The organism is Bradyrhizobium sp. AC87j1 (assembly GCF_002936975.1).
In the GTDB taxonomy this organism is placed as follows: Bacteria; Pseudomonadota; Alphaproteobacteria; order Rhizobiales; family Xanthobacteraceae; genus Bradyrhizobium; species Bradyrhizobium shewense.
In genome coordinates, this window is record NZ_PTFE01000073.1 from 1 (window position 1) to 42,409 (window position 42,409).

The 42,409-nt window shown below is 64.3% G+C and carries 41 protein-coding genes, 1 tRNA gene and 1 pseudogene; 21 read left to right on the plus strand and 22 right to left on the minus strand.

Annotated elements, in window-relative coordinates:
- A pseudogene (locus CV770_RS29325) lies at positions 1-481 on the plus strand (hypothetical protein); the annotation flags it as partial.
- A 234-nt stretch (positions 482-715) separates the two neighbouring features.
- On the opposite strand, the gene CV770_RS29330 reads toward CV770_RS29325, so the two are convergent.
- Complete coding sequence (locus CV770_RS29330; protein ID WP_104464855.1) at positions 716-1,486, minus strand: alpha/beta fold hydrolase; 771 nt, start codon at positions 1,484-1,486, stop codon at positions 716-718.
- 152 nt (positions 1,487-1,638) lie between these two features.
- Positions 1,639-2,109, minus strand: a complete 471-nt coding sequence (locus CV770_RS29335) for an Hsp20 family protein (RefSeq protein WP_201760098.1) — start codon at positions 2,107-2,109, stop codon at positions 1,639-1,641.
- Positions 2,110-2,329: 220 nt separating this feature from the next.
- Between CV770_RS29335 and CV770_RS29340 the strand changes: the two genes are divergently transcribed.
- The gene (locus CV770_RS29340; RefSeq protein ID WP_028140009.1) at positions 2,330-3,277 is read left to right on the plus strand and encodes an alpha/beta fold hydrolase; all 948 of its coding nucleotides are present in this window, start codon (positions 2,330-2,332) and stop codon (positions 3,275-3,277) included.
- Positions 3,278-3,410: 133 nt separating this feature from the next.
- Here the strand turns inward: CV770_RS29340 and CV770_RS29345 are convergent, their stop codons facing one another.
- Together CV770_RS29345 and CV770_RS29350 are read right to left on the minus strand one after the other, a co-directional pair.
- Complete coding sequence (locus CV770_RS29345; protein WP_104464857.1) at positions 3,411-6,173, minus strand: di-heme-cytochrome C peroxidase; 2,763 nt, start codon at positions 6,171-6,173, stop codon at positions 3,411-3,413.
- Positions 6,174-6,366: 193 nt separating this feature from the next.
- Positions 6,367-8,163: an adenylate/guanylate cyclase domain-containing protein gene (locus tag CV770_RS29350; RefSeq protein WP_201760099.1), complete on the minus strand. Its 1,797-nt coding sequence runs from the start codon at positions 8,161-8,163 to the stop codon at positions 6,367-6,369.
- Positions 8,164-8,411: 248 nt separating this feature from the next.
- Between CV770_RS29350 and CV770_RS29355 the strand changes: the two genes are divergently transcribed.
- A complete protein-coding gene (locus CV770_RS29355) occupies positions 8,412-9,044 on the plus strand; it encodes a LysE family translocator (protein ID WP_104464859.1) in 633 nt (210 codons plus the stop codon).
- Between the two features lie 40 nt (positions 9,045-9,084).
- Here the strand turns inward: CV770_RS29355 and CV770_RS29360 are convergent, their stop codons facing one another.
- Entirely contained in the window at positions 9,085-9,837 is a 753-nt protein-coding gene (locus CV770_RS29360) for a sulfite exporter TauE/SafE family protein (protein ID WP_104464860.1), read from the minus strand.
- An 89-nt stretch (positions 9,838-9,926) separates the two neighbouring features.
- On the opposite strand from CV770_RS29360, the gene CV770_RS29365 reads away from it, so the two are divergent.
- Positions 9,927-10,817, plus strand: a complete 891-nt coding sequence (locus CV770_RS29365; protein ID WP_104464861.1) for a LysR substrate-binding domain-containing protein — start codon at positions 9,927-9,929, stop codon at positions 10,815-10,817.
- An 18-nt stretch (positions 10,818-10,835) separates the two neighbouring features.
- Here CV770_RS29365 and CV770_RS29370 read toward each other — a convergent pair whose 3' ends face one another.
- The 3 genes from CV770_RS29370 to CV770_RS29380 form a co-directional block, all read right to left on the minus strand.
- Positions 10,836-11,801 (minus strand): tripartite tricarboxylate transporter substrate binding protein, encoded by a 966-nt coding sequence (locus CV770_RS29370; protein WP_104464862.1) that lies wholly within the window; start codon positions 11,799-11,801, stop codon positions 10,836-10,838.
- 17 nt (positions 11,802-11,818) lie between these two features.
- On the minus strand, positions 11,819-12,601 hold the full coding sequence (gene hisN / locus CV770_RS29375; RefSeq protein WP_104464863.1) for a histidinol-phosphatase: 783 nt from the start codon (positions 12,599-12,601) through the stop codon (positions 11,819-11,821).
- A 532-nt stretch (positions 12,602-13,133) separates the two neighbouring features.
- A complete protein-coding gene (locus tag CV770_RS29380; protein ID WP_018316156.1) occupies positions 13,134-14,024 on the minus strand; it encodes an N-formylglutamate amidohydrolase in 891 nt (296 codons plus the stop codon).
- Between the two features lie 327 nt (positions 14,025-14,351).
- Here CV770_RS29380 and cpdR point away from each other — a divergent pair, with 327 nt between their 5' ends.
- Both cpdR and CV770_RS29395 read left to right on the plus strand, forming a co-directional pair.
- Complete coding sequence (gene cpdR, locus CV770_RS29390) at positions 14,352-14,711, plus strand: cell cycle two-component system response regulator CpdR (protein ID WP_007597092.1); 360 nt, start codon at positions 14,352-14,354, stop codon at positions 14,709-14,711.
- Positions 14,712-14,786: 75 nt separating this feature from the next.
- A tRNA-Val gene (locus tag CV770_RS29395) sits at positions 14,787-14,861 on the plus strand.
- A gap of 96 nt (positions 14,862-14,957) precedes the next feature.
- On the opposite strand, the gene CV770_RS29400 is transcribed toward CV770_RS29395, so the two are convergent.
- Positions 14,958-15,485 carry a Cif family virulence factor gene (locus tag CV770_RS29400; RefSeq protein WP_104464865.1) on the minus strand — a complete coding sequence of 176 codons (528 nt, stop codon included), beginning with the start codon at positions 15,483-15,485 and terminating at the stop codon, positions 14,958-14,960.
- Positions 15,486-15,685: 200 nt separating this feature from the next.
- On the opposite strand from CV770_RS29400, the gene CV770_RS29405 reads away from it, so the two are divergent.
- From CV770_RS29405 to CV770_RS29420, 4 genes are all read left to right on the plus strand, one after another.
- On the plus strand, positions 15,686-15,913 hold the full coding sequence (locus tag CV770_RS29405; protein WP_018316154.1) for a hypervirulence associated TUDOR domain-containing protein: 228 nt from the start codon (positions 15,686-15,688) through the stop codon (positions 15,911-15,913).
- Positions 15,914-15,945: 32 nt separating this feature from the next.
- On the plus strand, positions 15,946-16,482 hold the full coding sequence (locus CV770_RS29410) for a DUF488 domain-containing protein (protein ID WP_104464866.1): 537 nt from the start codon (positions 15,946-15,948) through the stop codon (positions 16,480-16,482).
- Between the two features lie 73 nt (positions 16,483-16,555).
- The gene (locus CV770_RS29415) at positions 16,556-17,041 is read left to right on the plus strand and encodes an L-2-amino-thiazoline-4-carboxylic acid hydrolase (RefSeq protein WP_104464882.1); all 486 of its coding nucleotides are present in this window, start codon (positions 16,556-16,558) and stop codon (positions 17,039-17,041) included.
- A 5-nt stretch (positions 17,042-17,046) separates the two neighbouring features.
- The gene (locus CV770_RS29420) at positions 17,047-17,292 is read left to right on the plus strand and encodes a hypothetical protein (RefSeq protein ID WP_091967294.1); all 246 of its coding nucleotides are present in this window, start codon (positions 17,047-17,049) and stop codon (positions 17,290-17,292) included.
- Positions 17,293-17,475: 183 nt separating this feature from the next.
- On the opposite strand, the gene CV770_RS29425 is transcribed toward CV770_RS29420, so the two are convergent.
- Entirely contained in the window at positions 17,476-17,961 is a 486-nt protein-coding gene (locus CV770_RS29425; protein ID WP_104464867.1) for an NUDIX hydrolase, read from the minus strand.
- Positions 17,962-18,187: 226 nt separating this feature from the next.
- Here CV770_RS29425 and CV770_RS29430 point away from each other — a divergent pair, with 226 nt between their 5' ends.
- On the plus strand, positions 18,188-18,610 hold the full coding sequence (locus CV770_RS29430; protein WP_091966040.1) for a RidA family protein: 423 nt from the start codon (positions 18,188-18,190) through the stop codon (positions 18,608-18,610).
- An 8-nt stretch (positions 18,611-18,618) separates the two neighbouring features.
- On the opposite strand, the gene CV770_RS29435 is transcribed toward CV770_RS29430, so the two are convergent.
- Positions 18,619-19,710 (minus strand): enolase C-terminal domain-like protein, encoded by a 1,092-nt coding sequence (locus CV770_RS29435; RefSeq protein ID WP_104464868.1) that lies wholly within the window; start codon positions 19,708-19,710, stop codon positions 18,619-18,621.
- Between the two features lie 210 nt (positions 19,711-19,920).
- Here CV770_RS29435 and CV770_RS29440 point away from each other — a divergent pair, with 210 nt between their 5' ends.
- A complete protein-coding gene (locus tag CV770_RS29440) occupies positions 19,921-20,511 on the plus strand; it encodes a hypothetical protein (RefSeq protein WP_146101376.1) in 591 nt (196 codons plus the stop codon).
- Positions 20,512-20,929: 418 nt separating this feature from the next.
- Here CV770_RS29440 and CV770_RS29445 read toward each other — a convergent pair whose 3' ends face one another.
- The 4 genes from CV770_RS29445 to CV770_RS29460 form a co-directional block, all read right to left on the minus strand.
- On the minus strand, positions 20,930-22,153 hold the full coding sequence (locus CV770_RS29445) for an ABC transporter substrate-binding protein (RefSeq protein ID WP_104464883.1): 1,224 nt from the start codon (positions 22,151-22,153) through the stop codon (positions 20,930-20,932).
- A gap of 153 nt (positions 22,154-22,306) precedes the next feature.
- Positions 22,307-23,236: an alpha/beta hydrolase gene (locus tag CV770_RS29450; protein ID WP_091966037.1), complete on the minus strand. Its 930-nt coding sequence runs from the start codon at positions 23,234-23,236 to the stop codon at positions 22,307-22,309.
- A gap of 257 nt (positions 23,237-23,493) precedes the next feature.
- Positions 23,494-23,910: a DUF3606 domain-containing protein gene (locus tag CV770_RS29455; RefSeq protein ID WP_104464870.1), complete on the minus strand. Its 417-nt coding sequence runs from the start codon at positions 23,908-23,910 to the stop codon at positions 23,494-23,496.
- A 158-nt stretch (positions 23,911-24,068) separates the two neighbouring features.
- On the minus strand, positions 24,069-24,683 hold the full coding sequence (locus tag CV770_RS29460; RefSeq protein WP_104464871.1) for an alpha-ketoglutarate-dependent dioxygenase AlkB: 615 nt from the start codon (positions 24,681-24,683) through the stop codon (positions 24,069-24,071).
- A gap of 79 nt (positions 24,684-24,762) precedes the next feature.
- On the opposite strand from CV770_RS29460, the gene CV770_RS42815 reads away from it, so the two are divergent.
- Positions 24,763-24,903 (plus strand): hypothetical protein, encoded by a 141-nt coding sequence (locus CV770_RS42815; protein WP_008133926.1) that lies wholly within the window; start codon positions 24,763-24,765, stop codon positions 24,901-24,903.
- Positions 24,904-24,986: 83 nt separating this feature from the next.
- Here the strand turns inward: CV770_RS42815 and CV770_RS29465 are convergent, their stop codons facing one another.
- From CV770_RS29465 to CV770_RS29475, 3 genes are read right to left on the minus strand one after another with little or no spacing between them, the layout of a single operon-like run.
- On the minus strand, positions 24,987-26,573 hold the full coding sequence (locus CV770_RS29465; RefSeq protein WP_104464872.1) for an ATP-binding protein: 1,587 nt from the start codon (positions 26,571-26,573) through the stop codon (positions 24,987-24,989).
- Positions 26,570-27,274, minus strand: coding sequence for a response regulator (locus CV770_RS29470; RefSeq protein WP_091966033.1), 705 nt, complete (start codon positions 27,272-27,274; stop codon positions 26,570-26,572). Before CV770_RS29470 ends, CV770_RS29465 begins: the two co-directional genes overlap by 4 nt.
- 12 nt (positions 27,275-27,286) lie before the next feature.
- Entirely contained in the window at positions 27,287-28,795 is a 1,509-nt protein-coding gene (locus CV770_RS29475) for a DUF4153 domain-containing protein (protein WP_201760100.1), read from the minus strand.
- Between the two features lie 188 nt (positions 28,796-28,983).
- On the opposite strand from CV770_RS29475, the gene CV770_RS29480 reads away from it, so the two are divergent.
- Positions 28,984-30,327, plus strand: a complete 1,344-nt coding sequence (locus CV770_RS29480; RefSeq protein ID WP_104464874.1) for a glycoside hydrolase family 3 N-terminal domain-containing protein — start codon at positions 28,984-28,986, stop codon at positions 30,325-30,327.
- 97 nt (positions 30,328-30,424) lie between these two features.
- Here CV770_RS29480 and CV770_RS29485 read toward each other — a convergent pair whose 3' ends face one another.
- The 3 genes from CV770_RS29485 to CV770_RS29495 all read right to left on the minus strand — a co-directional run bounded on the left by CV770_RS29485 (position 30,425) and on the right by CV770_RS29495 (position 34,230).
- Positions 30,425-32,047, minus strand: coding sequence for an ABC transporter substrate-binding protein (locus CV770_RS29485; RefSeq protein ID WP_104464875.1), 1,623 nt, complete (start codon positions 32,045-32,047; stop codon positions 30,425-30,427).
- A gap of 147 nt (positions 32,048-32,194) precedes the next feature.
- Positions 32,195-33,466 (minus strand): DUF892 family protein, encoded by a 1,272-nt coding sequence (locus tag CV770_RS29490; protein ID WP_091966029.1) that lies wholly within the window; start codon positions 33,464-33,466, stop codon positions 32,195-32,197.
- 155 nt (positions 33,467-33,621) lie between these two features.
- Positions 33,622-34,230, minus strand: coding sequence for a TetR/AcrR family transcriptional regulator (locus tag CV770_RS29495; protein WP_104464876.1), 609 nt, complete (start codon positions 34,228-34,230; stop codon positions 33,622-33,624).
- 103 nt (positions 34,231-34,333) lie between these two features.
- Between CV770_RS29495 and CV770_RS29500 the strand changes: the two genes are divergently transcribed.
- From CV770_RS29500 to CV770_RS29510, 3 genes are all read left to right on the plus strand, one after another.
- Complete coding sequence (locus tag CV770_RS29500) at positions 34,334-35,029, plus strand: PspA/IM30 family protein (protein WP_104464877.1); 696 nt, start codon at positions 34,334-34,336, stop codon at positions 35,027-35,029.
- 40 nt (positions 35,030-35,069) lie between these two features.
- Positions 35,070-35,345 (plus strand): YiaA/YiaB family inner membrane protein, encoded by a 276-nt coding sequence (locus tag CV770_RS29505; protein WP_091966026.1) that lies wholly within the window; start codon positions 35,070-35,072, stop codon positions 35,343-35,345.
- Between the two features lie 181 nt (positions 35,346-35,526).
- Positions 35,527-35,733 (plus strand): hypothetical protein, encoded by a 207-nt coding sequence (locus CV770_RS29510; protein WP_008145196.1) that lies wholly within the window; start codon positions 35,527-35,529, stop codon positions 35,731-35,733.
- A gap of 213 nt (positions 35,734-35,946) precedes the next feature.
- Here the strand turns inward: CV770_RS29510 and CV770_RS29515 are convergent, their stop codons facing one another.
- The gene (locus tag CV770_RS29515; protein WP_104464878.1) at positions 35,947-36,792 is read right to left on the minus strand and encodes an SDR family NAD(P)-dependent oxidoreductase; all 846 of its coding nucleotides are present in this window, start codon (positions 36,790-36,792) and stop codon (positions 35,947-35,949) included.
- Between the two features lie 181 nt (positions 36,793-36,973).
- Between CV770_RS29515 and CV770_RS29520 the strand changes: the two genes are divergently transcribed.
- The 4 genes from CV770_RS29520 (at position 36,974) to CV770_RS29540 (ending at position 42,279) form a co-directional block, all read left to right on the plus strand.
- Positions 36,974-38,470, plus strand: coding sequence for an aldehyde dehydrogenase family protein (locus tag CV770_RS29520; protein WP_104464879.1), 1,497 nt, complete (start codon positions 36,974-36,976; stop codon positions 38,468-38,470).
- A gap of 119 nt (positions 38,471-38,589) precedes the next feature.
- Positions 38,590-39,717 (plus strand): alkene reductase, encoded by a 1,128-nt coding sequence (locus CV770_RS29525; protein WP_104464884.1) that lies wholly within the window; start codon positions 38,590-38,592, stop codon positions 39,715-39,717.
- 125 nt (positions 39,718-39,842) lie between these two features.
- Positions 39,843-40,346, plus strand: a complete 504-nt coding sequence (locus CV770_RS29535) for a GFA family protein (protein ID WP_104464880.1) — start codon at positions 39,843-39,845, stop codon at positions 40,344-40,346.
- Positions 40,347-40,617: 271 nt separating this feature from the next.
- On the plus strand, positions 40,618-42,279 hold the full coding sequence (locus tag CV770_RS29540) for a thiamine pyrophosphate-binding protein (protein WP_104464881.1): 1,662 nt from the start codon (positions 40,618-40,620) through the stop codon (positions 42,277-42,279).
- Positions 42,280-42,409 lie beyond the last annotated feature (130 nt).

The following is a 42,409-nucleotide window of genomic DNA, read 5'->3' on the forward strand; positions in this document are numbered from 1 at the left end:
CGTCTACACCATCGCGGTGATCGACCGTCGCGGCGACGACGGCCGGCTCGTGATCGATGCCCGCGACGGGCGGATCATCCGTTTCATGCCGGCCGCGGACGCCTACGGCATGGCGCCCGCCTATGACGAGCGCGCGGCCTCGCCTTACGGTCCGCAAAGCGCGCTGCCGCCGCCGACCGTGATCCGCAGCGGCCCGCCGCGGCCGCCGGCCTTGATCCCGCACGTGGCGAGCCGCGCTGTGCCGCTCCCGAGGGCCGCCCCGCCGCGCGGCGAGAGGCCGGTCGCGGCCGCCAAACCGGCGGAGCCGGTGGCGCAGCAGGCTCAGGCGCCGCAGGCGCAGGCACCGCAGCAGACCGCTGCCGCGCAGGCCAAGCCTGCCGAGGCCGCGCCACAAGCCATTGCGCCAACCGTCGGTCAGGCGAAGCCGGCCCCAACGATCCTGCCGACGCAGGAGATGCCGGCCGCACAGGGGCTGGATTAGCGTCGCGAGTTTGATGCGATAGCGCACTCTCGCTGTCGTCCCTGCGAACGCAGGGACCCATAACCCCAGGGAGAAGTTTGGCGAAGATTCGGAGTCCGGTACTGGCACCTCATCCCCACCGATAGATCACGCGGTATGGGTCCCTGCGTTCGCAGGGACGACATCGGGGAGAGAGTGGGCAAAACAAAAAGCGCCCGAAAATCTCGGGCGCTTTTGCAATACGGCGATCACGGCCTAGCTCCGCGGATATCCCGCCGCCTCCAGGATCAAATTCGCGACCTCCTTCGGATGCGACACCAGCGAGAGGTGGCCGGCATCGAGTTCGATCGTGGTGGCGTTCATGCGCTTGGCGAGGAAGCGCTCGAAATCGGGATTGATGGTGTAGTCGTTCTTCGACACCGCGTACCAGCTCGGCTTCGAATGCCACGCCGCTTCCGTGGTGCGGCCGGCGAAGATCGACGCTGCGGTCGGCCATTGCACGGCATAAAGCTCCCTGGCCTGTTCCGGCTTCACGCCATTGGCGAAATATTTCAGGAAGGCGTCTTCCGATAATTTTGTGTAGCCGTCGCGTTCGACGATTCCGGCGCGCACCGGGCCGGTCGGAAACTGCTTCGACAGCGCGACGAAATCCTCGTTCGCATCGGGCGCGCGTGCGGCGACATAGACGAGCCCGGACACTTTTGGATCAGTGCCGACCTGGCTGATCACGGTGCCGCCCCAGGAATGCGCGACAAGCACCGTCGGTCCATCCTGCTCAGCCAGCGCGCGCTTGGTCGCCTCGACCGAATCCGCAAGCGACGACAGCGGATTCTGTACGGCGGTGACGTGCAGCCCTGCGGCCTGGAGGATCGGGATCACCTCCGACCAACTCGAGCCGTCGGCCCAGGCACCGTGCACCAGCACGACGTTTTTCGCCTTCACCGTCTGCGATGTCTGCGCATGGGCAAGGCTGAGGGGAGCCGCCAACAGGCTCGCGGCGACAAAAAGGCTGCGCCAGAGTGACATGATCTTTCTCCGTCTTGTTTTGGGTTCGATGCCAAAAGGACGGAGCGCGCGGCGGCGGTGTTACGCCTTCTCACCACTCTGTGATGCAACGCAAAATGAAAACGCCCCGGGGCACCGGGGCGTTTTCGCAGCTTGGTGGCTGTCGACGTGATTTACGCGGCGGCTTGCGCGGCCGAGTTCTCGATCACCTGCGCCTTCGGTGCGCTGGTGTTGATCGCGATCTGGCGCGGTTTCTTCGCCTCAGGAATCTCACGGACGAGGTCGACGTGAAGCAGCCCGTTCTCCAGCGAGGCGTCCTTCACCTGCACGAAGTCGGCGAGCTGGAAGGCGCGCTCGAAGGCACGCGCGGCGATGCCGCGGTAGATCACTTCGGACTTGCTGTTCTCGTTGGCGACTTTCTCACCCTTGATCGTCAGCGTGTTTTCCTTCGCGACGATGGAGAGCTCATCCCTGGCGAAGCCCGAGACCGCAACGGTGATGCGGTAGGCGTTCTCGCCGGTGCGCTCGATGTTGTAGGGGGGATAACCGGGGCTGCCGTCCGAGTTGGCCTGGTCGAGCAGGCTGAAGAGGCGGTCGAAGCCGACGGTGGAACGATAGAAGGGGGTGAGATCATAGCTACGCATGGTCAAGTCCTCCATTGAGCGACTGTTGGTAACCCGCCCGCCAATCGGGCCGGGCTTTAGTCTGTGTGCAGCCTGATGTTCCGGATCCGAAACACTGGTAGCGGCCTGCACGAAGATGATATGGGTGGAACGAGACGGCGTTCAAGAGGGCGGGAATCAGCGCCTTTTCGGCGCTCCCGCCCCTTGATTTGCAGCACTTCGCGCCCAAGCACTTCCAATCATGACGCTGGTCTCGATCCCGTCCAATCCCGTCCCCGAAGACGTCGTCAGCGGTACCATCAAGACGCCCGATGGTGCCGAGCTGCGCTTTGCGCGCTGGGCGCCGCCGGCGAACCGCAAGGGCACCGTCTGCGTCTTCACCGGACGCAGCGAGCAGATCGAGAAATATTTCGAGACCGTGCGCGATTTGCGCGACCGCGGCTTTGCAGTGGCGATGATCGACTGGCGCGGGCAGGGCCATTCCTCGCGCCGCCTGCGCGACCCGCGCAAGGGCTATGTGCGCGACTTCTCCGATTTCGAGGTCGACGTGGAGGCGTTCGTGCAGCAGGTCGTGCTGCCGGATTGCCCGCCGCCGTTCTTCGCGCTGGCCCATTCCATGGGCGGCACGGTGATGCTGCGGGTGGCGCATGCGGGCAAGCGCTGGTTCGACCGCATGGTGTTGTCGGCGCCGATGATCGACCTGCCCGGGCGCACCACCTCGCTTCCGGTGCGTGCGCTGCTCAAGACCATGCGCCTGCTCGGGCAGGGGGGGCGTTATGTCCCCGGCGGCAGCGACCGTCTCACCGGGCTCGATCCCTTCATCAACAATCCCGTGACCAGCGATCCGGTGCGCTATGCGCGCAATGCCGCGATCCTGGAGGAGGACCCGACGCTCGGGCTGGCATCACCGACCGTGGCCTGGGCCGATACCGCCTTCCGCGCCATGAACACCTTCAAGGGCAAGAACTACCCCTCGCAGATCCGCCAGCCGATCCTGATGCTGGCGGCCTCCAACGACGCGGTGGTCTCGACCGCGGCGATCGAGGAGTTCGCCTATCACTTACGCGCCGGCTCCCACCTCGTGATCGCCGGCGCCAAGCACGAGATCCTCCAGGAGCAGGATCGCTACCGCTCCCAGTTCTGGGCCGCCTTCGACGCCTTCGTGCCGGGCACGCCGTTGTTTAAGTGAGGAGAGAGCGCGTCATTGCGCCACAAACTCCGTCATGCCCGGGCTTGTCCCGGGCATCCACGGTCTTTCGCGCCGGGTGGCAAGACGTGGATGGCTGGGACAAGCCCGGCCATGATGAAGAACTCTGGTCGCGCTACAGCGTCTTCAAATACTCGATCAGATCGTAGCGCTCGTTATCGTCCTTGAACACGCGGCCGATGACGCCATCGCGCTTCGGTTCGCCTTCCTTGCGCTCGAAGGAATGACCGAGCACGCTGTTGCCCTGGATCGGGTCCTTCTCCGATCCCGCCGAGAACTCCGTTTCGCCCGTCTTGCATTTCTTATCCGCGGTCACCGCAAAGCCGACGGTGACGGGATCATAGTCGCGGCGGCCCATGCAGAATTTGGTCGGGCGCTCGCTCGCCGGCTTCAGCAACCAGTACAGCGAAGGCACCGAACCGTTGTGCAGATAGGGCGCCGTTGCCCAGATGCCGTTCAGCGGACGCGCCCGATAGCGCGGATCAGGCGCCGGATTGAGACAATTCTTGCGCGCGAGATTCCATATTTTCGCCCGTTCCGCCTCCGGGACCTTCTCGTCGTCCATCCATTTACGGGCCACGAGGTCGACCACCGTCATCAGGCCGAGCGCATAGACCATCTCATTGGGTGATTTGCTCGCGGTGGGGATGTCGCATTGCCACCATTTCTGGAGGTCGGCCGTATTCACCTTCAGGAAGCCGGGCACATCGACGATCCTGTTGCTGAGAACAAGAGATTGTTCGGGATCCGTATTGATCTCCTTGAGGGAAATCGTGACCGCGTTCAGCACCTTGCTGTCGCCGTTCGGCTCCCAATGTGTCGAGGACCAGAAAGCCTTGGTGTTGACGGCCGGCAGGTGACATCCGGAGCACATCTCGGTGTAGATCTTGCGGCCGTTCTCGACCTTGGCCTGATCGATCCTCCATGCATCGCCGAGGATCTGCGAGGGCCATTGCGGCGCCAGCAGGCCGCCGAATTTCGGATCGGCAGAGGGATCGGCCGGCTTGAACGGATCGGGGCCTCTCAGCATGTCCTCGATCCAGCCGAGTGTCCTGATGTTCACCGAGGACCGCCACAGCCGGTCCTCCGGATAGGCGTCGGACAGGTTGAGCAGCGCGGTCACGCCGAGCGCTTCGCCGGCGTTGCGGATCAACGGCTGCTCGATCGACGCGTCGTACTGGGCGAATTTGAACCAGGGCACGGTCCAGATCGCGGGGTAGCTGACCGGGGCATCCTGGGCATGCAGGTTCTTCTCGAAGCCCTTGATCCCGCTCAGCGCGAGATCCTGCGAGAAGACCTGGTTGCCGATGCGATTGAGAGCGTCGAGGCGGCCGAACCCTTCCTCCGTGTCCTGCTGCTGCCTGCCGTTCCAGGTCTTCTTGCTTTCAACGGTCTTTTGCTGGGTTTTCGCCCAGTCGATCAGGAACGTGCCGATTGCGCTGAGCTTCTGCTTGAGCGCGGCGCGGTCCGTCTTGCTGGCATCGGGGCCAAGCACGCGATCGGCAAAGCGCTGGAAGCGGAACGGGACATACAGGGTGTAGGCGATCGAAAGGCCGGTCGAGAGCTCCAGCTTCTTCAGATCGGTCATGGCCGGGCCGCCGTCGAAGCGCACGTCCACGCCCTGGTAATGGATCTGGCCGGTGTGGCAGGCCGCGCAGGTCAGCCCGATCTTGTCTTCCTCGCGACGGCCGGTCGCGGGATCGACGACGCCGGTCATCCGCGCGAAGCCGACCGGCAGGCCGTCGACGTTCTCCACCGGCGTCCATCTGGTCGACCAGTCCGCCGCCTGCGTCGTCTCGTAGACATTGGCGTAACCGAAGCGACGCAACGTCGTCGTGTCGGTCTGGATCGATTGCGGGCTCGGGATGAAGCCGAAGCCTTCGAGATAGGCGCTCTCCTTCATCATGCCGGGCTTCGAGAACAGATGGAGCCGCGGCTGCTCCAGCGCCATGAACCATTCATACGGTACGGGGAAGGTCGCGGTGCCCTGGCTGGCATGATGGAACCAGTGCCGATCCTTCAGCGACCAGTTCTGCTCGAGCCAGAAAGCCGCCTTCGTCTCCGGGACCGCGGGCAAGGGCGGCGGCAAGAGATTTACGAGAATTCCCTTCTGCGGCAGCACGGCACGGATCTGATTGGGGAATTCGGCAACCGAGACGAGGGCAACGAGACCGACGGCGATCAGCAAGGCCGCAAGCTTAAGGGCGCCCCGCACCACGCGCTGGCAGGTCGATAGCACCGGCGGGACCAGGCGCTGGTTGATGGGCGCAGGGAATTGGCGCTCGTTGAACAGTGTGCGCACGTCGGCAACGCCGAGATAGCGATCCTCGCCCGTGCCCTTGCCGATGATCTTCAGGAGGATCGGCCATTCGAACTTCATCAGCAGCGGGTAGTACCAGCGCGCGGCGCTGCCGGCGCGCTTGAGGTTGTCGCGCATAAAGATGTCGATTTCCGAGGCGTTGAGGCCCTGCTCTGAGCCGCCGTTCGGATCGGTGTAAGTCCGGCCGAAACTCGCGAACCGCGCGATCTCGTCCTCGTTGACCTTGCCGTCGACGCCGAGGATGCGCGAGCCGGCACCGCGCTTGTCCAGCGGGCCGCCGCGCAGCGCATCGAGCTGCGCGCCCGAAAAGATGCTCTTGAGGATGTGACCGAGACCGTTGGCGATGAGCGCCACGCCGCGGACCTGGAGCCGGGCAGACGCCTTCTTCAGCCCGGTTTCGCCGGTCGCGTTCGCGATCGTCTTCGACAGCTTGCCGAGCGGGACAGTGCCGCCCTCGACGAAGCCCTCGCCGACGAGGCCGCGCAGGAATGGGCAGGGATTGTTCGGCGAGACCTGGATCGACGGGTCGAACGGCGGTTTCGAAGCGGGGTCATGCATGGCCCAAAATCCTGAAAACAGCGAATCGTGAAATGAGGCGCCGATCAAGCGCGGAAAGTCCTAACAAACCGACAGCAGACTATACTACTTCAGCGTGTGGCGAAGTGTGGCCGAATTCACTGTCCTGTCAACAAGTGCAGGCGGGTTTGGCCGAAGACTGAGGGAACGGCTGCGGGGGACCGCGGCCTGCCGGTCAGGACTCGGCGACGCGTTTGACGTCGCTCTGAACCAGGGTCAGCTTGCCGAGCGGTACGCCGGCCTTCAGCAGCCCCTCGCGATAGTGGGCAAGGTCCTCGGGCCGCTTCCAGTGGAAGTTGCGCAAGTGACGATCGACATTGAGGGTCGGGTAGTTGCCCATCAGCACGCCGGTCGCCTCGCTCGCCTCGGCGGTCCGACCCAATTGTGCCAGGGCCGCGGCGCGGATCGCCAGCGCCTGCATGTGGTTGGGGTTGATGTAGAGCTGCTCGCGCGCCCATGACAGGGTCGCGTCATATTGGCGCAACAGATAATGACTGAAGGCGTTCAGCGCCGCCCATTGGTAGCGCGGGTCGCTGTTGTCGCGCTGCGCGGCCATCGAGAACAGCTCGATCGCCTCCCGGTGCTCGCCGATGACGAAATGGCAGATGCCGAGCACGCCGCGCGCGCCCATGTCGTAGGGATTGAGCGCGACCGCGCGCTTGGCCGCGTCCATCGCCGCCTCGTAATGCCCTTCCATGGCGTGCGCCCAGGACAGGATCGAGAACGCAAAGGACGAGCGAGGGTCGAGCCGGACGCTGGTTTCGGCGAGGTTCATCGCCTCGGCCCACATTTCGCGCGTGCCCTTGACCCAGCCGAATTGGATGCTCTGGATCTGGATCGTGGCGAGATAGGCGTGCGCGATCGACAGTTTGGGATCCACCCTGATGGCCTCCCGGAACAGGTCGACGGCGGCAGTCAGGTCCTCCTTGGTCTGTCGGTAGTAATGCGACAGCCCCTTGAGGAAGCGATCCCAGGCGGTGACGTCCGTCGAGAGCCGCGCGGGCGCCGAGGCTTCGGCACGGACGATCTCGGTGGCGATGGCGGCGGACAAATTGGTCGTGATCTCGTCCTGCATCGCGAAGAAGTCGCCGATGTCGCGGTCGTAACGGCCGGTCCAGAGCTGCTCGCCGGTCTCCGGCGCGATCAGCTCGGCGGTGACGCGGATCTTGGCTCCGGCGCGCCGTACCGAACCCTGGATCAAATAGGTGGCGTCGATCTCGCGCGCGATCAGGCGGGTGCTGGTGTTCCTGCCCTTGAAGGCGAAGGTCGAGTTGCGGCTCAGCACGCGATAGAAGGATTGCAGCGATAGCGCGTGGATCAGATCCTCGGTGAGGCCGTCGGAGAAATACTCGTCCTGGGCATCGCTGAGATTGGCGAACGGCAGCACGCCGACGATCGCGGTGCGGTACTGTTGCGAGAGGGCGGACGCCTCCCGGAGCTCGGGAGCGAGCGCCGGTGCACCCTCCGGTGTCCAGGTCCAGACCCCGACCGCATCCTTGATGTTCTTGAAGCGATGATTGCCGGCATCGACCAGCGGCACGCTGAGATGCTTGCTCGCCTCCTTGTAGGCCTTGGCCGAGATCGCAAAGCCGCCGGGGCTCGCGACCGATTCCAGGCGGACGGCAATGTTGACATCGTCACCGAATACCTCGTCCTCATCGGCGATGACGTCGCCCATGTGGATGCCGAGGCGGAACTGCATGGCGCGGTCGGCCGGCAGATGGTGGTTACGCTCCGCCATCAGCGTCTGCATCGCGATCGCGGCCTCGGTGGCGCCGACGATCGAGGCGAACTCCAGCAGGAAGCCATCGCCGGTGTTCTTCACGACGCGGCCGCCGTGATTGAGGATGATCGGGTGGATCGCGCTGCGATGGGCCTTGAAGGCGGCATGGGTGCCGGCCTCGTCGCTGCCCATCATGCGCGAATAGCCGGCGACATCGGCGCAGACGATGGCTGCCAGACGTCTTTCCATATCCCGGAAGCTCCAAGGGATCGATAAGCGATCGTGAAGGGACCTGGGACTGGCCACGGCGTGGCAAGTCGGCTCGAATCCCGCATTTCAAGAACCTCGCCTTTATAAAGCAGATGTGGCCGAGCGGAAGCATGATCCGCATTGCAAATTCGAGGTAAATCCTCCGCAATCCCGGCGGTGGACGGCGGCGGCCGAACCGACTAAGCGGAATTGCGCCCGCCGGAACGGGCGGCAGGGGGCACCTTTGCATGCTGGGCATTCACGAAATCGGGCTCTTCATCCTGTCGGGCGTACTGCTCAACATCACGCCCGGGCCTGATTCCGTCTACGTCATCGGTCGCAGCATGCAGATGGGCTGGCGAGGCGGCGCCGCGGCCGCATTCGGCATCAGTTGCGGCTGTTTTGTCCATGTCGCGGCCGCCGCGATCGGCCTTTCGGCCCTGCTGATGGCCTCGTCGACCGCCTTTTCGATCCTGAAGCTGGTCGGCGCGGCCTATCTCGTGTTCACCGGGCTTCAGATGCTGTGGTCGCGCCCGGTGCTGGCGGCGGCGATCGACGAGCCGGTGCGGAGCTCGCTGCGGCGGGTCTTCCTCCAAGGGGTCTTCACCAACGCGCTCAATCCCAAGGTCGCGCTGTTCTTCCTGGCCTTCCTGCCGCAATTCGTTGCGGCCGATTCACCGCACAAGCCGCTCGCCTTCCTGACGCTCGGCCTGATCTTCATCTTTACGGGGACGCTGTGGTGCCTGGTGCTGGCCGCGTTCGCGGCGAAAGCCGCCCACCGCTTGCGCGAATCCGAGGGCGCGATCGCCTGGGTCAACCGCGCGCTCGGCGGCCTCTTCATCTATCTCGGCATCCGCGTCGCGATGCTGGAGACGCGGTAGCTCGTTCGAACGGATGATGACCGCGTAGGGCGATCTTCCCTCAAACGAACTCTTTCGCCAGCGCGCTGCCGGCGAGGTAAAGGCCGAGCAGGATCATCGCGATCAGGAACCAGCGGCGGAACGCTTCGGCCGGCATCCGTGCTCGCACCGACTGTCCCACGAACATGCCGGCAAAAGCCATGGCCATGCCCACCGCGCCCGGCACGACATTGGCTGGCGTCAACAGCCCAACGGCGGTGAGGTTGAAGGCGAGCGCCAGTGTCGCCGTCGTGAAGAACACGCCGAGCGCCTGCACCAGCTCGTCCTTCTCCATGCCGATCGCCTGCATGAACGGCATCGAGGGGATCACCTGCACGCCGGTCGAGGCCGAGATCACGCCCGTGACGACACCGACCACGCCGCCCACCCATTTCTCGTTTTGTGGCGCGACGCGGAATTGGAACTTGTTCAGACCGATCACGGCATAGATGACGAGCAGGACGCCGAGCACGATCGTGCCGTAGCGCGCATGCGGCCCGGTCAGCGCGCCGGCATTGAGCCAGCATCCGATCACGGTGCCGATCATCAGCGGCCACAGCCGCTTCAGGATGTCGCGCAGATGCGGGCCAACGAAGGTCTGCCAGATGTTGGTGACGATGGCGGGCACGATGACGATGGCGATCGCGCGGCTCGGCGTCATGCTCACCGCGAGCAGGCCCATGGACACGGTCGGCAGGCCGAGCCCGACCACGCCCTTGACGAATCCGGCGATCAGGAAGACGGCGGCGATGACAATGAGAAGCGGGTCGATCATGTCGGCACATTGACCTAAGCGGCGATCAGGCACAATCTGGAGGTTACGCAGACAGCCTTCGTGAACTACGAAGGCTGGGGAGACCTGCCATGCGTTTCGACCTCGTCGACCTCCAGCTCTTCATCGCGGTCGCCGACCAGCGCAGCATCACCCGGGGCGCGGAGCGGTCGCATCTGGCCCTGGCCTCGGCCAGCGCGCGCATCAAGGGGCTCGAGGACGCGCTCGGCGTCGCGCTGCTCAAGCGCGGGCGGCGCGGCGTCGAGTTGACCGCGGCCGGCGAGAGCCTGCTCGACCATGCGCGGCTGGTCATCCACCAGATCGACGCCATGCGCGGCGATCTCGCCGGCTTTGCCTCTGGCGTGCGCGCCAGCGTGCATTTTCTCGCCAACACCTCCGGCCTGTCCGAGCATCTGCCAAAGGCGCTGGCCGGCTTCCTGCGTGAGCATCGCGACGTCGCCATCGACATCGAGGAGCGCGAGAGCACCGACATCGCAGCCGCAATCACTGCAGGTGCGGCCGATCTCGGCTTCGCCGCCGAGCACGCGCTGCCCGATCATATCGAGCGCTTCGTGTTCAGCGAGGATCGCCTGACGCTGGTGACCTCGCGCCGCGGACCGTTCGCCGGCCGCCGCCAGATCGATTTCCAGGAGGCGGGGGCGTGCGACTTCGTTGGCCTGACCAGCGCCACCGCGCTCCAGATGCATATTTCGAAGCACGCGGCGCGGCTCGGCATGCGCCCGCATTTCCGCGCACGCCTGCGCGATTTCGACGCGATCTGCCAGATGGTCGCCGCCGATGTCGGCGTTGCCCTCGTGCCGGAATCCGCCGCCCGCCGCTGCGCCAAGCTGATGCCGCTCGCCATCGTCCGCCTGCGCGATGCCTTCGCCAACCGCCGCCTCGTGATCTGCGCGCGCAGCTTCAAGGCGTTGCCGCGGCCGGCCAAGATGCTGGTGGAGCATTTAAGGGCGGCGGCGGTGTGAGGGGAGGATAAGAAGGAGCTACTTCGCTGTCTCCACGCCGGCGTCCTTGATCACCTTGGCCCATTTCGCGGTCTCGTCCGCGATGAACTGGCGAAAATGTTCCGGCTCGTCGCCGACCAGCGTCGCACCCTGCTGGCCAAGCTTCTCCTTCACCGCCGGATCCGCCATTGCCTTGGTGGCGAGCGCATGCAGCGCCGTGACGATCTCCTTCGGTGTGCCCTTCGGCGCGACCATGCCGTACCAGTTCTCGATGTGGAGACCGGCAAAACCCGCTTCCGCGGTGGTCGGCACATCGGGCGCGGTCGGCGCCCGCGCGGCCGAGCCGACCGCGATGGGGCGCAGCACGCCGGCCTTGACCTGCGGCAGCAGCACGGGAAGATCGAGAAACGTCATCTGTACCTGCTGGCCCAAGAGATCGTTCACGGCCGGAGCTGCGCCGCGATAGGGCACGTGGACGATGTCGATCTTCGCCGTCAGCTTGAACAGCTCGCCGGCGAGATGCGGCAGGCTGCCGGGGCCGGAGGAGGCGAAGTTGAGCTTTCCCGGCTGCGCCTTGGCCAGCGCGATCAATTCGCCGATGTCCTTGGCGGGCACGTTGGTGGCGACCACGAGCATCTCCGGCACCGTCGCAACCAGCGTCACCGGTGTGAGGTCGCTCAAGGTGTCGTAGGCGACCTTTTCCATGCTCGGGCTGATCGCGAGCGCGCCGGCTGAGGAGATCGCGATGGTGTAGCCGTCGGGGGCGGCCTTGGAGACCGCATCGGTGCCGAGCACGCCGCCCTGGCCGCCGCGATTGTCGATCAGCACCGGCTGCCCCGATAGCTCCGACATGCGCTGGCCGATTACACGCGCGATGATGTCGTTGGGGCCGCCGGCCGGGAACGGCACGATCAACTTGATCGGCTTCGTCGGAAAATTCTGCGCGGACGCCAGCGTCGGCAGCAGCAGCAGGAGTGCGAGGAGGAGCGTGCAGCGGGTTTTCATGCAGGCGCCTCGCTGATTTATCCGTTGAGCAGTTTCAGTGCTTCCTCGTGAACCCTGGCGTCGCCGGCCGCGACGATGCGGCCGCCGCCCTGGGCCGGTTTGCCTTCCCAGGTGGTGACGACACCGCCGGCGCCGGTCACGATCGGGATCAGGGCCGCGATGTCGTAAGGCTTCAGCTCGGTCTCGACCACGAGATCGACGTGACCCGCGGCCAGCATGCAGTAGGAGTAGCAGTCGCCGCCGTAGCGCGACAGACGCGCGCCCTTCTCGATACGGCTGAAAACAGCGCGGTCGCGGTCGTTCATCAGGAGCGGGCTGGTGGTGTAGGTCGTGGCTTCCGAAAGCGAGGCGCAGCGGCGAACCTGGAGCCGGCGCTCGCCGGACGGGCCCTTGTAGTTGGCCGAACCGTTGTCGCCGGAGAAGCGCTCGCCGATGAAGGGCTGGTGCATCATGCCGTAGACCGGCGCGCCCTTGTGCAGCAGCGCGATCAGCGTCCCCCAGATCGGAAAGCCGCCGATGAAGGATTTGGTGCCGTCGATGGGGTCGAGCACCCAGACATAGTCGGCCTCCTCGCGCTCGTTGCCGAATTCCTCGCCGACGATGCCGTGCTGAGGGAAGTTGGCCTTGATCAGCCGCCGCATCACCGCCTCCGCGGCGCGGTCGGCCTCCGTGACGGGGTCGAAATCCTTGGTCTTGCTCTTGTCGTCGATCGACAGCGAGGTGCGGAAGAACGGCAGGATGGTTTCGCCGGAGGCGGTGGCGAGCCGTCCGATGAAGGCGGAAAAGTCGATCACCGTCACAGGCCGAATCCTCAAAGCGAAGGTTGGATGGAGCTCCCCTCTTGCCTAGCTCAATTCGCCTCCCGCGTGCAGCGCTGTCTTGATCTTGCACCCTGGTATTTTGGATGCCGAAGACCGCTGCCTCATCCAAGTCATCTGCTGGCCAAATATCGATCACAGAGTTGAAAACTTAGTTCCGAGTATGCCTTGTTCGTATGCAAATGGCTATCAACCCATTGAATTTCCTTATTAAAGAAACTGAATCTGGGTTTCCATAGAAGCAATTGAGCCATGTGCGTATTGCATGGGAAACGGCTCAAAAGCCCTTGCGCTTTGTGCGTCGCGGTCGCATATTGTTGCGGTGCGGTAGCGCTTGGCGTTACCGCTGCCCTCCTTGGGCGTTTCCTCCCTAGACTTGGGCCGCTAGCGTCATTCGCGAGCGGCCCTTTTTTCTTTGCTGCTCTGTCTTCGTTTCGAAGCGCGCAGCGAAAGCGAAGCGAAGGCGCGTTCGCACAGTCACAGACAACACGATCTGACGAAGAGAAGCCGGCGCCTATTCCGCCGCGGCTTGGAACGGGCCGAGATCGCCGAAGGGAATCGTGGTCGCCAGCACGTCGGCAAGAACGCCGAAGTCGGAGGCCACTTGCGCAAAGCGTGCACTCCGCTCGCGCCGCCGCTCGTCCATATAGATCGCGCGGTTGAGCTCGAGCTGCACCGCGTGCAGGCCGCTCGCGGGATTGCCGTAATGTTCGGTGATGAAGCCGCCGGCATAGGGCTTGTTGCGGCCGATCGAATAGCCGAGCCCGGTCATGGTCTCCTCGACCCGGTCGGGCAGAAGCGGGGTGCAGCTCGTGCCGTAGCGGTCGCCGATCACGACGTCGGGCCGGCGCGGCTCGTCCCTGCTGACGCCGACCGAAGGCATCGAATGGCAGTCGACCAGCACCACGGTGCCGAACATCTGGTGCACCTTGTTGATCAGCCGGCGCAGTGCGCGGTGGTAGGGCTTGTACAGCGTCTCGATCCGCCCAAGCGCATCGTCGACCAGGATGCGGTCGCGGTAGATCTCCTGGCCGTCGCCGACCACGCGCGGAATGGTGCCGAGCCCGCCGGCGACCCGCATCGAGCGGGTATTGGCAAAGCTCGGCAGCCGTCCGCTGAACATGCGGGGATCGAGCTCATAGGGCTCGCGATTGACGTCGACATAGGAGCGGGGAAAGTTGACCCGCACGGTCGGAAAGCCGCGCTCGCTCAAGTGGCCGATCAGCTCGTCCATGAAGGAATCTTCGGACCGCCGTAGCGTCGGCAGGTCGATCCTGGACGCCGCGAGGAATTCGTCCGGATAGGTCGAGCCGGAATGGGGCGAGTTGAAGATGACAGGCGCGCGCCATTGCGCGGGCTCAACGATCTCGAAGGCTGGCGACACCTCGCCGTCAAACCGGGTCATCTTCTCAGGCTTCGTCCCTTAGCGGCAGGATCCGGGCCTCGGATCGAATTGATTCGGCCGATCGATGCGGCTCTTATGTGTCGTCATTGTCCGGAATCGCAACCATTCTGCCAAGCGAAAAGATGTGATTGGCGCTGGAACATGTCTTAACCGTGTGGGTAGGGAAGCGGGGACGCGCCGGCGCGGCTCGATTGATTCGAGCGGCATTCCGGTTCACAAGGAGCCGGCGGCGCAGCCGGCTTGGGGTTAAGATTTTCACCCCAAATTTACCCTCTGTCCGGCTTAGTAAGCTCTGCTGATATCCTCTGGGGAGTCGACTTTCCTGCCATGCCAAAGATCCTCCTCGCCGAAGACGACAACGACATGCGCCGTTTCCTGGTCAAGGCGCTGGAAAACGCCGGTTTTCAGGTCTCGTCCCACGACAACGGCATGGCCGCTTATCAACGGTTGCGGGAAGAGCCGTTCGAGATGCTGCTCACCGACATCGTGATGCCGGAGATGGACGGCATCGAGCTCGCCCGCCGGGCCTCGGAACTCGACCCCGACATCAAGATCATGTTCATCACCGGCTTCGCCGCGGTCGCCCTGAACTCGGATTCGGACGCCCCCAAGAACGCCAAGGTGCTGTCCAAGCCCGTGCATTTGCGCGAATTGGTCAGCGAAGTGAACAAGATGCTGGCGGCCTAAATCGGCCCCGTTCCGTCCTTGCGCAGGGTCCCCTCGTCCGTTATAGGGACCCCACCCGACGTAAGTGGACTATTAGGGCACGTAGCTCAGCGGGAGAGCACTACCTTGACATGGTAGGGGTCACAGGTTCGATCCCTGTCGTGCCCACCATCCTTCGCTCGCGATAGCGAGAGAAGGATGGCGCGCCGAAGCCCAAAGGGCGCAGGCGGGCTGCCGCCGCGAGCTTCGGCTCGGCAAGCCACCAATCTATTTCAGTTCAGTGTTCGCCACCGGCAGGATGGAGGCGACATGCCAGCCGGTCGCATCCTGAACGTAGGTCTGGCTGATCAGAAACGTATTTTGTTGCGAGGGCTTGCCCGAAAGGCCGCGTGTGAAAACGATGGGAACGAGGATCTGCATCACCTCGTTCGAGATCACCGCAACGTGGAATTTCGACATGTCGGGTTCGAGGTGCCAGGTGCCCTCGTAATACGCCTTGAACCGGGTGGCAACCGCATCGCGGCCTCGCGTCTCGATGCCTCTCGCAAACAACAGCGTGCCGGGCGAATTCCAGAGCATCACCTTCACATCGTCCGCATCATGCGCATTCTGCGCAGCGATGAATTTTTCGAAGATGGTTCTTGCCTCCGCGTCATTTGCGGCAGCTTGCGCGCCTCCTGCGGGCCAGAACGCTGCGGCGAGGAGCAGCGCTGCGGTCGCCGCCGCAGCACGACGACGGCATCGCGCAAATGGCCGCGGCCTGATGGAGCCTCGAGTCATCTCGGAAGGGGGCATGGTCACCTCTCGCTTTGAATGACACTCGTAATATCTTAAGTCGCTTGGCCGACCTTTCAGGATCGCGCGATCCGCGGTTGCCGCCGCATCACGTCTTCGTTGCCCATGCCTTGGTGGACTGCCGCAGGGATTTAGCCTGCCCTCGCACGGTCGGGGGACCCCCCTTGGAACAGGCCGATGCTGCCGCGCATTGATCCGCCATGTCCAAGACCCCCGGAAAAAGGTTTGCCGTCGGCGACCACGTCAGCTGGAATTCCGAGGCCGGCCGGGTGCGCGGCCATATCCTGCGCGTGCACACCGCCGACGTCGATTACAAGGGCTACGTCCATCACGCCACGCCCGACGATCCGCAGTACGAGATCAGGAGCGACAAGACCGACCACGTCGCCCTGCACAAGGGCCGGGCGTTGCGGTCGTTGAAAAGCTGACGGCCCGCGAGCTGAGCGGTCGAGGTGTCACCATGGCTCATCCGTTCTTCACCATCGGCCACGCCACACGTTCGATCGAGGAATTCGTCGAATTGTTGCAGGACAGCGCGGTCACCTTCGTGGTTGACGTTCGGACCGTGCCCCGCTCCCGTACCAACCCGCAGTACAATCGCGAGACCCTGCCGCAATCGCTTGCGGCTGCTTCGATCGGCTACGAGCACATTGCCTCGCTCGGCGGCCTGCGTAGCCGCAAGCGCGAGGTGCCGCGCGAGACCAATGCCTTCTGGCAGAACGTCAGCTTTCACAATTACGCCGACCACGCGATGGGCGCGGCCTTTCACGAAGGGCTCGCAAATTTGCGCGCCGTCGGGCAGGTGGAGCGCTGCGCCATCATGTGCGCGGAGACATTGTGGTGGCGATGTCACCGTCGGATCATCACGGATTATCTGCTCGCGGCGGGCGAGACGGTGTTCCACATTCTCGGACCGGGGCAGGTCAAACCGGCTGAAATGAATCCGGCGGCGAGGGGCACGGCTGACGGCCGCCTGGCCTACCCGGCCGAGAGTTAGCCAATCCTCGCCGCGGGGATTATGCTTACGCCCCAGCTTGGCTACGATGTGGCCTTCCGACGCGAGCGCGACCATGAGCATATCCGTCATCGAGCAAGCAAAAATCCAGGCCCAGGTGCTGGTGCCGCTGGTCAAGGCGCTCCAGGCCGAGCTTGGCGAGGCGCGCGCCAACACACTGGTGCGCAAGGCGCTCGGCGATCTCTATCGCGGCTTCGGCGAGGAATTCTGGAAGGCGAAGAGCCAGGGCGAGAGCGAAGCCGATCTTGGCAAGGCCGTATCGTCGGCCTTCAAGACCTACTCCCGCGACGACGCGCTCGCCTATGACGTCATCGAGCAGTCGCATGATGCCTTTGCCTTCGACGTCAAGCGCTGCGCCTATGCCGAATTCTACAAGGCGCTCGGCGAACCGGAGCTCGGCTTCCTCCTGATCTGCACGGCCGATTTTGCGACCGCGGAAGGCTTTGGTCCCGACATCAAGCTCACGCGGACGCAGACGATCATGCAAGGCGCGTCCCATTGCGACTTCCGCTACGGGCGCGACGGAGGCGCATCACAGTGAAGGGGCTGACGCGGGCGAGCTGTCTTGCCGCGGCGGCGCTGTCGCTGATCGCCTCGCGCGCCGATGCCGCAATCATCGACTGGCAGGCCGAACTTCAGCGTTGCCGTGAGCTGCGCGCGAGCGTGGCGCCGCTGCTTCAGGCCGGCGAGGGGATATCCGCCGTCGGCCGCTCCAACAGATCCGTCCGTCGCTGCATCTGGATCCAGCGCATGGCGGTGCGGAAGAAAATCCCGGGCGCGGAAGCGTGGTAGCGCTCCGTCATGACGGTGTGGAGGGAGCGACGCCTGCAGCTCCATAACCGTCACCCCCGCGCAACGGAGAAGCCGTTGTCGCTGGAGGTGGCCGCTTCTTCAGCGGCCCTCGAAGGGCGACGGCCCGGCTCCATCCGGGCCGTTCATCCTTCGAGGCTTGCCCTGCTTTGCAGGGCGCGCACCTCAGGATGACGGGATCGAGGCCTTCGCCCCGTCCTTGCTCGCGAGCAGCACATCCTTCAACCCGGTCGGGTAGAGGCTCGGTCCGCCATCTCCGTCGAGGTCGGCAAGGTCGAACCAGCGTGCGACGATCGGCTCTCCATTGTCCTCGAGGAAGTCGATGCGGTCCTGCCCGGCGAAGGCGCCCTCCGCAAACACGACCTCCGCGACGAACATTACCTCGTGGCCGGTCGATCCCTCGTGCACGAAAATGTTCTCCAGCACCAACGGCTCGCTTGTGATGGTGACGTCGATGCCGAGCTCCTCGTTGAACTCGCGCATTAGGGCAGTGCGCCAGCTTTCGCCGAATTCGATCTCGCCGCCGAGCGGCCGAACGCCCTTGATCCGCCCGGCATCGTCGCGAATTTCGGCCGCCAGCAGGCGCCCGTCCCGCCAATGCAGGCCGATCGCGACGACGCGGATGTGGGGATGAGGGCGCCAAATGGTCATAGCGGATCGTTATCGCGCGCGCCGCCTCCGTGCAATGCGCGGCGGCCGGGTCCTGTCAGGCCAGGTCTTGTCAGGCCGAGCTTGATCAGCTTCGCAGGCTTGATCCATCATTCGCCGCCTGCCATTGTCCGATCATTCGCCACGGCAACGAGCTGGTGCGATCGAGCTATCGCGTACGGCGAAATGCATCGCCTCGCCGGATGTGAAGAGAAGGCAGGCTATTGAGATGAGCAGCGTGAATAAGCCCGGTGGCAACTACTTGCCGGTGATCATCCATGGTGGGCTCGCTTATGTCAGTGGCCAGCTGCCGCGTCGCGGCGAAGACCTGCTTTATGTGGGGAAGGTCGGAGCAGGCGTCGATATCGTGGCCGCACAAGAAGCTGCTGCGCTTTGCGCTGATCTCTGCATTTCCGCCATCAATCACGCCACAGGCGGAGAGGACCGGATCGTCCAGGTCCTGCAGCTCGTTGGATACGTCGCTTCAGCGCCTGGATTTACCCAGCAGTCGCAAGTCATGAACGGTGCCTCCGACCGGCTGATCGAACGCCTCGGCGAGCGCGGTCGTCATACGCGGACGTCGGTCGGCGTCGCCGAATTGCCGCGAGGGGCGCCGGTCGAGCTGAGTATGATTGCCGCTGTTCGGTCATAGCGGCGGCCCTATGTGACGAGATATTTGGCGACCGCCGCCTCGTCCCACGCAATCCCGTTGCCGGGCTCCTCATTCGGCAGCGCAAAGCCGTCCTTGATCTTGAGCCGCGTCGAAAGCACAGCGTCGGCCCAATCGACATATTCCAGCCAGTGTGCCGTCGGCGTCACGCAGAGCAGATGCGCGCTGACTTCCGAGAACAGATGCGAGGACATCTGGATGCCGGCGGCATGCGCGAGCGATGCGGCGCGCATCCAGCCGGTCACGCCGCCGATGCGCTGCACGTCGGGCATCACGTAGTCGCAGGCCTCAGCCGAGAGCGCTGTCTGCATCGAAAAGGCGCTGTCAAAATTCTCGCCGATCTGGACGGGCGTATGCAGTGCGTCGGCAATGCGGGCACAGCCGGCATAATCGTCGTGGCGGATCGGCTCCTCGATCCAGCTCAGCCCCTCGTCGTCGAGCATCTCGCCGCGTTGGATGGCCTCGGTCACCGTCAGTGCCTGGTTGTAGTCGCACATCAGCGTCACCTTGTCGCCGACCGCCTTTCTCACCGCGCGGACGACGGAGAGATCCTCCCGCGCATCGGGCCGGCCGACGCGGATCTTCGCGGCCTGAAACCCCTCGGCCAACAGCTTGTGGGCTTCTTCGACCGCGGCGCCCGCCGGCATGATGCCGAGCCCCTTCGAATTGTACGCCCTGACCGGCTTCGGCGCGCCGCCGAGCAGCCGTGCCAGCGGCAGGCCCTTGCTGCGCGCGAGCGCATCCCATGCCGCCATGTCGATGCCGGATTGCGCCAGCCGCTGCAGGCCGGCGAGGCCAAGCAGCGTGAAGCGCTGGGTCAGCTTGCGCTCGATCTCGAACGGCAATAGCTCGTCGCCGGCGACGAGCTCCGACATCTCCGTGACCATCGCCGTCAGCGGCTTCAAGGCCGACGGTGTGATCGAGAACAGATAGGCGTGCCCGCGGGCGCCCTGGTCGGTCTCGCAGTCGATCAGCACCAGCGGAGCCTTGGCGACGGCGCCGGTCGAGGTCCGCAGCGGCAGGTTCATCGGCACGATCACGGGCCGCGCATGGAAGCGTTTGATGCGAATGGTCTCGGTCATGAGCTCTCCAGGCGGGGCAGATGCAGGTCGATGCCGATCTTAAACAACTGTGATGAAACGAAAAGGCGTGTTCTGCGACCACGATGAGTTTCAGCGCCGCATCTCAACGGAAACATGCATGATCGCGCGTCTAATGGACGCATTATCAAACGCCGTTTGTGCGATTTCTGCTTGGGAGCAGTGGTATGATTGGCACGTGGAAATTCGTTGATGGAGGTACTTGCTCCGACCAAAATTTGTGACCTGCAACCCACCTGGGAGGAAACCATGAGGTGTCATCTCAATTCATCGTGGATGTGCGGTTGTGTTGTGCTTGCTTTGGCAGTCCCGTCGGCCGCTGTCCCGGCTTTGGCTGAAGAAGCGGGCCAATGGTTCGGTCGAGCCGTTCTGGTCACCCTGTCCAGTAAGAGCGTGAAGCTGGAAGACAGGGCTGACCATACTGTCTCGGTCACCGAATTCGACGGCGCCGTGTTCAATGCTGATGGCAAGCCATTCCTCGACAAAGCTCGATATCAGGTTGTCGATCTGACGGATGCCGGCAGTTCCAGCGGCGGCCATAAGACCTTCACAGAAGCAGACGGATCCAAGGTCTTTGCCAAGTACGTCCTGAAAGAGGCGAAGCCGAAAGAGTTCCGCGGCACCTTCGAGTTCACGGGTGGCACGGGAAAATATGCAGGGATCACGGGCCGCGGTGAGTACCACGTCGTGCTGGTCAGCGACACGGCCTTGTGGGATGAACTCCGCGGCGAGTACAAAATTCCGGCGACCGTCGGAAGTTCGCGACCTGATCCGACCAAATGAACTTTTGGCGTCACCTACATGAGACTATCTCTAGACCGGCCCCGCTGCGGCTGAAGCCGAGCGGGGCCTTTGCATATCGAGCGGGAAGTCTTGCGGCCGGTAGCGCATGAGGAACCGTCCACGTCGCATTACGTTTCTATTGGTTGTGGAGGCCCCTCATGAGTAAAGAGTGGAATAGCCACCGCACCTCAGTCGTCCTTTTCGCTTTTGCGGTAATCGTCGCAATACTCGCGGCGTTCGTCACGACGCTCGATGGGGTCGACACAAGGACGGCGAGCAATGAGGCTCCGCCCGGTACGACGGGCCTCGCAAAGCCACATCCGCCACTGGACCGAGCACCAGGCCAGCCGGTACTCGGTGACACTGTGTCGCCGCATAGCGCGCCTGCCCGGTGACTGGAGCCGGCGTGAGGACGGTGTTACCGCGCCGCGCCTTCGGTGAAGGCGGTCTCGATCACCTCACCGAACGGTTGCCACGATCGGCCGTCGAACTGGACCAGCCGCATCTGCTTGATCGGCAGATAACTGGTCGGCGAGGTGTTCATCCTGATGTTGGGCAGCGCGACCGAGGGCTGATAACCCTTCAGCGAAGCCGCCTGATGCATGATGTTCGCGCGTGAGAGGTCGTCGCCGCATTGCTTCAATACCTGCGTCAGCGCCTCGGCCGCGGCGTAGCCATAGAGCGCGGCGCTGCTGTTGGTGCTTTCGACGTGATGATATTTGTCCATGAAGGCGAACCAGTCCTTCATGGCAGGGTCGTCTTTCCATGCGGGATCACTCGGGTCCTTCAAAAAGGCCGCCGAGATCACGCCAGACGAATTTTCCAGGCCCGCGGGCGCCATCGCATTGGCGATCGAGGCGGAGGTATCGTTGACGATGAAGACCGGGCGCCAGTTGAGCGAAGCCGCGAGCCTGATCACCTTGGATGCCGTCGACGGCACGCCGAGAAAGACGAAGATATCGGCACCCGCGCGCTTAAGGATCGAGACGTGCCCGTCGAGATGCTCGTCGCCGATGTCAAAGGCGATGTCGACGAGGACATGGCGGTTCAGATCGCCAAGTCCGTCCTGGATCCCCTTGTAGAGCATGCGTCCGAACTGGTCGTTCTGCCAGAGCACGACGATCTTCTTCCTGGGATAATAGGCCTGAATGTAGTTGGCGTAGATGCGCCCCTCCGACCGGATCGACGGCTGCCAGCCCATGGTCCAGGGGAAAGCCCTGGCCTGGCTCAGCTCCTCGTCGCCGGAGGCGACGAAAAGCTGCGGCACCTTCTTCTCGTTCAGATACCAGCGCGTGGCGAGATTGCCGGGCGTGCCGAACGATCCGAACATCAGGTGCACGTCGTCTTTCTCGACCAGATTGCGCGTCAGCTCCAGCGCGGTCGTGGGATCGGAATTGTCGTCGCGCGTGATGAAGCGGATCTTGCGGCCGTTGATGCCGCCGCGCGCGTTGACCATGTCGAAATAGGCGGCCTCCGCCTGACCGATCGCGCCGAATTCAGAGAGCGCTCCCGAGTACGGCATGACATTGCCGATGCGGATTTCCTTGTCGCTTATGGGTTGGTCCGGGCGTTGCTCGGACATCGCGCCAAGCGACGCGAGTGCGGCGATCAAAACGAACAGCAGTCTGCCGGTGACGCGCATGCTCGACACCTTGTCGTTGGCCCCCAACGAGGTTCGGCTCAGTCCGCACCAAGGCGAGTTGATCTAGATCAGGCGTTTGGCAATCGTGTGACTTGGCAGCCCGCTTCAATACAGCGCAGGCCCGCACGAAATGGCAGGCGTGCTGACACGCCGCTACGGCAGCCCCCGCGCCTCGAGCTGATGCACCAGCAGCAGGGTCGGTTCGGCGAGGCTGTCGCCGGAGCCATCCAATCCGAAGGCGGAGGCGATGCCGTCGCGGCTGCGCAGCAGCGCGCTGCGTGGACAATGGCCGGCGCCGCAGAGCGTCTTCTTCAAGGTCTCGCCCTGCGTCACGAGGCCAGGGGAATCGTCCGCGGCCCAGGCCAGCACGATCGGCACATCGACATTGAGTATGCCGGGGAATACCGAGCGCGCGTTGTACTGGCTGGCGTCGCCGCCGAGATAGGCCTTCTCGCTGTCGCTGGCGTCCTTGCCGGCGCGGTAGATGCCGGACACCAGCACGACGGCCGCGACATCGGCGCGGTCGGCCTGGAGCTCGGGATGCGCCAGCAGGGTTGCGACATGGAACGCGCCGGCGCCGTAGCCGACCGCGACGATCTCGCGGGCATCGCCGTTGAACAGGTCGATATTGCCGTGAACCCAGGACAGCGCCGCCGCCACGTCGGTCGCTCCCATCGGCCAGGTCGCTGCGGGCGCCAGGCGATAATTGACGCGCACTCCGATCATGTCGTTGCGGGCGGCAAAGCACATGGCCTGGTCCTGGATCTGGCGCGACAGCTCGGGCGCGGCGCGGTCGCCGGTGAAACTGTCGCCGGCCACGAACAGCAGTACCGGCCGCGGCGTATCCGCCTTGGTCGTGCTGGCGGCGACGTCGAGCACGTTGGCCTCGTTTTCGCCGTAGCGCAGGCCCCGCGAGAAGGTGACCTGCTCGCACAGCCGCGCGGTACCGCCGGCGGTGGTGTCGGAATCGGTCAGGCCTGTCGGGATGAGGTCGGAGGGCGGCGTCAACCGCGCCGGCAACGGGCCATGTGCGGATGCTGTCGTGATGGTCAGAAACAGGAAAAAAGCGAGATAATTCTTCATTTGGTGCCGGCCTTTGCGCCCCCCATATTGGTTCGCCGGTTTGGCCTGTCTTTTCAATTCGCCTTATTCGTCCGCCTTGAGGCGATTTCACGGCACCTTTGGTTCGGCGACAGCAAAGCGATCACCCGAAAGCCCCACCGCCGTCGCGTGCGAGATCTTCGGCTGGCGCCCGGCCGCCAGCGGCCTTCGGGCGCACTGGGGACGACGTGCCCATGTGAGGACAGGTTGCGGCCCCCGCATCCATGGCTTCCGAGGTCTCAGGCGGCACTCTTGCGCTTGGCTGCCTTCTTCGTCGTCTTCTTTGTCGTCTTCCTGGCCGATTTCTTCTTTGCCGTCTTCCGGGCGGCGAGATAGGCCTCGACCTTCCTTGAAGAATGGCCGGCCGCGGCGACGGCAGCTTTCAGCTTGGCCGGGGTGATCTTGAATCTCTTCGACCAGTAACGGACCTCATAGGCCTCGCTCAGCGCGATCCGGCTCTTGTCGGAGGCGCGGTGCTTCTGGAGCTTGATATACGCCTCGACCTTCTTGGCGGAACGGCCGACCTTCTTGACGGCGTATTTCAGCTTGGCCGGGGTCACCTTGAACTTCTTCGACCAGTAGGCGACTTCATATTTTTCGGTGAGCGCAATCAGCGCCCGATCGGCCCCGCCGCGCTTTGCCTTGTTGTCGGCCATGCTTCCCTCCTGCCGCGGAATGCGTGCTGCCAATCTAGCATGCAACCGGATTCGGAAGGCAAGACGCAAGCCGTGCGGTGATTGCGCAAGGCGGCGGTTTTGCACCGATGTGTCAAACCCTTGTGCGGCGTGGCCACGCCTCGGGCGGAACGGGCGTCCTACTTTGCATGGGGTTGTTTTCGCATTTTTTGTTTGGCCGGCCGCGTTAGGCGCTTCATCGTCCGGAACGTGATGGAGTAACGCCGCGCCTCGACCGGCGGGATACTGTGCTCCCATTGCGAGCGCGCCTCGCCCTCCATCATGTACAGTGAGCGCGGCTGGGCCTCGAGCGTGTGGCGCTGCCATTTGTCGCCGTTGCGGCGGCGGAAGCGGAATTTGCAGGCCGAGCCGAGCGACAGGCCGAGGATCTTGTCGAAGTGCGGCTTGTCGCGGTGCCAGCCGATGCCGACGCCGGCCTCGTACTCCGTGCAGAGCACCTGCCGGACGCTGGCCTCCGGCAGCTCCGCCCAGGCTTCGGCCTGACGCGCGATGGGCAACAGCCAGTCCGGGATCGGCTCCGCCTCGGTGAGCCGCTGCAGCGTGTAGTCATAGCGATAGCCGAACGACGCCACCCGGCGGTTGCCCTCGAACGCCCCGAACTGGAAGCGCTCGAGCGGCAATGCTGCGATGCGGCCGATCAAGCACTGCTCGACGGCGGCTTCGATAAAATTGTCCGTGTAGCGAAGTCCGGTCGGGCCTTCGTCAGGAACGGCGAACAAGCCAAGCTGCGTCATTGCTCGCATTTCCGTGATGGAACCTAATGGCGGCTGATGCGACTTACATATGACGCGGGAAGAAACGTGCGAGGCTGTCATGGCACACAAGCATACCGCCGATCCGACAGAGATCATGCGGGCGACCGGTCATCCTGAGCTGGAATATGCCGCCGGCTGGACCATCGCTGGTCTCGTCACCATCGGCACCATCGTCGCGGCGTGGGTGTTCGCGATCTAGGGCATGATCCGGAAAAGTGTGAAGCGGTTTTCCGAACAGATCATGCCCAAATAAAAGCTGAGGGGCGATGACCTCATCGCGCCTCAGGCGACAGGGAATTGCAGCTCGAAGGCCGCGCCCTCGTCGGTCGGCTTGAGCCTGATCGAGCCGCCATGGCTCGCCATCACCGCACGCGCGATCGCAAGCCCCATCCCGGTGCCGCCTTGGTCGCGGCGGGTGGTGAAGAACGCATCAAAAATCCTGTCGCGGTTCGGTGCCGAGATCGGCTCGCCGTCATTGCTCACCGTCAGACGCAAGGTCGTGCGCTCGTCCACAGCCTCCAGCCTGATCGTCCCGGCCTTGTGCCGCATCGCGTTGTCGGCGAGATGCGACAGCACGATCAGCGCCTTTTCGCCGGACATGCCGATGGGGCGGTCGAGGCTGCCGCTGGCCTCGATGGAGCTGGCCGGAAACCTGTTTCTGAGGTCGGCGATGACGGGCGCCAGCTCCGTGCGCTCGTTCTGCGGCAGGCTCTCGGCGCGCGCAAGATCGCGCAGCCGCTGCGCCATCGCTTCCAGCCGCTGAGTGTCGGACAGGATGTTGGCGATGAATGTCTTCTGCTCGGCCGGCGTCAGTCCGTCAGACCTGCCTTGATAGGAATCCTGCAGCAGCTCGGCCGCGCCCTTGATCGAGGTCAGCGGCGATTTCAGCTCGTGGGTGAGATGGGCCGAGAACGTCGCGATATAGTCGGAACGCCGCGCCAGCTGCTCGGCCATGCCGAGGAAGCTGTGCGAGAGCTGGGCGAACTCACGCGTGCCGTAATGCCGGAGCGGCTGGAAGGCCTCGCGGTCGCCGCGGCCAATCCGTGCGGCGCGGTCGATCAGCTCGCGCATCGGCAGGGTGATGGTGCGCGAGAACACCAAGCCGATCGCGATCGTGCCGAGGATCACGGCGAGCCCCGCTAGCACGAACTTGCCCCGCTCCTGGTACAGATGGTCGAAGATGTTGCTCGGCGTTCGCGTGGTGTAGATCACGCCGGCGACGCGGTTGTTGACGATGACGGGCATCGCCGAGAACACGTGCACGCCGAGGCCGCGGCTGAAGGAATAGATCGGCGGCGGCGGCTTGTCCGGCACGCGGTTGCGTAAAGTCGCGCGGTATTGCCCGTGCAGCGCGTCCGCGACCTCCTCGATATGGGCGAGCGATTGGCCGACCTCTTGCCGCCCGGCGATGACGACGCCTTGCGGATCGAGGATACGAAAGCCCGCCAGCGTCACCTTCTGGGTCTCGCGGATGATCGGCGTCAGCCTTGCGCCGATCTCGACATAGGCCGCCTGCGACGGATGAGACGCGGCTTGCGCATCCGGTCGCCGCCGCAGCAGATCGTTGGCGGTCAGGTCAAGTGCTGGACGGATCGGCGTGACCTGGTCGCCGGGGTCGGGCAGCACGTTCGGCGGCACCTCGGCGCCGAGCGTCAGGCCGCTGTCGAGCCTGGCCGTGACCTCCTGCGCATAGATCGTCGCCAGCACGCGGCTTTGCGCGATCAGCTCGGCCTGGGTCTGGCGGATCAGCTGGTTGTCGTAGAGGCGGAAGAAGAACAGGCCGACCAGCGGCAGCACGCCAACGGTGGTCAGCACCGTGAAGATCACGAGGGCGAGCGACGGCCGCCATTTGTCGGGTGCCGCGCTCATGCCGCTTTCTCGCAGCGGCCGAGCTTGAAGCCGACACCGTGGATGGTCTCGATCGCGTTGTCGCAGGCCAGCACTGCGAGCTTGGCGCGGATGTTGCGGATGTGGCTGTCGATGGTGCGGTCGGAGACCTGGATGTTGAGCTGATAGGCCGCCCGCATCAGTTGCTCGCGGTTGAACACCGAAGTCGGCCGGGTCAGGAAAGCGCGCAGGATGCCGAACTCGATCGCGGTCAGCTTCAGCGGCGTGCCGGCAAAGGTCGCGACATGCTGCTCGGGGTCGATCAGCAGGCCGCCTTGCGACAGCGCGGTGGGACCCGCCTTGATCTCGCCATTGCGCGGACTGAGGCGGCGGAGAATGACATTGACCCGCGCCACCAGCTCGCGCGGGCTGAACGGCTTGGTCACATAGTCGTCGCCGCCGATCTCGAGGCCCAGGATGCGGTCGATCTCCTCGTCGCGCGCCGACAGGAAAAGGATCGGCACGTCGGACGTCTTGCGGATCTCGCGGCAGACATCGAGGCCGTCGAACTCGGGCATGCCGATGTCGAGCACGATCAGATCGGGCCTGTCGGCGGCAAAGCGGCTGAGCGCCTCCTTGCCGTCGCGGGCCTCGATCACGTCCATGCCGGCCTTCTTCAGCGCAACGCGGATGACCTCGCGGATATGGCCTTCGTCGTCGACGATGAGAATGCGATGCGCCAAGAAACTCTCCGCTCACCCTGCCGGCCGGCTGCCGGACTGATCTTTCACCTGCGCGTCCAGCCTGCGCTGCAGCCGCCAGCTCCGAAAGCCCCAGCTCCGCCAGGCCAGATCCTGGCGTTGCTGTTCTACAAGGCGGTCGCGTCGGGACACAAGACAGCCCTCGCCGGCGCCGGGCCGGAGCGCGATGGCCCTGTCGATGGCGGGGAGTGCCTGCGGTCCGAGCGTCAGGAGATAGTCGATGTCGATCTGCACGCCGTTGCCCGATGCTTCCCGGCTGTGGGCGACATTGTAGTCGGCAATGAAGGCGTCGAAGTTCACGAGCGAGCAGCCATAAAGCACGATCGCGAGCGCGATCAGATTGACGCCGACCAGCCATTGGTTGGACCTGTCGAGCACGATTCGGGCGACGATCAGGATTAGTCCCAGCGCCACCAGCCCCATCCAGATGAAGGCCGCGATCCGCCAATAGGTCAGCATATAGATGTCGACATAGAGATCGAGCCGAAGGATGGAGGAGGCGACGAGAAGCACGTTCTGTCCGACCCAGACGTACACCAGCGGCCGGATGATCTTCGATTTCTCCGCCGGGCCGCCCGGACGCATCGCCACCAGCACGAAGGCCGCGGCGAGCAGGGCGGTTACGATCAGCGGATAGGCGCCGCGATGCGCATAGCCCGCATAGGTCAGATTGTCCGGCAGCGCCATATGGCCCCAGAGATAGATGCCGTCGAGAATGGACTGCGCCGCGAACAGCAGGTTGAACAGGATCAGCGAGCGCAGGATGGTGGAGGGACCAAGAAACTCTGCCGAGACCAGAGGCGGGAGCGGCGGCGGCACAGGTCCGTCCGCGACGGCGGTGGTGACGATCGTCTTGCGCCGCCAGCGCACATGGATGAACGGCCAGACCAGAGCCAGCGTCAAGGCCCAGAACAGTACGCGCGGGATGCTGATATATTGGAGGATGAGTTTCGGATTGAGCAGAAACACCCATTGCTCGATCACGGGATTGGCCGCGGCGAACAGCGCGACGAAGACCGTGCTGAGTGCTGCAGGGAGCAGCCAGCGCGCGATGCCGCGGGTCAGCGCCGACGCATTGAACACCTGGGGCGCATCGAGGAAGAACCTGAAGGGTCCGAGCAGGACGAAGTTGCGCAGCGCGCGGACGCGGTCGGCGAGCCCGGTCGTTTCCGCATTGGTCACGAGCAGCAGGGCGATTAGCGTCGCCGCGACGAGGATCAGCAACGAAAGCGCGTTGAGCTCCTCGACGACCGGTGCGAGGCCGACGATGAGAATGGCTGTGCCGATCAGGGCGCGCCGCAGGTTCAGAGCCGCGTGATTGAAGAGCACCGACACGCAAGCGGTGGCGACGGCAAAGAGGGCCAGCGATAGGCCGATCCGGTGGCCATAGAACAGCCAGTCCGCCAGTGCGGCCAGCGCCAGCGCGAGGCCGAGCTTGGCCGGAATGGTGGAGTGCCTGAGCGGCTGGAGGTCCGCTGCTATCGTCGAAGCCAGGCTCGTCATGTCCAGAAGACCTTTCGTGATGGGTGGCATCACGAAGTTTGAACGGTGCTTGTGCAGAAGCCGGGACCATCGTCTGCACGGTTTCAGGAGTCTTTTGCAGTTTTCGTGCAGGCGCGCGTTTGCCTCTCGCGGAGCGCAAATCGCTTTGATAGGTGCGAAGCATCGCCACTCCCAGCGCGTGATGCATCATGCAATTCCTCCGCCGTATCGGTCTCATTCTGCTCTGGCTTGCCGCGCCTGTCGTCACATTCGCGGCCGCGAACAAGAACGATCCCTATCTGGTCCCGTTGCGCGGCGCCGGAAACGTCGCGCTTGTCGTCGCAAGCATCGCGATCGTCATCCTCCTGCTGCGCAAAGGGCGGTGGCGAACCATCGCGGGCAAGCTGCTGGTCACGCTCTGGTGCTTGCCGCCGGTGCTGATGTCCGCGGCGCATCTGAAGTTTGAGCTGCGCAAGCACGACGTTCTCGGCGCAAGTGCCGCCGAGGCGCGACAGCTCGGGCCTCATTTCATGGTCGGCTATTCCTCGTTTCCCGAGGTCGCGCGCCTTGCCGAGCAGGGATTGATCGGCGGCGTCTATGTGACCCGGCACAACATCAGGGGCCGGACGATTGCGGCGCTACGTGCCGAAATCTCGGCGCTTCAGGACAAGCGGCGCGCGGCGGGCCTGCCGCCGCTGGTCGTCGCTGCCGACCAGGAGGGCGGCATCGTCGGGCATCTTGCCCCGCCGCTGACCAAGGTGCCGGCGCTGGCGACGCTCACTGGGCTGGCTCCCGACGACCAGCAGGCCAAAGCCGAAGAATTTGGCCGCATTCACGGACACGAGCTCGGTGCGCTTGGCGTCAACCTCAATCTCGCGCCGGTGCTCGACCTCAAGCCGCCGGCGAGGCGCAATCGTCTCGATTTTCACACGCTGATTGGCCAGCGCGCGATTGCAACCGATCCTGCCGTCGTCAGCACGATCGCAAGTGCCTATGTCCACGGGCTGGAAGAATCCGGCGTCGGTGCCACGCTCAAGCATTTTCCGGGCATCGGCCGCGTGCGCACCGACACGCATCATTTCAGCGCCAATCTGGATACGCGGGTCGGGGAGTTGGAAGCCACCGACTGGCTTCCGTTCCGCGAGGTGCTGTCGCATTCGCGCAGCGCGCTGATGGTTGGGCATGTCACGCTGACCGCGGTCGATCCCGACCGCGCCGCCTCGCATTCCAAGCGCGTCGTCGACGGCATTATCCGTGACAAATGGGGCTATCAGGGCGTGGTGATGACCGACGACCTCGTGATGGGGGCGATCTACCAGAACGACGTCTGCAAGGCCGTGGTCGAGGCGATCAATGCCGGCGTCGACCTGCTGCTGGTCGCCTATGACGGCGCGCAGTTCTACCGCGTCTTCGCCTGCTCTCTGGACGGCATGCGGCAGGGCAAGCTCGACGCGGCGATGCTGCGCGCCAGCGCTACGCGGCTGGAAAGAGGATTTCCGATCGAGCAGGCACGCGCAGGCCCGGGCGCGATCAGCTTCGCCCGTCAGGACTAAAGCATGATCCGGAAAAGTACGCAGCGGTTTTCCGAAAAGATCATGCTTAAACAACAAGCTAAAGCGCGATGACGATTCATCCTAATCGTATCGCGCTTTAGCCTTTCACATACTGACGGTAGTCCGGCTCGCGGTGAAACCAGAACTCGTAGCCGGTGATGCCCTTCTGCATGGCGACGTCGTGGATCGGCTGGTTGAGCGGAACGACCGGAACGTCGCGGATGCAGAGCGCGATGAAATCCTTCACGCATCGGTCGTACTCGGTCGCGTCCGCGGTGAAGCGGGCCTTGTCGATCAGCGCGTCCATCTCCTTGTTCTGGTAGGAGGAGATGTTGAAGATCGAGTTGTTGCCGTGGAAATTCCAGTAGAAGTAATATTCGGGATAATCGAGCCAGCCGCTGAAACGGTTGAGCGCAAGCGGCAGCTCTTTTTTATTCAGCGTCGTGCGCCAGTTCGCGCCGGGGATCTTTTCGATTCCCGCCTTGATCCCGATCTTGGCGAGGTTCTCCTGGATCAGGATCGCGGTCGGCTCGCCGACGGTCGCGGTGCCTGTGTCGAGCGACAAGGTCGTCTCCAGACCGGAGGCGAAGCCGGCTTCCTTCATCAATGCCTTGGCCTTGTCGAGATCGGTGACATAGGGAAACGGCTGCGGCCAGACCGGCTTTGAAACGTCGGCGGCGCCGCCGTACATGGGAACGGCACGGCCGAAGAACGCGCTGCTCTGGATCTGCTCATACGGCATCGCCCAGGCGATGGCCTGCCGCAGCTTGACGTTGTCGAACGGCGGCTTTGCGGTGTTCAGAGCAACGTACCAGAGCGCATTGGGGATCGGCACGCCCGACACCTTGACCTTGCCTTCCCTGATGAGCTGGTCGAAATCGCGCGGCGCAAAGCCGCTCGACAAGTCCGCATCGCCTCGCTCCAGCATGGCGCGGCGGGTCCCGCCGGAGGGAACGTCGCGTGCGATCACGCGCCTGATCTTCGGCAACGGTCCGCTCTTCCAGTCGTCGAAGCGCGCCAGCACGGTCTCGCTGCCGGGCTTCCAGCTTTCGATCCTGTAGGCGCCGCCGCCGGCCTCGTTGTTCTTCAGCCACGCCAGCGCCCACGGGTCTTCGGCCGTCGCATTCTTCTTCGCCAGTTCGGAATTGATGACGAACGGCACGACGACGGCGACGTTGAACAGCAGCATCTTGTCCTTGCGGACATAGTCGATGCGGAAGGTGTGATCGTCGACGACGACGAACTGCTCGGGCTTTTCCAGCGATCCGGCGGACATTTGGAAGGTCGGGAAGCCGCCGACCTTCACTGCGCGGTCGAACGACCATTTCACGTCCTTGGCCGTCACCGGCGTCCCGTCGTGAAACTTCGCGTCTTTTCGCAGGCGGAAGGTGCAGGACATGCCGTCGGCCGCGACCTCCCAGCTCTCGGCGAGTTCGGGCGCGAGCTTCTCGCGATCATACGAGAGCGTTCCGTCCGGCAGCGTCTTGGAGGCGTAGGAGAGCAGGCGGTCGTAGCAATTCCACGATAGCCCGTTCACGGTCTGGTTGGAGCCGACGCCCTGCATGTCCAGCGAGTTCGGACCCAGCTCCTGCACCACCAGCAGCGTCTCGCTCCGGCCCTGCGCCCAGGCGAAGGGAGGGGCGACGGCACTGATGGCGGCGGCACCCACGCCGCCGAGCACCACGCTGCGGCGGCTCATATGGAAGGGTGAACTGCTCATGGGGGCCTCCTGTCCGGCAATTGTCCGGTATCGAGAGGCAAGGTGTGTGCCACCGGTACGAATTATCGTACCGTGTCCGTGGCCGGCCGCCCCGCGCGACGGCGCGAGACGGTTTCATTCGGTGAGTCTGCGCGCGCCAGGCGCCTCCTATTCGGCCTGCTCCAGTGCGGCAGGCATCTTCGCAACCGACATCAGCGATCGCGCGACCTGATTGAGCAGGAGATCGGCGTTTTCCTCTTCGGCGAGGGATTTGGAGAGCAGGGCCACCACTGCGCTATGCCGGAGCTGTTGCGCCAGGTTGCGCGCGGTGGTGTAGCCGGACATCTCGTAATGTTCGACGCGTTGAGCCGCAGAAATCAGTGCGAGGTCGGCGGCTGCGTCTTCCTTGTCTTCGCCTTCCTTCATGACCTCCTGGCCTTCCTCGATCAGGCCCATCATGCCCTTGCAGGGCTTGGCGCGTGCGTTCTCGCCGAGCAGCTCGAAGCATTCGTTGATGCGCTCGATCTGATTCTCGGTCTCGGCCAAATGCTGCTCGAACAATTCCCGCAGCTGGTCGAAGCGGGCGGCCTGCGCCATCTTGGGGAGCGCCTTGGTCAACTGCTTCTCGGCATGGAGAATGTCGCGCAGTTCATGGAGCAGGAGATCGGTCAGGCCGGCTTCGTCGACAGGCGGTGAGCTCTCCGTGACGATCGGCGTGCCGGCGCCGAGATCGGCGGACTGCAGCGCAGGCGATTCCGTGAACACCCAGTCCTCACCCTCGTTCCAGGGACCGCGGGTGTCGATTTCGCCGTGGTCACCGCTGCCGGTGGAGTCGTTGAAGTACTGGTTTACGAGGCCGGGCGTCGGCGCGATCCTGCCGACGCTGAAGGCCGGCTTCGACAAGCTTTCGAGCGCTCGCGCGAACGCCTTCATATGAGTGATCTCCCGCGTCATCAGGAACTGGAGCGCGTCCTTGCTGCCGGCGTCGTCGCAGAAATTGATCAGCCGTTCATAGACGATCTTCGCGCGCGCCTCGGCGGCGATGTTGCTGCGGAGATCGACGTCGAGCTCGCCGGTGATCTTGAGATAGTCGGCGGTCCAGGGATTGCCTTGCGAATTGAACAGGTTGACGCCGCCGCCGCCGGCGATCGCAATCAGCGGGTCGGCTTCTGCCGCCTGGCGGTCATTCTTCGAAGGCGCAAGATGCATCCGCGCGAGACAACCGACGACTTCGAGATGGCTGAGCTCTTCGGTGCCGATATCCATCAGGAGATCCTTGCGGTCGGGGTCCTCGCAATTCAGACCTTGAATCGAATATTGCATCGCGGCCGCGAGTTCCCCGTTGGCGCCGCCGAACTGCTCGAGCAGCATATTGCCGAAACGGGGATCGGGCTCGTCGACACGCACGGTGAACATCAGTTTCTTGACGTGGTGATACATGGGAGGGCTCGCGCTCTGAGGGAAACTATGCGCGACAACCGACCCTCGAAATGTTCGTTCCTAGCTCTCGTCGAGATTCAGATCTGGTGGTGCGGAGCGCGTATACGCGTTGGTTGGCGTCGGCGAGATCTCTACGGTCCCACTGCTTCGCGCCTCTACTCGGCCCGCGCGATCAGTCCGTCAATCATCGCGCGCACGAGGCCAGCGATTTCCTTGCGGAGCGCCGGCAGCGGCACGGCGACCAGCTTCTGCTCCAACCCCAGCGCCACCATGCCATGGACCGCCGAGAACAGGCTGCGCGCGGTGATGCCGAGCTCCTCCGGGCTGCGCTTTGGAAACAGTGCGGCCAGCGGCTGGTAGATGTGGCGGAACAGCTGCATCTGATCGTCGACGGACCAGTCGGGGACGACCTTGTCGGCCTCCATGCGGTGCTCGAACAGCGCGCGCCAGAGCTGGAGATTTTCGGCCGCGAAATCGCAATAGGCGATGGCAATGCGGACCAGCGTCTCCTGCGGTGAGGGGGCGCCCGCGCGTTCCGCCACGCCGAGCGCCTCGTCGAGCCGGAGCAGCGTGCGCGATCCCACACGCAGGATCAGCTCATCCATATCGGCCACGAGATTATAGACCGCACCATTGGCGCAGCCGATCTCGCGGGCGAGATCGCGGGTTTTCAGCCCTGACAATCCACGATCCGCGATCATCCGTTCCGCCGTCAGGATGAGCGCGGATCGAAGTTTCTCTCGACGTTCCAAGGCCTTAGACATGCATGGGCCAAATTCTTGAGCGTTGCTCAAATTTCTCTTGAACAATGTTCAAGGTTGTTGCTACAAAGTATGTGTGAGCAACGCTCATAACAGGGAGCAACAGATGTTCAAGACCGTCGTGACACTTTTCCGCGGCAGCGTGGCCGCCGCGGGCGAAGAGCTGGAGGACCGCACGGCCCTCCTCATTCTCGACCAGCAGATGCGCGATGCGGCAGCCGCCGTCGAGCGCAGCAAGCGAACGCTGGCGCTGGCGATCGCGCAGGATCAGCAGGAAGGCCGCAAGCTCGAGGCGACGATCGCCCGCATTGCCGATCTCGAGACGCGCGCGGTTGCGGCGCTCGACGGCGGCCGCGAGGATCTCGCCAGGGACGCTGCCGAAGCCATCGCAGGCTTGGAGGCCGACCGCGATGCGGCGATGACGGCCCGCGCCCTGTTCGCGACCGAGATCGCCCGGTTGAAGCGGCACGTCGCAACCGCGCAGGCCCGCATCACCGAGCTCGATCGCGGCCGCCGCGTCGCCCGCGCCTCGGAAGCGGTGCGCTCGCTTCGCCGCAGCGGCATCGAGGCGGCACGTCCTTACGAATCCACGCTGCCGGAGGCGGAGAGCACCCTGCGGCGCCTGCGCGAGCGGCAGATGGAAACCCAGGCCGCCGATGATGCGCTGGTCGAGCTCGATGCGGCGACCGGTCCGCTCGCCACCGCCGAGAGACTCGCCGAGCAGGGTTTTGGCCCCCGGTTGAAGACGACTGCGGACGACGTGCTGGTCCGGTTGAAGTCCAAGCGCGCGCCGACTGCCTGATCCCCAACCCCATCATCATTCGAACCAACAGGAGACCATCATGAACCAGAACGGCCAACCCCATAGCAGCGCCTGGGTGACCTTCACTTACGCGTCCTTCGCAGCCTCCGCGTTCCTCATCGCCATCGGTATCTTCTTCCTGCCGATCGACTTCTGGATGAAGGGCTATCTCACCATGGGCATCGTCATGCTGATCCAGACCTGTATCACCCTGACCAAGACCGTGCGCGACAATCACGAGAGCAGCCGGCTGGTGAACCGCATCGAGGATGCCAAGGCCGAGCGTTTGCTGATGGAGGTTTCCAAGGCGGCTTGAAAAATGTGCCTTGCGCCAATCGGACGACGAGCAAGAGAGCCGCGGAGCGTCGCTCCGCGGCTCTCGCGTCCGCGACCACCCGGAATGACGTTTTGATCGGGCCTTCCGATCCGCATCCCGCATTGTACTTCGAACGCAGGTGCGTTATGGCTCTCGCGCTTTCCAGAGGCGGAGACGAGCTTTGTCGAAACAATCGCTGCGTGAGGAGGCCGAGCGCCTGATCCGCGAATCGATGGAAAAGAAGACCATCGTCGTCAAGCAGGGCGCGACCCGCATCGAGGCCGTCTGCGGCAAGTGCGGCGCGCCGAACCGGGTCCAGGCGGAGAAAGGCCAGACCCGGGTCAAGTTCGCTTGCAAGAATTGCGGGCACCAGCAAGAGACGCTGTAGCTTTCTTACCCTCTCTCCTTGTGGGAGAGGGTGGCTCGCCGCATAGCGGCGAGACGGGTGAGGGGTCTCTCACCGCGAGTCTCGCTGACAGTTATATTCGGGGATAGATACCCCTCATCCGGCGCCGTAGCCGATGCAAAGCATCTGCGTTCTTAAGAACGGCGGCCGAAGGCCGCCTATGCCACCTTCTCCCACAAGGGGAGAAGGAAAACGTCACTTCCCCTCCACGAACCTCACGAACGCATCCGCGTAATCCGGGTGCCAGCGCGACAGCGGCGGCCGGTTCTCGACGATGTCGCCGGCGGCCCATCGCATGCGCTTCTCGTCGAGCGCGCGCGGCACGTCGTTGTCCGGGCACAGGATGTAGAAATCGCCCACCTCAAGCCGCGCCAGCATGAAATCGACCGTCTGCTCCGGCGTCCAGGCGCCGGCCGGCTTTTCGGTGCGGCCCTTCGCCGTGAGGCCGGTGAAGACGAAGCCGGGAATTAGCAAATGTGCCGTGACGCGACAGTCTCTCGTGTTCCGCAGCTCGTGCTGGAGCGCTTCGGTAAATGCCTTCACGCCGGCCTTGGAGACATTGTAGGCGGGATCGCCCGGCGGCGTGGTGATGCCCTGCTTCGAGCCGGTGTTGATGATGAGGCCGGTCTTGCCGCGTGCGATCATGTTGGGCGCGAAGATGCGCGAGCCGTTGATGATGCCCCACATATTGACGGCGATGATGCGCTGCCAATTGTCGGGTTCGCCGAACAGCGTGCTGCCCGGCTGAATGCCGGCATTGTTCATGAGCAGGTCCGTTCCGCCGAACTGCGCGGCCACGGCGTGTTCCAGTTCCCTCACGCTCTCCGCGCTGCTGACATCGACGGCGAAGGTCATCACGTTTGTGGCAGACGTGACGGATGACAGTTTTGTCGCAGCGTCCGCCAGCCGTTCCCGGTCCACGTCCGCGATACACACCTTCATGCTGGCGCGCGCGAAGGCCGCAGCGGCGGCAAATCCGATTCCGGATGCGCCGCCTGTGATCACGGCGACATTGTCTTTGACGATGGCGGGATGGGACATGGATCATCTCCGGGGAGGACTCTTCGTCGAGCTATAACATGGCAACAATCCGACCCTGCACAAGTTGGCATGGGAGGTCTTCGTTCGGCGCTGCCTTTACGCCTATCCGGCACGGCTGTATCCTTCACCCTAAAGATCGCGCCCAGATCGAACAATCAATCACCTGACAGGGAGTGCAGCCATGGCTGTGTCGCAGGCTATTCCGATCACGCGCCATCCGTTCGCGAATGGGTCCTACAAGCAGATGCTGATCGACGGGAAGTGGGTCGACGCAGCCTCAGGCAAGCGCTTCGAGACTCATAACCCTGCCACCGGCGAATTGCTCGCCACCGTCGCCGAGGGCGACAAGGAAGACATCGATCGTGCGGTTGCCGCCGCCCGCCGCGCCTTCGAGGGGCCGTGGAGCAAGGTGAAACCGTTCGAGCGGCAGAATCTGCTGCTCAAGCTTGCCGACCTCGTCGAGAAGAATTTCGACGAATTGTCGCAGCTTGATACCCTCGACATGGGTGCGCCGCTCAGCCGCACCCGCGCCTATCGCCTGCGCGCCGTCGGCATGCTGCGTTATTACGCCGGCCAGACCACGGCGATCCACGGCGAGACCATCGAGAACTCGCTGCCCGGCGAGATCTTCTCCTACACGCTGAAGGAGCCGATCGGCGTCGTCGGCGCCATCATTCCCTGGAACGGTCCGCTCACCGCGACGATCTGGAAGATCGGCCCCGCGATCGCGACCGGCTGCACCGTGGTGCTCAAGCCCGCCGAAGAGGCGCCGCTGACCTCGCTGCGCATCGCCGAGCTGGCGATGGAGGCGGGCATTCCGCCCGGCGTCGTCAACGTCGTGCCCGGCTACGGTGAGACCGCGGGCGCCGCGCTCGCCTCGCATCATGACGTCGACAAGGTCGCCTTCACCGGTTCGCACGTCACGGGTCAATCGATCATCCGCGCCTCCGCCGGTAACCTCAAGCGTGTTTCGCTCGAGCTCGGCGGCAAGTCGCCGGACATCGTGTTCGCCGACGCCGATCTCGACGCCGCCGTGCCGGGTGCGGCGATGGCGGTGTTCGCCAATTCGGGGCAGATCTGCAGCGCCGGCACGCGCCTGTTCGTCGAGCAGTCGATCTATGAGGAGTTTGTCGGCCGCGTCGCCGAGTTCGGCAAGAAGCTGCAGGTCGGTAACGGTCTCGATCCCAATGTGCAGATCGGGCCGCTGGTGTCCGAGCAGCAGCTCGAGCGCGTCACCGGCTATCTCGACATCGGCCAGAAGGAAGGCGCGAAGGCGCTCGCCGGCGGCGGCCGCGTCACCGAGGGCGCGCTGTCGAAGGGCTTCTTCGTCTCGCCGACCGTGTTCGCGGGCGTTCAGGACAACATGCGCATCGCGCAGGAGGAGATTTTTGGCCCCGTCATCTCCGCGATCGCATTCAAGGACATGGACGAGCTGGTCAAGCGTGCCAACAACACCACCTTCGGCCTCGGCTCGGGCCTGTGGACGCGCGACGTCAGCAAGGCGCATGCGGTCGCAAAATCGCTGCGTGCCGGTTCGGTGTGGGTGAACTGCTACCAGGCGATGGACCCGGCCGTGCCCTTCGGCGGCTACAAGATGAGCGGCTATGGCCGCGAGTCCGGCAAGCAGCATGTCGAGGAATATCTCAACGTGAAGTCCGTCTGGATCAAGACGGCCTAGCGCCTGTTCTCTCCTGCCTTCCGCGGGAGGGAATATCTGCTTTTGTGGGGGCGGCGCCTTTTCCGGGTGCCGCCCCTCGCTATATGATCCGCATCCTTCCAAAGAAACTCGGGGTCAGCATGAAATTCGAGGCGTTGTTTAGACCGTTGCAGGTCGGTCCGTACAAGCTTGCGCATCGCGTCGCGATGGCACCGCTGACACGCATGCGGGCCGAGCGCGAGAGCTTTTCACCGCGCCCGCTCAACGCCGAATATTACGGCCAGCGTGCGACGCCGGGCGGCCTGCTCATCGCCGAAGCCTCGCCGGTGCTCTCGCACGGCCGCGGCAATCCGGCGACGCCCGGCATCTATTCTGAGGCGCAGATCGCCGGCTGGCGCAAGGTGGTCGATGCCGTGCACGCCAAGGGCGGCATCATCTTCCTCCAGCTCTGGCATGTCGGCCGGGTCTCGCATTCCTCCTTCCACGGCGGCGAGCTGCCGGTTTCGGCCTCGGCGATCCCGATCAAGGCCGAGGGCATGAAGGCGATGACGGCCGACGGCAAGATCTCGGACTATGAGACGCCGCGCGCGCTGGAGACCGAAGAGGTCAAGGGTATCGTCGAGGCCTTCCGGCAGGGCGCCAAGAATGCGCTCGCGGCCGGCTTCGACGGCGTCGAGATCCACGGCGCCAACGGCTATCTGCTCGAGCAATTCCTGCAATCACGCAGCAACCAGCGCACCGACCAATATGGCGGTTCGATTGAGAACCGCGCGCGGCTTCTGCTGGAGATCACGCAGGCCGCGATCGACGTCTGGGGCGCGGGTCGCGTCGCCGTGCGGCTGTCGCCGCATGGCATCGCCAACGATTCCGGCGAGCCCGATCCGATGCCGCTCTATACCCATGTCGTGAAGGCGCTCGACAAGCTCGGTCTCGCCTATCTGCATTTCATCGAGCCGCGCTCGAGCGGCTCGGGTCGCGCCGAGGTCAACTGGCAGAATGTGCCGTCTGCGATGCTGCTGTTCCGCCCGCTCTACAGCGGCGTGCTGATGACCGCAGGAGGCTTCACCGGCGAGACCGCGAATGCGGCGATCGCCGACGGCCATGCCGACATCATCGCCTTCGGCCGCATCTTCATCTCCAACCCCGATCTGCCGAGCCGCCTTGAGCACGATTACCCGATCACGCCGTACAACCGCGCGACGTTCTACGGCGGCGAGGAGAAGGGGTATACGGATTATCCCGTGTATGACGAGCTGACGACGGCGTAGGTTCTCTTGTCATTCCGGGGCGATGCGCAGCATCGAACTATGGTGCGCAATTGCGCACCGGAGAATCTCGCGATTCCGGGTCTGGTGCTTCGCACCATCCCGGAATGACAGCAGGGAAAACACAAATGGCCAAAGCCGCAGCTGCCGCAGGGATCGCCACCGGCCAATGCCTCTGCGGCAAGGTCACCTTCGAGATCGATATCCCCGCGCGCTGGGCCTGGCACGATCATTCGGCCGCCAGCCGTCGTGCCCACGGCGCGGCCTACGCGACCTATGTCGGCAGCTGGAAGAAGCGGTTTCGCATCACGTCGGGGAAGACGGCACTCACCCGTTACGAGGACAAGGCCACCACGACCACGCGCAGCTTCTGCTCGCATTGCGGCACGCCGATTGCCTATGAACGATCGCGCGGTCCGCACATGGTCAACATCCCGCGTGCGCTCTTCAGGGAGCGCACCGGCCGCCAGCCGCTCTATCACATCGCGATCGAGGAGCTGCAGGAATGGGCCTATACCGGCGAGCCGCTGGTGCCGCTGAAGGGCTTTCCGGGCGTGGTCTGGCAGCGATCGAAAAAGAAGAAGCGGGCAGGTGGCGAGGACCCGTTCGAGCTGGGGCGGGAGGAGATGTAGCGGGAGCCGCTTGCCTCGCTCTCGTGCCCCGGACGCGGTGCGGCACGAAGTGACGCTCCGCTGAGCCGGGGCCCATGCGGCGGAGAATGCGGTGAGCAACTGGGTCCCGGCTCTGCGCCGCACCGCTGCGCGCTGCGTCGCGTCCGGGACACGAGAGCGGGGTTTGCCGCTCCGGCGCAACGCAGCCATGACCACGCTTCCTTGCGCGCCTCCCGCGACTTCGGCCATCATGCTTTCAGTCCTTGCGGCAACGTCCGCTCCTGGAGGAAACATGAAGAACAAGATCACCGGCCGCTCCGCCTTTCTCGCGCTGCTCAAGGACGAGGGCATCACGCATCTGTTCGGCAACCCCGGCACCACCGAGCTGCCGATCATGCATGCGCTGAAGGACCATCCCGACCTCACCTATGTGATGGCGATGCAGGAGAGTCTGGTGGTGGCCATCGCCGATGGCTATAGCCGCGCCTCCGGAAAACTCGTCGCCTGCAACGTTCATGTCGCGCCCGGCCTCGGCAACGCGATGGGCTCGCTCTACAACGCGCAGTTCACGGGCACGCCGATGATCCTCACCGCCGGCCAGCAGGAGCAGGGGCACGGCCTGATGGAGCCGGTGCTGTATGGGCCGCTGGTGCGCATGGCCGAACCGCTGGTGAAATGGGCGGTGGAGGTGACGCGGCTGGAGGATTTGCCGCGCATCGTGCGCCGTGCCGCCAAGATCGCGACGACGCCGCCGACCGGTCCGGTGTTCATCTCGCTGCCGGGCGACATCCTGAACAGCGAAGCGGGGATCGATCTCGGCCGCTCCACCCGCATCGACGCGCGGACAAGGCCGTCGGACGGAGCGCTGAGGGCAATTGCTGCGCGGCTGCTGAGGGCGGAGCGCCCCGTCGTCGTCACCATGGACGAGGTGGTCAAGAGCGATGCGCTGAAGGAGGCTGCCGAGCTTGCCGAACTGCTCGGCGCGGCGGCTTACCAGTCCTCGACGCCCTATGGTTCGCACTTCCTGTCGGAGAGCCCGAGCTTTGTCGGCACGCTGGCACGCGTGCAGAAGGTCGCGCGGGATACGCTCGCGCCGTACGATCTCCTGATTGCGCTCGGCGGCGATCCCTTGCGGATGTCTGTCTATAGCGAGGTCGACGCGTTGCCGGACGGCTTGGGCATCGTGCAGATCGGCCTCGCCGATTGGGAGATCGCCAAGAATTACGGCGCCGAAATCGCGCTCAAGGCGGATCTGAAGGAAACGCTGCGCGCGTTGATCCCGGTGCTGAAGGAGATGGGTGGCGCGACACTGGCGAGCCGCGCCAAGCAGCGCCTCGCCGAGATCGCGCCGAAGAACTGGACCGCACGCCGCGCGGCGCTGGTCGAGCAGATCGGCAAGAGCGCCGGCCGCGCGCCGATCGATCCGGACTTCCTCGTGCTGCAAATGGTCGAGGCCATGCCGGAAAACGCCATCCTCGTCGACGAGGGCCTCACCTCCAGCCGTCAAGTGACGGCGCTGCGGCCGCATCGCGATCGCTACGGCTATCACGGCCTTGCCTCAGGCGGCATCGGCTGGGGCCTGCCGGCATCGGTCGGCGCCAGCATCGCCAATCCGGACCGCCCGGTCGTATGCTTCTCGGGCGACGGCAGCGCGATGTATTCGATCCAGTCGCTATGGACCGCGGCGCATCACAAGCTGCCGCTCAACGTCGTCATCGCCAACAATGGCGGCTACCGCATCATCAAGCAGCGCCTGCTCGCTTTCCATGGCGACGACAATTATGTCGGCATGGACTTTGTCGATCCGCCCGTGGATTTCGCCGGCGTCGCCAAGGCGCTCGGCTGCGAGGCGATCAAGGTGAGCGATCCCCGCGAGCTGAAGGCGACGCTGGCGTCGGCGTTTGGCCGGCCGGGAACGAAGCTGATCGAGGTGATGGTGGACGGGAAGGTGTAGGGCAAGCTGCCTCCACGGCGTCGTCCCGGCGAACGCCGGGACCCACACCGCGTGATCTATCGATTGCGGGTGCTACCAATCCCGAACGACCAGTCTTCGCCAAACCACTCCCTGGGGGTATGGGTCCCGG

Excerpts from the sequence above, each read along its gene's own strand:
- CV770_RS29490 (WP_091966029.1), bottom strand. The coding sequence starts at position 33,466 with ATGTATCACCACGTCAAGAAACTGATGTTCACCGTGCGTGTCGACGAG.
- CV770_RS29350 (WP_201760099.1), bottom strand. The coding sequence starts at position 8,163 with ATGGAAAGACGTCTGGCAGCCATCGTCTGCGCCGATGTCGCCGGCTAT.
- CV770_RS29525 (WP_104464884.1), top strand. The coding sequence starts at position 38,590 with ATGAAATTCGAGGCGTTGTTTAGACCGTTGCAGGTCGGTCCGTACAAG.
- CV770_RS42815 (WP_008133926.1), top strand. The coding sequence starts at position 24,763 with ATGGCACACAAGCATACCGCCGATCCGACAGAGATCATGCGGGCGACC.
- CV770_RS29465 (WP_104464872.1), bottom strand. The coding sequence starts at position 26,573 with ATGAGCGCGGCACCCGACAAATGGCGGCCGTCGCTCGCCCTCGTGATC.
- CV770_RS29380 (WP_018316156.1), bottom strand. The coding sequence starts at position 14,024 with ATGACCCGGTTTGACGGCGAGGTGTCGCCAGCCTTCGAGATCGTTGAG.
- CV770_RS29440 (WP_146101376.1), top strand. The coding sequence starts at position 19,921 with ATGGAGGTACTTGCTCCGACCAAAATTTGTGACCTGCAACCCACCTGG.
- CV770_RS29365 (WP_104464861.1), top strand. The coding sequence starts at position 9,927 with ATGCGTTTCGACCTCGTCGACCTCCAGCTCTTCATCGCGGTCGCCGAC.
- CV770_RS29335 (WP_201760098.1), bottom strand. The coding sequence starts at position 2,109 with ATGCGTAGCTATGATCTCACCCCCTTCTATCGTTCCACCGTCGGCTTC.
- CV770_RS29475 (WP_201760100.1), bottom strand. The coding sequence starts at position 28,795 with ATGACGAGCCTGGCTTCGACGATAGCAGCGGACCTCCAGCCGCTCAGG.
- CV770_RS29430 (WP_091966040.1), top strand. The coding sequence starts at position 18,188 with ATGAGCAGCGTGAATAAGCCCGGTGGCAACTACTTGCCGGTGATCATC.
- CV770_RS29460 (WP_104464871.1), bottom strand. The coding sequence starts at position 24,683 with ATGACGCAGCTTGGCTTGTTCGCCGTTCCTGACGAAGGCCCGACCGGA.
- CV770_RS29455 (WP_104464870.1), bottom strand. The coding sequence starts at position 23,910 with ATGGCCGACAACAAGGCAAAGCGCGGCGGGGCCGATCGGGCGCTGATT.
- CV770_RS29505 (WP_091966026.1), top strand. The coding sequence starts at position 35,070 with ATGAACCAGAACGGCCAACCCCATAGCAGCGCCTGGGTGACCTTCACT.
- CV770_RS29515 (WP_104464878.1), bottom strand. The coding sequence starts at position 36,792 with ATGTCCCATCCCGCCATCGTCAAAGACAATGTCGCCGTGATCACAGGC.
- CV770_RS29435 (WP_104464868.1), bottom strand. The coding sequence starts at position 19,710 with ATGACCGAGACCATTCGCATCAAACGCTTCCATGCGCGGCCCGTGATC.
- CV770_RS29500 (WP_104464877.1), top strand. The coding sequence starts at position 34,334 with ATGTTCAAGACCGTCGTGACACTTTTCCGCGGCAGCGTGGCCGCCGCG.
- CV770_RS29425 (WP_104464867.1), bottom strand. The coding sequence starts at position 17,961 with ATGACCATTTGGCGCCCTCATCCCCACATCCGCGTCGTCGCGATCGGC.
- CV770_RS29480 (WP_104464874.1), top strand. The coding sequence starts at position 28,984 with ATGCAATTCCTCCGCCGTATCGGTCTCATTCTGCTCTGGCTTGCCGCG.
- cpdR (WP_007597092.1), top strand. The coding sequence starts at position 14,352 with ATGCCAAAGATCCTCCTCGCCGAAGACGACAACGACATGCGCCGTTTC.
- CV770_RS29520 (WP_104464879.1), top strand. The coding sequence starts at position 36,974 with ATGGCTGTGTCGCAGGCTATTCCGATCACGCGCCATCCGTTCGCGAAT.
- CV770_RS29340 (WP_028140009.1), top strand. The coding sequence starts at position 2,330 with ATGACGCTGGTCTCGATCCCGTCCAATCCCGTCCCCGAAGACGTCGTC.
- CV770_RS29330 (WP_104464855.1), bottom strand. The coding sequence starts at position 1,486 with ATGTCACTCTGGCGCAGCCTTTTTGTCGCCGCGAGCCTGTTGGCGGCT.
- CV770_RS29535 (WP_104464880.1), top strand. The coding sequence starts at position 39,843 with ATGGCCAAAGCCGCAGCTGCCGCAGGGATCGCCACCGGCCAATGCCTC.
- CV770_RS29495 (WP_104464876.1), bottom strand. The coding sequence starts at position 34,230 with ATGTCTAAGGCCTTGGAACGTCGAGAGAAACTTCGATCCGCGCTCATC.
- CV770_RS29485 (WP_104464875.1), bottom strand. The coding sequence starts at position 32,047 with ATGAGCAGTTCACCCTTCCATATGAGCCGCCGCAGCGTGGTGCTCGGC.
- CV770_RS29445 (WP_104464883.1), bottom strand. The coding sequence starts at position 22,153 with ATGCGCGTCACCGGCAGACTGCTGTTCGTTTTGATCGCCGCACTCGCG.
- CV770_RS29540 (WP_104464881.1), top strand. The coding sequence starts at position 40,618 with ATGAAGAACAAGATCACCGGCCGCTCCGCCTTTCTCGCGCTGCTCAAG.
- CV770_RS29405 (WP_018316154.1), top strand. The coding sequence starts at position 15,686 with ATGTCCAAGACCCCCGGAAAAAGGTTTGCCGTCGGCGACCACGTCAGC.
- CV770_RS29355 (WP_104464859.1), top strand. The coding sequence starts at position 8,412 with ATGCTGGGCATTCACGAAATCGGGCTCTTCATCCTGTCGGGCGTACTG.
- CV770_RS29400 (WP_104464865.1), bottom strand. The coding sequence starts at position 15,485 with ATGCCCCCTTCCGAGATGACTCGAGGCTCCATCAGGCCGCGGCCATTT.
- CV770_RS29450 (WP_091966037.1), bottom strand. The coding sequence starts at position 23,236 with ATGAAGAATTATCTCGCTTTTTTCCTGTTTCTGACCATCACGACAGCA.
- CV770_RS29415 (WP_104464882.1), top strand. The coding sequence starts at position 16,556 with ATGAGCATATCCGTCATCGAGCAAGCAAAAATCCAGGCCCAGGTGCTG.
- CV770_RS29370 (WP_104464862.1), bottom strand. The coding sequence starts at position 11,801 with ATGAAAACCCGCTGCACGCTCCTCCTCGCACTCCTGCTGCTGCTGCCG.
- CV770_RS29345 (WP_104464857.1), bottom strand. The coding sequence starts at position 6,173 with ATGCATGACCCCGCTTCGAAACCGCCGTTCGACCCGTCGATCCAGGTC.
- CV770_RS29360 (WP_104464860.1), bottom strand. The coding sequence starts at position 9,837 with ATGATCGACCCGCTTCTCATTGTCATCGCCGCCGTCTTCCTGATCGCC.
- CV770_RS29410 (WP_104464866.1), top strand. The coding sequence starts at position 15,946 with ATGGCTCATCCGTTCTTCACCATCGGCCACGCCACACGTTCGATCGAG.